Below are 45,747 nucleotides of genomic sequence, written 5' to 3' on the forward strand. Positions count from 1 at the left end.
CGGCAACGTGACCAGGTTTCGCCCCAGCTGCGGCGGATGTCGCCATGCACTACCGCCGGGTAGTCAGGGTAGATGGTGGCGCTACGCTCGATGAAGGTCAGAGGCGACAGCGGCACATGGTTGGCCTGGGTCTTGGGCAGGCCTTGTTCGAAAATGCTGTTTTTCATGGTGGGCTCCGAGTGAATGTCGTTTTTAAAGTTAGACGGCTATAACGCATCGGCCGCCAGTGGCAGCCGATGTGGATATGGATGAAGTCAGAGCAGCGCAACCTCGTAATCCGCCAGGCTGGCCATGCCCGCTTCGATGACGCTGCGGTTGGCGCGGCCGACCGGCAGCCACTGGCGCAGGGCGAAGTCGGCCGCAGCCAGCTTGGCCTGATAGAAGGGCTCGCTGCTACCGCCCGCTTGAGCGGCACGGGCCTTGAGCGCTGCCCGTCCCATCTGCCAGGCGCACAGCACGTGGCCGGCCAGGCTCAGGAAGGGCGTGGCGTAGGCCTGAATGGCATCGGTGCCCCGCTCCGGATCACGGCTCGCTTCGAGCACGACCTGCATGGCGGCTTCCAGGTCGGCAGCGCCGGCAGCGAGGCTTTCCCCCATGGCGGCAAACTCACCGATCTGGCGCAGTTCGCTGGCCGTGGCGTCGACCTCTTCGATCAAACCGGCCAGTGCCGCGCCGCCATCGCGGGAAAGCTTGCGCCCGGCCAGGTCGAGGGCCTGTATGCCGTTGGTGCCTTCATAAATGGGCGCGATGCGAGCGTCACGCAGCAGTTGCGCGGCACCGGTCTCCTCGATGAAGCCCATGCCGCCGTGGACCTGCACACCCATGGAAGCGATGTCCACGGCTTGATCGGTGGAGAACCCCTTGACCACGGGTATCAGCACATCGGCCCGGGCCTGGGCGACGTCTCGCTCCCCAGCGCCGCCATGACGCGCCACATCGAGCTGGGCCGCACAGTAGAGGGCCAGCGCCCTCAGCGCATCGGTGCGGGCGCGCATCGAAAGCAGCATGCGGCGCACGTCGAGATGTTCACTGATGGTGGCCTCGGCGCCCCGCGCCTTGCCCTGCACACGGTCCAGCGCATAGGCGAAGGCGTGCTGGCAGGCGCGTTCGGCCACGCCGATGCCCTGCACGCCGACCTTGTGGCGCGCCTCGTTCATCATGGTGAACATGTGATTTAGGCCACGCCCCTCTTCGCCCACCAGATAACCGATGGCGCCATCGCCCTCGCCGAAGCTCAGGGTGCAGGTTGGCGAGCCGTGTATACCCAGCTTGTGCTCGATGGAGGCGCAGGTAACGTCATTGCGCTCACCCAGCGAACCGTCGGCGTTGACCAGGAATTTGGGCACCAGGAACAGCGAGATTCCCTTGTTACCCTCGGGCGCATCGGGCTTGCGCGCCAATACCAGGTGAATGATGTTCTCGCTGGCATCGTGCTCGCCCCAGGTGATGAAGATCTTCTGGCCGTATAGGCGATAGTGATTCTCCTCGGGAACGGCGCGGGTACGCACCTTCGAAAGATCGGAGCCGGCCTGGGGTTCGGTGAGATTCATGGTGCCGGTCCAGCTGCCCTCGACCAGCTTGGGCAGGTAGATTTCCTTGAGTGCATCACTTCCGTGGTGGGCCAGCGCCTCGATGGCCCCGGCGGTCAGCATGGGGCACAGCCCGAGCGCCATGTTGGCCCCGTGCAGCATTTCCTGCACGCTGCTGGCCACCACTTCGGGCAGCCCCTGTCCACCCAGCGCCTGGGACACGCCGATGCCGTTCCAGCCGCCTTCCACATAGGCCTGGTAGGCCTCGGCGAAGCCGTCCGGCAGGCTCACGCCGCCGTCTTCACGCCGCACGCAGCCCTGGCGGTCGCCACTGGCATTGAGCGGCCCCCAAACCTCGCCGGCCAGCTTGGCTGCCTCCTCGAGCACCGCCTCGACCAGGTCGGGGCTGGCGTCCTCGAAGCCGGGAAGGTCGAGCGAACGGTATTCGAGCAGTTCCTCGAGTACGAAGCGAAGGTCACGCACGGGGGCAACGAAGGGAAACATAGGGCACCTCGGGAAAATGATAGCAGCGATAGTAGATGTACTACTTTTCGTTAACCATTATCCCTAGGTCTCAGCCCGCTAGCCATCTTCTCGTGGCTTGCCGGCAAAGAAAATGCCCGATGCAGGCGGCCCCGCATCGGGCATTGGAGAAAACTCGCTCAGCGCGTCGAGTCGCTACCAAGCGGCTCCTTTTCGCGTGGCTGCTCGGCCGGGATGTCGTCTTCTCCATGGTAGAAGACGATGTGCGGTTCATCCTGCGGGGGCGGGCCGACCAAGGGCTCAGCCACCTCAATGTCCGGCACGACCTGGGAAAGATCCTCCACGTGTTCGTGCTCTATGGCCCCCTGCATCAGCTCTTCGGTGACGGTGAGCTCGGCACCCACCGGCGACATCGGCGTATTGGGTGAGAACCGTGCCACCGGCATCGGTGCCGGACGCACACTGCGTCGCCACGTAAAGAAAACCACCAGGAACAGACCCAGTGCGCCGAAGGCCCAGAACAGCCCTGCATCGCCCATCACCGCCATGACCGGCGAGACCAGCGGGGGGCTCAAGGTAGAACCGATAGCATTGATCAACAGTAGCCCTTGGCTCATGCGCACCAGGGCACCGGCCGGGGCACGGTCGGCGGCGTGACTCACCGCAACCGGGTAGAGCGCGAAGACCCCACCGCCGAGCAGGAACAGCAGGGCCGCCAACAGCCAGGTGGACAGCGGCAGCAGCAGCATGCCGGCCGATATCAAGGCACAGAAGGCACCTATCATGATCAGCACGATCTGGCGGTCGTGGCGGTCCGACCAGCGCCCCAGGGGGTACTGCAACAGCATGGCCCCGAGCACGACCACCGCCATCATCTGACCCACCTGACCCACCGAAAGGCCTATGCGTTGCAGGTAGAGAGGCAACAGCGTATAGACGGCGGCCACCGCCAGGCCCGAACCGAAGCTCCCCATTACCCCGGTCGGGGTCATGGTGATGAGCCGCATCGGCGAGAGTGGTTCGGCGTGCTCGATAAGCGGCGACACTCGCGGAATCATCGCCATGGGCAGTACCGACAGCGAGGCCAGCATACCTATGACGAGGAAAGGAGCGGTTTCGCCCATGGCATCGGTCACGCCCAGCAGCAGCTGGCCGATTACGCCCGCGGCGTACAGAGAGATCATGTAAAGGGCAAGCAGCCGGCCGCGCACTTTTTGGTCGCCCGAGGTGAGCAGCCAGCTTTCGATGACCAGATAAACCCCCACGGTGGCCCAGCCGCCGATCAGACGCAGACCGAACCAGGCCCAGGGGTCGAAGAACAACGCCTGCAGCAGCACCGTTACCGCCACCAGCGAAGCGAAGCTGCCGTAGGCACGAATATGACCGATACGCAGCAACAAGCGATCGTTGAACATCGCGCCCAGTGCCAGGCCGATGAAGTAGGCCGAGGAAACCCAGCCGATGACTACCGGCGACTCGCCTGCCGCGTCCAGCCGCAGGGTGATCAGCGTGGCCAGAAAGCCGTTACCGATACCTAGAATGAAAAGACCCAGCAGGGGAGCCAGGGCCATGGACAACAGTTGCCGCGACATGAACGCGCCTCTCGACAGCAGGGGAAACAGGCAAAGGGAGAAAGATGGCAGAAAACGCCGTGGAACGCTGCCCCCCGGCTCCTGCTTCGCAGTGAAAACGGCCAACGCTCGGGCAAGGCGCGCGAATCATACGCCCCATTGCGATAGTGTCAAATGCCAATTCGCGCTGGCGGGCAATGATCAGAACAAAGCACCACCATCATCATGAAAAAAAGCAAAACCCACTAACACTGCTCACTGCCGGCCTCAGCGCTTCTGTAACAGGGCCACGTCGGCGGCGGGAAACTCGACCCTCATGCCCAGGTGATCGGCCAACCATTCGAAGCTCGCCTCGCTGAAGAAGCACACGTGGGTGGGATCGAGAATGTAGTGCCACCGGGCAAAATCCTCTTCGCTGGTCATACGCTTGGTCATCAGCCCCAGCCAACCGCCACCGGGTAGCAGCTTCGCAAGGCGCTCGAGCTCGTGCCCAGGCGCGAACAGGTGTTCCACCACCTCGGTAGCGGTAATAAAGGCGTAGTGACGCGCCAGCACGGCGGGGTCCGGCGCATAGTAGGGATCGTAGATTGTCATGGGATGCCCTGCTTCCTCGAACATGACCGACAGGGTCGGGCCAGGGCCGGCACCGAAGTCCAGGCCAGGGGCGCCCGGTGACAATCGCTGGCGCAGCGGGTCGAACAGTCGGGAGAGGAAACGGCGATAGCCTGGATCATCGGGATGATTCTCGTGCTGATCGTATACTGCCTTCTCCTGCTCGGGCGTTAGCCGCTGCTCCGGTGGCACGAAGGCCAGCCGGCACCGCTCGCAGCGGTAGTAGTCGCGCCGCGCATCGCAGTGAAAATGGCGTGAATGGGGGCTAGCGCATAGCGGGCAGGTCGGCATCGTCGTATCCTTCTGGCCTGACGAAAAAAACACATCACAACGAGGAGGCCGGCAATGCTGTCAGGTCTGGACCACATGGTCATTACCGTGACCGACATTTCCCGCGCCGTGGATTTCTATTCTCGCGTACTCGGGCTCGAGGTGCGCTACCGGGATCGCGAACGGGTCGACCTGATGCTCGACGATATGGCGCTGCGTCTGCACTGGACCGCGACCGACATCGAACCGCGTGCCGCCACCCCCACGCCGGGCAGCCTCGACTTGTGCCTGCGCAGCCTGCTGCCGCTGGACGAAGTGCAGCGGCATCTGGAGGCGCTGGACATAGAGGTCGAACTCGGGCCGGTCTCTCGCCAGGGTGCCAACGGCCCCATCGAATCGCTCTATCTGCGCGACCCCGACGGCAACCTGCTGGAGATCAGCCGGCCTCTCAAGGAAGCGACAGAATGATACCCGCTCTGGCAATGACGCTCATGAGCAGTATCATTGGAGCAAACCGTGACCGACTGGATGGCTCATGAACGATAGTCCCGATAGCCGAAGCGTCATCGAACCGGGCGGAAAGCCCGATATTACCCTGCCTATCGTCGTCTACGCCCTGTTTCTGGCAGGCGTCGTCAGCGGCGGCCTCACCGCGCTGGTCGGCGTCGTGATCGCCTATGTGTACCGCGGTAAAGGGCCGCACTGGTTCGATGAGCACTATCGCTACCAGATCCGCACCTTCTGGCTCTCGATGCTCTACTTCGCCGTTTCCGGTGTGCTGACCCTGGTGATAATCGGCTTCGTGACCTGGCTGCTGGCCGTGATCTGGCTGGTCGTGCGCTGCGTCAAGGGTATCAAGCGGCTGCAGGAGCACCGCGAGCCCGACAATGTAGATGCCTGGCTGATCTGAGTCCATGAGCGAAACGCAACCCCGTACCGCTACCCTGCAGGGACGTGCCATCGCCACTTTGTGGCGCACTCTGGCTGGCCGCCGTCTCGGCATGCTCTGGCGCCTGGCGCGCATTTCCGGCCCGCTGGTGTACCGTTTAAGCCGACGCGAGCGCGAGGTCACCGAGATCAACCTTGCCAAGGTCTACCCCGATCAGGCCGCGGCCAAACGCCGCCAGTTGGCCCGGGAGAGCTTGACCCACTCCACCGCCACCATGCTGGAACTGGGATTCGCCTGGATGGGCGAGCCGCAGCGGGTCGAAGACTCGATTCTGGAGATCCACGGCCGCGAACTGCTCGATGAGGCCCGTACCGAGGGGCGTGGGGTGATCGTGCTGGCGCCACACTTCGGCAATTGGGAGGTGCTCAACTTCTGGCTTTCCAGCCACTTCCCCTTCACCGCCATGTACGAGCCGCCCAAGATCGCCGAACTCGACCCGGTGATTCGCCAGGGCCGCGAGCGTATGGGCGCTAGCCTGGTACCGACCAACCCGCGCGGTGTCGCCGCCCTGCTCAAGGCGCTCAAGCGCAGCGAAGCAGTGGGAATTCTGCCCGACCAGGAGCCCAACTGGGGCAGCGGCGTGTTCGCGCCCTTCTATCACCGTCTGGCCTACACGGCGACCCTGCTGCCCAAGCTGGTGGCCCGCACCGATGCCCGCGTGGTGACCGGCGTGGCCCGGCGCATCCCCGGACGCGGCTTTGCCATTCATTTCCTCGCCGCCGACGAACGGGTCTATGCCGCCGACGAGGAGCAATCGGCTACCGGCGTTAACGCCTGCGTGCAAGAAGCCATCGCCCTGGACCCTGCCCAGTACCAATGGGAATACAAGCGCTACCGCAAGGTGATCGAGGAGCAACAGGGCGTGCCGAACCACCGGGAGTTTCGGCTCTACTGAACGCCGCCACCTCTCGTAAGCAGGAGGGTAAATGCCACAAGGATATGGCAGCCAGTCATGACCCGCCCCACGCCGCTCAAACTGCTGGCATGGCTCTTACTGTCCCTGGCGCTGCTCTACGCGCTCTATCTCGTCACCGCCAATCTTCTGCTCAATAGCCATTGGGGACGCGCTCAGCTCGACCGCACGCCGCGACTCACACTGGAATGGAAGCGCGCCTGGACACTCTTCCCGGGTCACCTGCAGGTGACCCATCTGCAGTTTGTCGGGAGCACCGCCGAACGACGCTTCGCGCTGAATGCCGAGCGTGCCACGCTAAGCTTCGCCCTCGCTCCGCTGCTCGACAGGGAGATTCGGATTCGCGATCTCGAGGCGGTGGAGATCCGTCATGCGAGCCTCGATGAGTACCGTCTGCAGGGCAGCGGCACGCTGCATCTGGCTGGATTTTACTGGGATACCGGCGAGCTGGGTGTCGAAAGTGCGACCTTGCAGCTGCAAGGCGGCACGGTGCAGCACGGCGACACATCGCTGGTGGAAGGCGTGGCGCTTGACGCCAGCCTGAACCTCGCGCCGCTGAGGCTGGCCGAGCATCCCGGCGCCGAGGCGACCCGCTTCGTCTCGGGCACCCTGTCCCTGGCCGGGCACAGCGACGCCTATGATGTCTTCAATCCCTACCTTGCCGCCTTGGGCTGGCTCGAAATCGACGGACGCGGCGATCTGACAGGCGAGATCGCCATCGAACGCGGCGAAGTGCAGCCGGGCAGCCGTCTGCGCCTGGACTCCCCTCGCCTGAGCGTGCGGCTCGACGAGCGCCACTGGCTGGACGCGGGCGCACTCTACCGGATCGACGGCGCCGGGACCATCGAGGTCGAAGTGGCAAAAAGCGCGCGCCTGGCCTTGGCACTCGACGGCATCGAGATGGTCGAGACGCCGCCCGAGACATTGGCCAGTGCCCCCGCCTCGCCTCGCCCGCTGCTTAGCGGCGAGGGGTTCCGGCTAGCGCTGGCGACGCCCGTGCTGCGTCTGCACGCCGCGCCGGACGAGCTGCAGCATGCCGAACTGCACTGGCGCAACGCCGAGGCTTACGACATCGCCGCCTTCGACCGTTACCTGCCGTCGCCTTTGCCGCTGACGCTGGAAGGCGGGTCGGCGCGACTGCAGGGCGGACTTGTTTATGACGCCGAGCGCGTCACCGGCGGTTTCGATCTGGCCGGTGAAGCCATCTCGGTGCGTTTCGGCGACCAACTCTTGATCGGGCGGCTCGGTCTGCACCTGCCCATCGTCGAGCTCGACCTCGAACGCGGTGCCGTGGACCTTTCCGGCACGCGCTTCGATCTGGCAGCCGCCGCCCCGGGAGAGTCGCAGCCGCTAACCACGGCGCTTGTGCTGCCCGTCGCCCGCTTCCGCTCGCCGCTGGCTTGGCGTGGAGTAGACGACGATGCCCTGATCGGCAGCCGTGCATCAGGAGGAGCGCCGTGGGAAGCATCGCTGGAACTCCGCGGTCATGTAGCCAATCTCGGCGTGCTCGACCCCTTCCTCGCCGGACTGTTCGGCGGGCGCGGCCTCGCTCTGGAGGGCGGCGGCCGCCTCGATGGCACGCTCCATGTGCGTAACGGCCAGCCGCTGACAGATAGTCATCTCGAAGTGCACTCCGAAGCGCTGGGTGCACGCTTTCTCGACTTCCACGCTCGCGGCGACGGGCGTGCGCACCTCTCACTGACCCCCGGCGAGCCCCACCCCGAGGCGAGCCTCGAGCTCGCTTTCAGCCAAGTGGACCTCACTCGCCTCGAGGATCGCCGACGGCTGTTCCAGGCAGAGCACCTCTCCCTCACTGCTGCCGCTCAGGCGAGCCCTCATGCCGAGGGTCTCGACACGGCCCAGATAGAGTGGCGCGGCGCGCGCATCCCCGACGTTACCGTGCTCAATGCCTATCTGCCCCAGGCCGCCCCGCTGCGGCTGCATGGCGGCCAGGCCGGCAGCGACGGGCAGCTTTTCGTCGCAGGAGAGCGTGTCCGGGGGCACGTCACTCTGGCGGGCGACGCCATCGACGGGCGACTGTTGGAGGAAACGTTCGAAGGCGCACTGGACGTGACTCTGGCGCTGCGCGATCTTCATCCCGCCCGCCAGCGCATCGACCTCTCCGGCAGCCGAATGGAGCTCAACGCCTCGGCCAATGACGGAGAGCCGCTGCGCACGCTGGTGGTGGCCCGCCAGGCGAGTCTCCAGGGCGGCTTCGACTGGCCCGGCAGCGAGGCGCCGCGCAGGCCCCTTTCCGGCACGCTACGGCTGGACGCCCTGCTCGACCGGCTCGGCTTTCTCAATGCCTTTCTACCTGAGGAGCACGGTCTGGCGATCCAGGGCGGCGGCCGGCTAAGCGCCGACCTGCAATTCGCGGATGGCGCGCCTGCGCCCGGCAGTCAGTTGCACGTGCATTCCGACCGCCTCGCCGCAAGGTTCCTGCACTACGAAGCCTTCGGCGACGGCTCGCTAACGGTGGAAGTGGCCGACCCCGGGGCGGAGCTCAGCCTCTCCCTGCCCCGCTTCGGCCTGCGCCGACAGACGGACGACGGCGCGCTGATAGAAGGGCGCTCGCTTGAAATTCACAGCCGAGCACAACACTTCGACCTGCCGGAAGGCCTGCGCACCCTGCACACGCGTATCGACATGCCCCACCTCATGGTGCCGGACCTCGCATCCCTGAACGATTACCTGCCTCCGGGTGGCGGTATCGCCCTGCTTTCCGGCCAGGCGCGAATCGCCACTCATCTGCAGCTGGAGGGCATGCACGCCACAGGCCGCCTGGAGCTGCACGCTCCCGACGCCCGCCTCGTCCTGCACGAGCAGACGCTCGACGGCACGCTGCACCTGGATGCCCGGCTCACCGATGGCGATCTGGACACGCTCGTTTTCGATGTTGCCGGCTCGCAGCTCAGCCTGACCGACGTGCGTCTGACTGACGCCAGTGGCAGCCTCACTCACGGCTGGTGGGCGCGGCTCACGCTGCCCGAGGGGCACATGCGCTGGGAGGCGCCGCTGGAACTCGACGCCCGGCTCGAGCTGGCGATGCGCGACAGCGGCCTGTTGGTCAATCTGTTCGTGGACGCCGCCCGGGAGCGGCGCTGGCTGCGTGACAGACTCACTCTCGGCGAGGTGCACGGTGAGGTGCGAGTCATGTTCGATGACGACACCGTACGGCTGGAGAATCTCGCCGTTGAAGCCGGTGGAAGACTGGAACTGCTGGCCAATCTCGCGCTGCGCGATTCACAGCTCGCCGGTCGCGCTTTCGCACGCTTCGGGCCGCTGCGGCTGGGTATCGAAGTCGCAGACGGCAGGCGCCGCTGGCAGCTGCGCAACGCCCGGGAATGGTACGCAAGCGGCCAGCCGGCAAGCGAACTGGTGCTGCCCGAGAACACGGCCTGGTTCGAACGGCTCGACACCCAGCATGATTGAAGCAAGTGAGACGGATGACTGGAAAGAGCGCGTCGACCTGCTAGACTGACCCGAACGCTTGACGGGGTGCCGGTGGAACCGGCTGAGATCGCTATACGGCTTGCTTGGTTCGAACCTGTCGTTCGAATGAGCTGTCGTCACGGCGGGGCCCGTAGAACCTGATCCGGCTCGTACCGGCGTAGGGATCAAGCGGTGGCCCCTTGCGGCAACCTGCCGTCGCCTGACCCCGGTCACCCCTTCCTTCCTCCCGCTCACACTCCGGATCCGTTCACACCCGGAGGCAAGATGAGCTATCGCTTCACCGACCTGAGCCGCGCCTGCCAAGACGACTGGCGCGCCTACATCGAGCACGATTTCGTCCGCGGCCTGGGTGACGGCACTCTAGCCGAAGGCGCCTTTCGCCACTACCTGCAGCAGGACTACCTGTTTCTGATCCACTTCGCCCGCGCCTATGCGCTGGCCGCCTACAAGAGCCGCACCCTGGCCGATCTGCGCCAGGCCCACGAGGGGCTCAAGGCCATCGTCGACGTGGAACTGGGCCTGCACGTGGGTTACTGCCGCGAGTGGGGCATCACTGAGTCGCAACTGGCCGCGCTACCCGAGGCGCGGGCCACCATGGCCTATACCCGCTACGTGCTGGATACCGGTAACCGCGGCGACCTGCTAGATCTGCATGTGGCACTTGCCCCTTGCCTGGTGGGCTACGGCGAGATCGCCAACTGGCTGAACGCCCAAGACTCCACCGTACGCGGCGACGCCAACCCCTATGACGCCTGGATCGCCATGTATGAGAGCGAGGAGTTCCAGGCCGCCATGCGCGCCGAGCTCGAATGGCTCGACACCCGACTGGCCGACGTCACGCCGGCACGCTTCACCGAACTGGCCGAGGTGTTTCGCGACGCCACTCGGCTCGAGATCGATTTCTGGCAGATGGGGCTCGACCGCAGCCTCTAAGCTTTCCCACGACAACAAACGCATCAAGGATTATCCATGAGCAAGACTGCCCACTTCCTCGCCGAATCTGCCAAGGTCGACGAGGCCGCCATCAAGCCGCTCCCCGGGTCGCGCAAGGTGCATGTCGAGGGTTCGCGCCCCGACATCCGCGTACCCTTCCGCGAGATATCGCTGTCGCCGACCCGCACCTCCGGTGCCGACGAGGAGAACCCGCCGCTGCTGGTCTACGATACTTCCGGCCCCTATACCGACCCTCACGCTGGAATCGACCTGCGTCGCGGCCTGCCCGAACTGCGCCGTGCCTGGATCGAGGAGCGCGGCGACACCGAATTCCTCGACGGCCCCACCAGCGAGTACGGCCGGCGTCGTGCCAACGACCCGACGCTGGCCCAACTGCGCTTCGACCTGACCCGCACGCCCCGCCGCGCCAAGGCCGGCAAGAACGTCACCCAGCTGCACTACGCCCGGCAGGGCATCGTCACGCCGGAAATGGAATTCATCGCCATCCGCGAGAACCAGCGTCGCCAGGCCTTGGGCACTGAGGAAGTGGAGCGCATCCTCGGCCATCAGCATCCGGGCCAGGGCTTCGGTGCCCACCTGCCGGAGGAGATCACGCCCGAATTCGTGCGTGCCGAAGTGGCCGCCGGCCGAGCGATCATCCCCTGCAACATCAATCATCCGGAAACGGAGCCGATGATCATCGGTCGCAACTTCCTGGTGAAGATCAACGGCAACCTGGGCAACTCGGCGGTAACCTCTTCCATCGAAGAAGAAGTCGACAAGATGACCTGGGGCATTCGCTGGGGCGCGGACACCATCATGGATCTCTCCACCGGCCAGAACATTCATGAGACCCGCGAGTGGATCATCCGCAACTCGCCGGTGCCGATCGGCACGGTGCCGATCTACCAGGCGCTGGAGAAGGTCAACGGAGTGGCCGAAAACCTCACCTGGGAGGTCTTCCGCGACACTCTGATCGAGCAGGCCGAACAGGGCGTGGACTACTTCACCATTCACGCCGGCGTGCTGTTGCGCTACGTACCGCTGACCGCCAAGCGAGTTACCGGCATCGTCTCCCGGGGCGGTTCGATCATGGCCAAGTGGTGCCTCTACCATCATCAGGAGAGCTTCCTCTACACCCACTTCGAGGAAATCTGCGAAATCTGCAAGCAGTACGATGTCGCCTTTTCGCTGGGTGACGGCCTGCGCCCGGGATCGGTTGCCGATGCCAACGACGAGGCCCAGATGGCCGAGCTCAAGACTCTGGGCGAATTGACCCACATCGCCTGGAAGCATGACGTGCAGGTGATGATCGAAGGCCCCGGACACGTGCCCATGCACCTGGTGAAGGAGAACATGGACAAGCAGCTGGAGTACTGCGACGAGGCCCCCTTCTATACCCTCGGGCCGCTGGTCACCGACATCGCCCCGGGGTACGACCACATCACCTCCGGTATCGGTGCGGCGATGATCGGCTGGTACGGCTGCGCCATGCTCTGCTACGTCACCCCCAAGGAGCACCTCGGCCTGCCCAACAAGGATGACGTCAAGACCGGCATCATCACCTACAAGATCGCCGCCCATGCTGCAGATCTTGCGAAAGGTCACCCAGCCGCCCAGCGACGCGACAATGCCCTTTCCAAGGCGCGCTTCGAATTCCGCTGGGAAGATCAGTTCAACCTCGGCCTCGACCCCGACACTGCTCGCGAGTACCACGACGAGACGCTGCCCAAGGACTCCGCCAAGGTGGCCCACTTCTGCTCCATGTGCGGGCCCAAGTTCTGCTCCATGAAGATCAGCCAGGAAGTGCGCGACTATGCGAGTGAACACGGGCTGAACGGCGACCAGGAAGCCGTCATGAAAGGCATGGAGGAGCAGGCGGAGAAGTTCCGCAAGGAAGGGGCGGAACTCTATAAGGAGGTGTGAGCCAGCCTAGTGAGCGAAACGCCGGCCAAGCGCCGGCGTTTTTTTGCTCACGTGGGAGACATCAGGGAACGCTGAGATGTAGCCTGTAGAAATCTGCCAGGAAAAGCGCGGAGAGAGCGAGCCCATGCCACACCTGCACGTCGCGCTGGTGACCGAGCGCCCCGAGATAAGTCTGATTCCGATCCTTCAGCTGCGCCCCCAGCGAGTCGTGCTGGTACCTTGCCAGGCGACGCCACAGGCCGCCGAACGCCTGGCAATACTGCTGCGCCATGAAATGCCCGCTGCAACGCATGTCGACGTCAAACCGGGCTTTGCCTCGGAGAATCCGCAGCTCTGCGCCGAATATGCCAATGCGCTGGCCGATGAACTGTATCGCCAGCAGTTCGATGAGCCGCACCTCTCGGTATCGTTGGATACGGGAGGCTGCACGACGCTCACGGCTCTGCTGTTTCACCAGGCCATGCAGCGTTGCTCGGCCGACTGGCTTTATACCGATGCGCAGGCAGGCTTGCTGTATCGACTGGCCAGCGACAGCCCAGACATGCCACCCGAAACGACTGCCATCGAACCGGTGCTGAATGTCGACCGCTACCTGCAGGCCAATGGCCGCAAGCGGGTTCGCGCCCTCTCCGACAAGGCGCCTTGGCGTGAGAAGAGCCAGCGGCGCAAGAGCCTCACGACCTACCTCGCTCATCATGCCGACCGGCTGGCAGGCCTGCTCGGCGAGCTTCACGACATCGTTCACGGCAGCGATGGGGTGCTTGCGCCACCCGGCCCGCGCTCGAAAGCTCGCCTGCGCCAAGGCGGTGAATGCCAGCATCTGCTGGCAACGCCGGGCTTTCCTGCCACCGACGCGTTGAACGCCCTCGATGATGCTCAGCTGCTGCAGTGGTCGAGCGACGCCCCTACGAAAATCATCATCGATGATCTGGAAAGCGCACTTTACCTGGGTGGCGGCTGGCTGACGGAGTTCACCTGGCTCAGTGCCCAGGAGGCAGGGCTCACCCAGATGTGCAGCGGGGCCCATGTTCTCGATCTGAGCGTGCAGCACAATGCCGAGCCCGTGGTATCCGATTGCCTGGCGGTCGAGTGCAATCAGTTGCTGTTCGTGGAGTGGCTCATCGCCCGCCCGGGTGGCGAAGCCTGCATCGAGCAGGGTCTGAAGCGGCTGCATGAGATACTCGCCCACTCCGCCGGCCTGCATGCTTCACGCGTGCTGCTTGCCTGCGGCGAGTTCGACAAGGCCAGCCAACGGCTAACCGAGCTTCAACGTCTGCAGGGCTATCAGGTTGAGGTCGTGGAGAGTGCGGAACTCAAGCATCTGCCCGCACTGCTGGCCAGTTGGAAGGAACAGGGGAAATGGCCCGGAGCCTGACATGGCCACCAGGCGAGACGAAGCGTCCCCGGCCTGGCCGGGGACGCTTCGCGTTCGCTGCGGTGAACTGAGTCGGCTTTAGAAGCGATAGCGCAAACCGACGCTTGCCGCATCGAAGGTGTGGTCGGAGCGATCCAGGTAGCGCATGTAGTCGGCGCCAACGGAGAAGTTGGGCGCGATGTCGAACTCGGCGCCCGCACCGTAGGAAATGCCGTCTTGGCGATCAACATCGAAGTCGACTTCGGTAATACCTGCCAGACCGTAGAGACGGAATTCCTGCGACAGCGGCACGATACCCTTACCGTAGACACCGATGAGATGGTCCAGCTCGACCGGGCCATCTGAGCCGCCGGTACCCAGGTGGGCTTCCACACCGAAGAATTCATTGAACTGGGCGCCGCCGCGCAGGCGCAGGCCGGCGGAATCGCCTGAAGGCCCGGCGTCGTTGCTGAGATCCCAGAACATGGCATCGGCGCCGATATAGCCCTGTGGATACATAGGCATCTGACCCTGATGCTGGGTGCGTGGCTGCGCCTGAGCCTGAGAGCGCTGTTGCGCTTGAACCTGGGTACCCTGCTGGGCCTGCCCCTGGGTCTGAGCCTGAGGTTGAACCTGACCTTGAGTCTGCGGTTGAGCCTGTTGTGCCTGGGCCGAGGAAGCGAATGCACCGGCCATCACGACGGCAGCGGGAACGGCTAGCAGTTTCATGTCTGCACCTCCATTAAGAAACAGTGTTTCCATACACCGGTCCTCAGTGTGGTACACAGGATTTTTCCCTGCAAGCCATTGCCACCGGGATAAGGTATCGAGTTGTAAACGACCCGTCTTTTCCAACTCAGCGCGGTGAAAGGCTGAGCGTGACGATACCCCCAAGCACGATCGCCCCGCCAATCAGCTGAATACCCGACAGCAGCTGCCCAAGCACCAGATAGCCCAGCAGCAGCGAGGCGACCGGCTCGACGTTCATCACCGGCGCATTGCGCGCCATCTCCAGCCGCGGCACGCTGATGAACAGCACCGAGAAAGCCACGCTGTAGAACAGCGCCAGCGCCGCCAGCGCTCCCCAACCCACCGGGCTTGCCGGCAGCGCCATACCACCCGGCACCAGCTGCAATGCACCGGCAACGACCATCAGCACTAGCACCGTGAGCATGGTCAACAGGCTGCGTAGAGTACTGCCCACCGCCGCCAGATGCCGCTCGGTGGTCCACAGCGCCACGGAAAAGGCCGCCGCCGCGCCCAGGCCAAAGGCGATTCCCGGCAGCCAATCTGGACCCAGCGCCTCGGGAGATGCCAGCCAGGCGGGAACGTCCAGCACTACCACGAGACCCGCCAGGATCACTGCCATGATCAGCGCGGCACGCAGCGTCGGGCGCGGCCCGCCCAGCGCCCAGGTGAGCAGCGCCAACTGGATGGGAAAGGTATTCATCAGCAGCAGCGCCACGACCACGGGGATGCGCGCCACCGCCGAGTAGAGGCACAGGCTCTGAATGGCCACCATCAGGCCGGCCAGCAATTGCCAGCGCCCGGCTCCGGGCGGGAAACGCAGCGACTTGCGCTGCCAAACGAGCAGCACCACCAATACCGCCAGCGCCGTGGTCGAGCGAACCAGTACGGCCAGCAGCACACCGGTGCCCTCGTCGAAAGCCAGACGGGCCGCCACATGATTGCTGGCGAACAGCGTCGCTACGGCGGCCAGGAGGGCAATGGCGAGATGGCGCGGGAGAAGAGCGTCAGAGCGCAACGACGTGGGCATGCCTAGGATCCGGAAGGGGGCGAGCGCATAGCATGACGAAACACGCGCTGACATGACAGAACCGGTGTCTGTACGGCCGAGCATGATAGACTAAGGTCTTACGTCTATGCTGCCCCTACAGCCTGCCACAGGAGAACGGATGGAGACTTCGGTACTGGTCATCAACTGCGGTTCCTCATCGATCAAGTACGCTCTCGTACCCAAGGATCCGGCTGGCCCGCGTTTGTCGGGGCTTGCCGAACGGCTGGGCAGCGGCGAAGCCCGCCTGAAGGGAACCGACAGCAACGGCGAGCCGTTCGAACAGCCGCTGGCGGATGCCGACCATGCTCGCGCGCTGGAAGCCATATTCGAACGCCTCGAGGGGCGTCTGCCGGTGGCAGTGGGCCATCGCATCGTGCACGGCGGCGAGCACTTCACCCGCGCCGCGTTGATCGACGACGATGTGGTAGCCGCTATCGAACAGACGGCAGCTCTGGCTCCGCTGCACAACCCCGCCAACCTGGCGGGCGTTGCCGCCACCCGGCGTCTGTTTCCCGACCTGCCCCAGGTAGCCGTGTTCGATACCGCCTTTCATCAGAGCCTGCCACCACGAGCCTACCGCTACGCCCTGCCTGAAGCGCTCTATCGCGATCATGGCATTCGTCGCTATGGCTTTCACGGTACCAGCCATGCCTATGTCAGCCGCCGCGCCGAGGCGTTGAGCGGCCTGGCGGGTGGCGGTTGGCTCACCGCTCATCTGGGCAATGGTTGCTCCACCTGCGCGGTATGGGAGGGTCAGAGCCTGGATACCAGTATGGGACTGACTCCCTTGGAAGGCGTGGCCATGGGCACCCGCAGTGGTGACGTCGACCCGGGCCTGCACGCACACCTGTCACGTCAGCTGTCATGGAGCCTCGAACGCATCGACGAAGTCCTGAATCGTGATAGCGGCCTATTGGGGCTGTCCGGACTGACCAATGACATGCGCGAGCTGGAAACCGCCGCCGCAGCGGGGCATGAAGGAGCCAGACTCGCCATCGAAGTGTTCTGCTATCGCATCGCCAAGTCGCTGGCAGCGCTCAGCTGTGCTCTACCCCGCCTGGACGGCCTGGTCTTCACCGGCGGCATCGGTGAGAACTCCGCACCGATACGCGAGCGGGTAACGGCCTTGCTGCCGCATTTCGGCTTTGAGCTGAATCGCACTATCAACAGCGAAACCATTCGTGGACGTGAAGGCCGCATCGATGCCGGCGGCCGTCAGCTGTGGGTCATTCCCACCGACGAAGAGGGTCAGATCGCCACCGAAACTCGCCAGCGACTGGAAGAGGCCACTGCATGACTCCGCATGACGTTCGTCCCCAGGTCCAGGTTCTGCTGATGGTGCCCACCGGCGTCGGGGTCGGCCTGACCTCGGCCAGCCTGGGCCTGATGCAGGCACTCGACACCATTGGTCTCAAGACCGGATTCCTCAAGCCCTTCCGCCAGGACGAACTCAACGGCCCCGGCCCCGATCGTTCCACCGCGCTTGTGAGCAGCACGCTCGGGCTGCGCCCGCCACCGCCCATCGGCCAGTCCGACATGGAACGCCTGCTGCGCCAGGATCGCATCGACGTGCTGATGGAGCAGGTCATCGAACTGTTCGATGAGGCGGTGAATAGCCAGGAGGGTGCGTCACCGGACCTGATCGTGGTGGAGGGTGTGGTGCCCACCGCCCATGGAACCTATGCCACCCAGCTCAACGCCCAGTTGGCCCATGCCCTCAATGCACGCACCATTCTGGTCGGGAGCGGTGATACCGCCGCTCCCGCAGCGCTGGCCGAGCAGCTCGACATGCACGCCAGCGCCTTCGGCGGCGTGGGCTCTGCTCGCACCCTGGGCTGTATCCTCATGCGCATGCAGAATCTTTCCGGCGCCGAAGAGCCGGCCCTGGCCGCCGGCACCAGCAATGTGATGCTCGACGACGCCTTTCTCGCCGAGTTGCGCCGGCACTCGCCGGCGCTGGCTACCGACCGCTTCCACCTGATCGGCGTGGTGCCCTACAACCCCGCGCTTATCGCCCCGCGAGTGGTCGACGTGGCGCGGGCGCTCGACGCCAAGTTTCTGCATGAGGGCGACGCCGCCAATCGCCGGGTTCTTTCCACCAGCCTGTGCGCACGCAGCGCTGCCAATGCACTGCACGCGTTCCGTCCGGGCAGCTTGATCGTCACCTCGGGAGATCGCGACGACATCGTGCTGGCCTCTGCGCTGGCCACCATGAACGGCGTGCCCATGGCCGGCGTACTGCTGACCAACGGCTTCATGCCGAACGAGAACATGATCGAGATGTGCCGTCCGGCGCTGAAGACCGGCATGCCGGTACTGGCGGTGGACACCGATAGTTTCACCACGGCCAAGAACCTGGGCAGGATGGGCAATGACATCCCCATGGACGACCTGGAGCGCGCCGAGCAGGTGACCCGCTTCGTTGCCGGCCACCTCGATCTGCAGTGGCTCAAGGACCACCTCAGCCGTGGGTTCACCCGCCGGCTGTCACCGTCGGCCTTTCGTCATCAGCTGGTCAAGCTGGCCCAGCGTGCCAACAGGCGGATCATCCTGCCCGAGGGCAGCGAGCCGCGTACCGTGGAAGCCGCTGCCATTTGTCAGCGCCGAGGGATTGCCAACTGCGTGCTGCTGGCACGCCGCGAAGAGGTCGAGGAGGTCGCTCGCAACCGCGGTATCGAGCTGCCCGAAGGGCTTGAAATTCTCGACCCCGAACGCATTCGAAGCCGCTACGTGGCGCCCATGGTGGAGCGCCGCCGCGGCAAGGTGAACGAACTGACGGCGGAAGATCAGCTGCAGGACAATGTGGTACTGGGCACCATGATGCTGCAGCTCGACGAGGTGGACGGTCTGGTGTCCGGTGCCATTCACACCACTGCCAACACCGTGCGCCCCGCCTTCCAATTGATAAAGACCTCTCCCGACTACCGCCAGGTATCGTCGATCTTCTTCATGCTGTTGCCCGAACAGGTGGTGGTCTACGGCGACTGTGCGGTGAACCCCGACCCCGACGCCGAGGCCCTGGCCGAAATCGCCATCCAGAGCGCGCGTTCCGCCCAGGCCTTCGGTATCGAGCCGCGAGTGGCCATGATCAGCTACTCCACCGGGGAGTCCGGCAGCGGTGCCGACGTCGACAAGGTGCGTCAGGCCACGCGCCTGGCCCGCGAGCTGGCGCCGGACCTGCTGATCGACGGGCCCTTGCAGTACGATGCCGCCGCCATCGAGAGCGTTGGTCGTCAGAAGGCGCCCGACTCGCCGGTGGCGGGCCGTGCCACGGTGTTCGTCTTCCCCGACCTCAACACCGGCAATACGACCTACAAGGCTGTTCAGCGCAGCGCCAGGGTGGTCAGCGTGGGGCCGATGCTGCAGGGCCTCAACAAGCCGGTCAATGATTTGTCCCGCGGCGCTCTGGTGGACGATATCGTCTTCACCATTGCGCTGACGGCCATCCAGGCCGCTCAGCGTAGCTGAGCGAATGCGATGCTGGGTCGGCCCATGCGCCGGTCCGGCCGATAGGGCGCCGGGTCGAAGGTCGTCTCGCGCTCGAGCAGCAGGTCCACCAGCAGCCGAGTCGCCGCCGGTGCCAATACCAGGCCGTTGCGGTAGTGTCCGGCATTGACGTAGAGCCCCTCGATGCCCGGCACCGCGCCGATGAAGGGGATGCCGTCCGGCGCCCCCGGGCGCAGCCCTGCCCAGTGGTGCTCCACCCGGCACTCGGCCAGTGCAGGCAGCATTGCCACCGCGCTACGCCACAGCGACTCCCGCGCCTCCTCGGTGGTGCGCTTGTCGAAGTCGGCCTGCTCCAGGGTCGAGCCGACCAGCACCCGGCCGTCGCTTCGCGGAATCAGATAGCGTCCATCGGCCAGCACCACCCGCTCGAGAAGCTGACGCCCCCCGGGCATGGGCGGCGTGGCAAACAGCATCATCTGGCCTTTCACCGGCCTCACGGGTAACGCGACGTCATGTTCGGCCAGCAGTACACCGCTCCAGGCGCCGCCGCACAGGATCACCCGGCCGGCATCGACGCGCCCTTGGGCGGTCACCACACCCAGCACACGGCCGCGCTCGATGACGAGGCGCTCTACCGGGGCGTCTTCCATGAGCGTGACGTTGGGCAACATCTCCAGCCGGGCGCGTAACGCCCGGCACAGCCGAGGGTTGCGCACGCTACCCAGGCTGGGCATCCACAGGCCGTCGCTCAGACCTTCGCACAGCCAAGGCTCCTTGGCGTAGAGGAAATCCGCATCGACCTGCTCCAGCGGCCAGCCTTGCCGCTGCGCCCAGCCACAGGCACGCTCGGCGTCGTCCACTCGCAGATAGAGCAGCCCCTTCTGGCGATACTCGATATCGATCCCGGTGGAATCCATCAGCGTGGCGGCCAACTCGGCATAGCACTGCCCTGCCCCTTGGGCGAGCCGGGACACCGGTTCACTGTAGCGCCAAGGGTATAGCGGAGAAACGATGCCGCCGCCGGCCCAGGAGGACTCCTGGCCGCAGCGCCCCCGCTCCACCAGAGTCACGCCATGCCCAGCCTCGGCCAGCTGACAGGCGCTCAGCATACCGATGACCCCGCCACCGATGATCACAAAGTCGTTCACGCAGCGCTCCGTTCAAGCCCGCAGCCGCGGGCGTCAGGCCTCATGCCACGACTGCGCCCCGTGAAAACGGGGCGCAGTCGTGGCAAAGATGGCAGAGCGAGGAGTTTCAGATACTGGCTTTCAATCTCTCGCTGCGCCGTCGTAACAGCTCCATGGTAACCAAAAGCAGCGTCGAGAGGAGGATCAGAATGGTGGCCATGGCCGCAATGGCTGGGCTGATGTTCTCACGAATGCCGGAGAACATTTGGATCGGCAACGTCCGCTCGGTGGGGCTGGCAATGAACAGCGCCACCACCACCTCGTCGAAGGAGGTGGCAAAGGCAAACAGCCCACCCGACACCACGCCAGGCACTATCTGCGGCAGCACCACGGTGAAAAAGACCCGCATCGGGTTCGCTCCGAGGCTCGCCCCGGCACGCACCTGGTTGAAGTCGAAGCCCTGCAGGGTCGCATTGACGGTAATCACCACGAAGGGCACGCCCAGCACCGTGTGAGCCAGCACCAGCCCTGTGTAGGAGTTGAGCAGGCCGACCTGGGCGAAGAAGAAGTACATGCCCACCGCGACGATGACCAGCGGAACCACCATGGGCGAGATCAGCAGCGCCACGATCAATCCCTTGCCGGGGAAGTCCGCACGGTTGAGGCCAACAGCTGCCAAGGTGCCGAAGATCATCGCCAGCAGCGTGGCCAACGGTGCCACGATGAGGCTGTTCTTCAATGCGCCCATCCACGCCGAGGAGGTGAAAATCGCCTCGTACCAGCGCAGCGAGAAGCCCGGCAGCGGGTAGGTCAGGAAGGAGCCGCTGCTGAACGACAGTGGGATGATCACCAGCACCGGCGTAATCAGGAACAGCAGTACCAGACCGCAGAGGATGCGGAATGTCCAGAACCACACTTTTTCAACCGGCGAGGCATAGGGTGGCAATGACATGGCTCAACTCCTGATCAGCTGCTTGCGATTCACCAGACGGTGATAAACCAGGTAGAGCAGTAGCGTGATGACCAGCAGAAGGCTGCCCAGCGCTGCCGCCATGCCCCAGTTGTTGGTGGTGTTGGTGTAGTAGGCTACGTAGTAGCTGACCATCTGGTCGGCCGGACCGCCTACCAGCGCCGGGGTGATGTAGTAGCCCAGTGCCATGATGAAGACAAGAATGGTGCCCGCAGCCACCCCGGAGACTGTCTGGGGGGCATAGACCTGCCAGAAGGCGGCAAAGGGGTGGGCGCCAAGCGATACCGCGGCGCGCTGGTAGCTCGGCGAAATGCCCTTCATCACACTGTAGAGCGGCAGCACCATGAACGGCAGCAGGATATGCACCATGGCGAAGAACACGCCGACCCGGTTGAATACCAGCTGCAACGGCGAGTCGATCAGCCCGGTGAAGATAAGGCTCTGGTTCACCAGGCCATTGGACTGCAGCAGGATGATCCACGCTGCCGTGCGCACCAGCAGCGAGGTCCAGAACGGCAGCAGCACCAGTATCATCAACAGGTTGCTGGTTTTCGCTGGCAGGGTCGCCAACAGATAGGCCAGCGGGAAGCCCAGCGCCAGGCAGATCAGGGTGACGCCGCCGGCGATGATCATGGTGCGCTGGAATACCTTCAAATAGATACGGTCACGCTCGCCGACGCGCTGGATATCGCCATCCACACCGCGCTGCATGTCGAGGGACGCCAACAGATATCGGTCAGTGGTGGTGGGCGCGGCGCGTTGAATGCCTAGCCAGGTTTCGGTTTCGCCCCAGGCGGGGTCGATATCGGCCAGGGTGGCAGCCCAATCGATATCGGTATCGATGGTTTCTGCCGCCGGCAGGCTACGCAGCGCATTCATCAACAGGCTGCGATAGCGGGTATCCTCGTAGTTGAGACGGCGTCCGATGCGACCCAGCCCACCGCCCTGGCGGGAATCGCGCAGCTCGGCAACGAAGGCCGCAAGCGTCGCATCATCCGGCAGCCCGGTGCCATCCCAGTGCCTGAGTCCTTCCGCGGTGAGCGGCATGACCGAGTCGAGCTCGGTATTGTCGACGCTGCGCCACAGCATGTTGCCGATCGGGATGACGAACACCACGACCAGGAACAGGGCCAGTGGTGCCACCAGGCCGATGGCCTTGAGCTTGCGCAGGCGCTCGGCACGGCGTAACTGCGCCTTGAGGTTGCCGCCGGGCCGTGCCGACGACAGGGTTGCCGTCTGGTTCGCTGACATCGCCTTCCCCATGGATCTAGCGTGACGTCCCCGGCGCCCCGGGGACGAGGACGATAACAGTGCAGCAGCGGCCGAGGGCCGCTGCTGCATCGTCTATCAGCGTGCTGCCCAAGCGCTGAAACGCTGCTCCAGCTCTTCGCCGTGATCGACCCAGAAGCCGGTGTCGATGGCCAATGCGCCCGCCATGTTCTCCTCATGGGTGGGCATGCGTCGTGCCTGAGCGTCGTCGAGCTGGGCGATGGCATCCGGGTGCACCGGGCCGTAGGGGATCTCGCTGGAATAGACCGCCTGGTTCTCGGGTTGACTGGCGAACTCGATGAAGGCGTAAGCTTCGTCGACGTGATCGCTGCCAGCGACGATGGCCCAGTAGTCGAGGTCGTAGATGCTCTCGTTCCAGACGATTTCCAGGTTGCTGCCCTCTTCCTGAGCGGCGGCGATCCGGCCGTTGTAGGAAGAGGTCATGGCCACGTCACCCGCCACCAGCCACTGGGGCGGCTGGGCGCCGGCTTCCCACCACTGAATGTGGTCCTTGAGCTCATCGAGCTTGGCGAAGGCACGATCGACACCCTCGTCGGTGCGCAGCACCTCGTAGACCTCGTCGGCAGCGACACCGTCGGCCATCAGTGCAAATTCCAGGGTGTACTTGGCGCCACGACGCAGCCCGCGGGTGCCGGGGAACTGCTCGACGTCCCAGAAGTCGCTCCAGGAGGTGGGCGCGGTATCCAGCGCATCGGCGTTATAGGCGAGCACTGTCGACCATACGAAGGTGCCCACGCCGCATTCATCGAAGGCGGCATCGATCAGCACGTTGCCAAGGCCCAGGCGCTGCCAATCGATGGGCTCGAACAGGCCTTCGAAACAGCCGCGTACCAGCTCCGGTGACTCCATTTCCACCAGGTCCCAGCTGACGTTGCCGGTTTCCACCATGGCACGAATGCGTGACAGCTCACCGTTGTAATCGCCCGGGGTCAGGCTGATGCCAGTCTCTTCCATGAAGGGGCCGTAATAGGCCTTCTGCATGGCGTCGCCGGATGCGCCGCCGAAGGAGATAACGGTCAGCGCCTGGGCGCTGGTGGAAACCGCCAGACCCAAGGTGACCAGGCTACCTAAGGCGATGCCACGACGGATACGGGACAGTGGGAAGCGCTGTTGAGTCATTGTTCATCTCCCGGCCAAAGGCCTTGTTATTGGTGTGTTGCGGTAGAGGTTTCATTGCTGCGTCCCTGCGTGGGCGTACGCCTGGCTCAGGATGCGTCAAGCGCGCGCACGTCCTCGTCTCGCCAGCCGACATCGACCAGGTCGCCCGGCTGCATGCTGCTTTCGAAATCGTCCACGGGCACTCGCGCCATGAACTCGTCATTACCCGCCAACTCGCAGCGCACCCGCAGGTGATCGCCCAGATAGATGAACTCGCGTATCCGTGCCTGAATCCGATTGGGTAGCCCTTGCGCGGAGCCGTTGAGCTTGACCCGCTCGGGGCGAATCGAGAGGCGCGTGGCGTCGCCGACGGCAAGGCTGGGTCCGATCAACGCGCCAGTGCTGAAGCCATCGCCGAAGCGAGCACGACAGTGACGCCCCTCCACCGACTCGATACGGCCCGGCAGAGTATTGTTCTCGCCGATGAACTGGGCGACGAAGGCATTGGCCGGATGCTCGTAGAGATTGTTCGGCGTATCGATCTGCTGAATGACGCCATCGTTGAACACGGCTACCCGGTCCGACATGGTCAAGGCTTCACTCTGATCGTGAGTCACGAAGACCACGGTGAGTCCCAGCTGCTCATGCAGATGCTTGATTTCCAGCTGCATCTGCTCGCGCAGCTGCTTGTCCAGCGCCCCTAGCGGCTCGTCCATCAACACCAACTGCGGCTCGAAGACCAGCGAGCGCGCCAACGCCACTCGCTGCTGCTGCCCCCCGGAAAGCTGGGTGGGCCGACGCTTGGCGAAGTCGCGCAGCTGAATCATGTCGAGAATGCGCGCCACCTTGCGGTCGGCCTCGGCGTTCGGCATTCGTCGCGTCTTGAGCGGATAGCGGATGTTCTCCTCTACCGTCATGTGCGGAAAAAGCGCATAGTTCTGAAACACCATGCCGAAGTTGCGCTTGTGAGGCGGTACGCTGTTGAGTCGCTGGTCGCGCAACAGGATGTCGCCACTGGTGGGCACCTCGAAGCCGGCCAGCATCATCAGGCAGGTGGTCTTGCCGGAGCCGGACGGGCCAAGCAGAGTCACGAACTCGCCCTGGCGAATCGTCAGGTTGAGATCCTTAACGACCAGGCTTTCACCATCGTAGGTCTTCTGCACGCCGGCAAAGGTGATCAAGGGTGACTGAGATGAGTGCGGTGCGTTGGAGTTGTCGTGAGGCATCGTTTCACCCGCGGCAATTTCAAAGGGTGCAGACGTCAAGAATAATGCAAGACGTTCACTCAAAGTTTCAACATTCAAGCTAAACATCGCCACGTTTGGCGTCAAGTATATTCCACATCCTTCTTTAGCCTTAATTCAACGCAATGGCGTCTGCCGAACGTAGCCATACCGCTGGAAGTGACTCCTCCCGACACCCCGCCCTTTCATGCCGGCGCCGGCTAGCCTAGAGTGGAGGCATGTTAAGCTACAACTGAAGGAGGAATGCCCATGGCGGTTCAAGAGCGACCCCCGGTCGTGGCAGGCCCTGAACGACGAGCCCAACTGACGCTTTTCGCCCGCAATTTTTTCAAGCACCCCCGCATGCTGGGTTCCATCATCCCCAGCTCGTCCTTTCTGATTCGCCGGCTACTGGAGCCCGTGGATTGGGATCGCGCCCGGGTCATCGTCGAATACGGCCCCGGCGTGGGTACCATCACCCACGAGATACTGGACCGCCTGCATCCCGACGCCACGCTGGTGGTCATCGAGACCAACGACGATTTCGTCGACTTTCTGAACCGCTCCATGACCGACCCACGCCTCAAGGTGATAGCTGGCTCCGCAGAGAACATCGAGGCCGAACTCGAGCGGCTGGGACTGCCGGCAGCCGACTATGTGGTAGCCGGCCTTCCCTTCAGCACCATGCCGGCCGACTGCCGTGAACGTATCCTGCAAGAGAGCCAGAAGGCGCTGGCCCCGGAAGGGTCCATGTTGATCTACCAGTTCTCGCCCAAGGTTTCCTCCGACCTGCGTCAGATATTTTCACGCGTGGAGAGCACCTTCGAACCGATCAACATTCCCCCTGCCAAGGTCTATTTCTGCCACAAATGATGGCACCCTTTCCGCAGGCCTGCTGGCCTGCGGTGGGGCAGAAAACCGCCAGCTGACCCAAGTCCGTTGCCAAGCACCTTTTGTGTCTCGAACCTGCCCTGCCGCTGCCTGGGGCCGCACGCTGGTTAGGCGTCTGGAATCGGCATATCCTTTCTGGCTCGATGCCACTCAAACGATGCCGATATAGAAGATGGGAGAACCCAATGCCCGCACTGTTGCCCGATGTCGATCCCGATGGCCTGCTCGAATATTCGGTGGTCTACACCGATCGTTCGCTCAACCATATGTCGCAGCGCTTTCAAGGGGTGATGCGCGATATCTCGACCACCCTCAAGAGGGTCTACCGGGCTCGTAGCGCAGTGATCGTGCCGGGCAGCGGCACCTTCGGCATGGAGGCCATGGCTCGTCAGTTCGCCACCAACCAGCACTGCCTGATCGTGCGCAATGGTCAGTTCAGCTATCGCTGGTCACAGATTCTCGAAATGGGCGCCATCGCCACGTCGACCACGGTACTCAAGGCGCGCCGCCTGGAGCCGCAGGACAGCCAGGCGCCCTTCGCACCGGCCCCTATCGAAGAGGTCGAGCGCACCATTCGCGAGGAGCGTCCGGGCGTCGTCTTCGCACCCCATGTGGAAACGTCCGCCGGTCTGCTGCTGCCCGATGACTATCTGAAGCGGGTCGCTGCGGCGGTTCATGACGTCGGCGGACTGTTCGTGCTCGACTGCATCGCTTCCGGCACGCTATGGGTGGACATGGCTGAAATCGGCGTCGACGTGCTGGTCAGCGCCCCACAGAAAGGCTGGAGCGGTCTGCCCTGCTGCGGCATGGTGATGCTCTCCGAACGGGCCCGCGAGCGCATCGAGGAAACCGTCAGCACCAGCTTTGCCTGCGATCTGCGCAAGTGGCTGTGGATCATGGAAACCTACGAGAACGGCGGGCATGCCTACTACGCCACCCTGCCCACCGATAGCCTGGCTCGCCTGCGCGACATCATGCAGGAGACCGCCGAGTACGGCTTCGACAGAGTGCGCGAAGAGCAGTTGGCGCTGGGGAGCGGCGTGCGCGACCTCATGGCCCGCTATGGCTACCGCAGCGTGGCGGCGCCGGGCTTCGAGGCCCCCGGGGTGGTGGTGTGCTACACCGGCGACCCAGCGATCGTGGGCAAGTTCGCCGAGGCCGGCGTGCAGGTGGCCGGAGGCGTGCCGCTCATGTGCGATGAGGGGGAGAGTTACCAGGCCTTCCGTATCGGCCTGTTCGGCCTCGACAAACTGCACGACCCCGAGCGCAGCCTGGCCAACCTGGAGGCGGCGCTCAAACGTATCGGCTGAGCGAGCCGGTCGAACACGCCAGAGTGAAGCGGGGCGGCCCAATGGCCGCCCCGCTTACGTTGGCAGGAGTCGCTTAGAAATGGCCGACGCCCCGCGGCATCATCCCCAGGTTGTTTTCCACGGACTTCACTCCGGGAGTATTCTCCGCCGCGACTTGTACCGCCATTTTCTCTTCCTGACTTTCGACGATACCCCACACCTGCACCGCTCCGTCGGTGACGATCACGTTGATGCGGTCGACCCACACCCCGGTGTTCTCATCCACTTCCTTGAGGATGGCATCACGGATGTCGCGGTCGTTGGCCGTGACCGGCGTCTCGGTATCGAGCGCTACCGCCGAGAACCCGCGCAGCAGATTGGCTCGGCTGACGATGCCCACCAGCTTGCCGTCCCGCACCACCGGTACCCGCTTGATGTGATGCTTTTCCAGCAGCTTGGCCACGCGATACAGGGGCTCGTCCTCGGCAATGGTGATCGGGTTTGACGTCATGATCTCATGCGCCTTGCGAGCGTGAGTCTTGACGTACTCGCTGGCATTGTTGGCCCCCGCGAAAATGGACTTCAACCACCAGGATTTACGGCGCTCGGTGCCGTTCTCGACCCGACGCATCAGGTCGCCCTCGCTGACAATGCCAAGCACGGCTCCCCCGGCATCTACCACGGGCAAGGCGCTGATATTATGCTCGAGCAACAACCGTGCAATTTCTCGAACGTCCGTTTCGGGTGATACGGTGATGACCTTGGCGGTCATGACATCGGCGGCTTGCATGCTGGCATCTCCTGGCATTGTTTCTCTGAAATCTAGTCCGACTTGCCGAGAGTCACAATTCTCAACATTTCAAACGGTAGCAGAGGAGACTGCCGGGCGACTTGATCTACAACAAGGGCAGTGCGCAGGCGGTTATCCCATAGCGGGCTCTGTATCCCGAGTAGCGTCTGCCTCGGGTGCGAGCCCCCCTTCCTGATGCACCTTGACCACATCGACGATGCGCGAACGACTCATGACGATCTTCCAGCGCTGCAGGATCGGCTCGGCGTGGGCGACCTCCTCTCGCACCACCAGGTTGAGCAGATGCCGCTTCTCCACCGACTCCCTGCTGACCTGGCCGTCCTTGAGCCGATACACGTGGTGGCTGCCCTTGTCCATCAGTCGGGTCAGCTGGGACAGGTCGAGTGCCAGGGTCTCTCGTGTCTGCTCATAGCCGCTCAGGAACCGCGTGGGTGACATGCGTGAGCTGGAGCGATAGTGCAGCACCACCTCCTCCCGCTGAGCCACGTTGCGCTGTCGCACACGCTGAATCTGCTCGTCGAGCTTGCTGAAGCGCTTGTAGTCGAACCACTCGAGCTGCCGTCCGACCAGGGCGTTACTGGTGGCATCGAAGTATTGCCGCCGCCACTTGGGCCTACCCTTGCGCAGCCAGCGCCACAGGGTATTGCGCAGGTCATCCTTGAAAACTTCACGCATGGCGTAGAGCACCGCCATGGCCAACACGAACAAGGCAGTAATGTTACCTAGTGCGTCACGGGCCTGGAGCAGCCCCAACGACACGAAAATCATCACCAGCCCGGTGGCAAGCCCCTTCACCGCCTTCTGCTCCGCACTCCCCAGCTCCTGAGTCTTCTGCTTGAGAGTGACCGGGTACTCGATGAGACGCCGCAACAGGCGCATCTTGTTGGACATTCGGGTCGGATCGCGGGTCACCCGGCTGGCGTTGTACTCTTCCTGCTCGCGATGTTCGCTCTCGAACTGGCATATCTCCAGGAACCGCTCGCGGATGGTGCGGTAATCGCGACCTCGCGGCAGATGCGCCAAGAGGGCCAACAGGCGCTGCTCGGTGAACCATGAAAGATAGTTGTCGATGTTGGCGTAGTACTTGTAGAGCCCGTCGTCACTGGGCTTGTTGCGCCGCAGCCGCCGCAGGATGCCCTGTGCCAATTCACACAGCTCCTCGAGCCTTTCGTGAAGCCCCGCCGACAAGCTGGAGACAGTCTCGCTCGTCTCCCCAGCCCGCACCGCATCCTCCGCCGTCGACTCCTCGCCCTCTCCGTGCGACTCGTCCTGCTTCACCTTGCGCGCTGTATCCAACAGGCCCTGCGTCGCCCGATCGAGAGCCACCACATACTGATAGGCATACAGGCTAAGGCTGAGGCGGTACTGCTCGGTGCTCAACTTGCCGCGACTGGCCAGGCGACTGAGCACCAGCGGCAAGTGATGCTTGTCACTGTAATAGGTGCGCTTGGCGTGGATGGCACTGTAATAAAAGGCATCTTCGGAAATCACGTGCTCGTTGAGCCCGAGTTCACCAGGCACGAACAGGAACAGGTCCAGTCGATGCGACGTCTCCTCCTGCAGCACACGGGAGATCTTGAGGTGAAAGCTGTCCTTGCGCTCGACGGTAATCACGTCGTCGCGACTCCTTGTACCAGAGGCCCGACCCAGGGCATATGCCCCTCATAGTACGGGGTTATCCAGCCCGCTTGCCATCTCTCACGGGCTGGAGATTTCAAGCCAGTCCGGCTTGCTCTCTAAGAGGCGTCCGGCGACGAGCGCTGCGGGTTGGTCGCCCCGAGGGGATCGGCAATACCGGCTTCACCGGGCGCCCGCCCCTTGGCATCACGCGGGATGGAAGCGTTCCCATCCCCCTCGGTTCGGCCGTCTTCCATCGTGTCGCCCGGCTGGCCTTCCATGCTGACGCTCAGGCGCGGCATGCCCAGATCGACACCCTGGACTTCCATGCGCTGCTTGAGCAGAAGGTTGAAGGCGCGTGCCACGTCCCACTGCATGACCGGAGCCGTGCGAAAACGCATGCGCAGAATGGCAGCCCCTTCATCGAAGCGGTCGATGCCCTGCATCTCCAGCGGCGACCAGATGTGATGGCGCATCATCGGATCCTGGCGTAGCTCCTGGGCAGTCTCCTGCATCAGCGTGATGGCGTCGTCGATCTTCATGACATGCGGGATACGGATACGCATCAGCGCTATGCCGAAATGTCGCGACATGTTGTGGATCGACTGGATGGCACTGAAGGTAATGATATGCAGGATGCCGTCCAGATCGCGCAGCCGGACGGTGCGCAAGGTCAGACCTTCCACGGTGCCCATGTGGCCGTTGATCTGGACGAAGTCGTCCACCGCCAGCGAATCCTCGATGATGATGAAAATGCCCGTGATCAGATCCTGAACCAGCGTCTGGGCACCGAAGCCGACAGCCAAGCCGATGACCCCGGCACCTGCGAGCAAGGGGGTGACGTTGACCCCCAGGTTGGCCAACCCGACGATAGCGGCAATGATCACGATGGTGGCGAACATCACGTTGCGTATCATTGGCGTGATGGTCTGAGCCCGCGCCTGGTTGACGCGCCGACCCCTGGAGCGTGCCGAGGAAATCAGTGCGCGCTGAATGGCGGTATCGGCAAAGATCCATACCAGCCAGGCCAGCAGCACCGTAAAGCCCAATGCCAGCAGTGCCTGGCCGATACGCACCCCGGCCACGCCCTCTCGTCCCAACCCGAATAGCGAGCCACCCCAAACCTGCAGCGACAGCTCAGCGAAGACGAACCATGCCACCACGTGAGAGAGCGCGTAGCCGAACCGCTCGAGGCGCCGACGATACTCGCTGGTCCGGCGACGCTTGCTGCGGCGCTCGTTATGGCGCTGTATCAGCCCGGTTATGACCAACGTCAGCACCAGCAAGGCCGCGGAGACGATCGAACGGGCGAGCGCCGCCCCGACATCGCCCACGGTGATGAAGATCGCCAGCAGTGAACCCACCACGACGAGCAGCGCCGGTACGTGCCACAGCTCTCCGGTAACGCGGGCCAGCTCGATGGTGGTGCCGCCTTCACGCCGAACGCGCCAAGTGCGGTTGCGGATCAGATGCTTGATCGGGCGCTTGAACTTGAGGATGTAGCGGATACTGAGCAGGGCCGCCAGCATATTGGCCAGCACCGAGCCCAAGGCTGACAGCTCCTCACCGATGATGATGGATAGCCGGGCGGAGTTGAGCGCATCCCCCAACGCGATGAGCGCGCCGATGACGAACAGCATGCGCAGCCCCTGCTGCTGCAGCTTCAGCACCGCCGGGAAGCGATGCCCCCGCGTAAATACCGAGACCACGCACTCGACGACCACCGACAGGGTACGTCCACAGAGGGCCAGATAGGCAATGATCAGCGCCAGGGTGCGTCCGGGGCTGGGCGGCAATACCTGCACCAACCCCATGACGATGACGAAAGCCAGTGCCCAGGGCAGCATGCGTCTGAGGAAATGCAGTGCCAGCAGCCACCCGCGCGGTTCGCGGGGAAGATCGAGGGGAAGCTGGCGTCGCTTGAACAGCAGCCTGCCAAGGGCGACCAGAATGACCAACAGCCCGGCCCAGATACCCAGCATGACGGCACTTTCAATGGCAAAACGCAATATTTCGCCGGTATCGGTATCGACCACCAGCTCGCTGAGCTCCGACCAGCCGTGTTCAAGCTGGCGCTGCCAGTCGTCGATCGGCGATTCGCCGGCTTCCGCCTGCTCGCCAAATTCGCTGAAGGTCTCGGCCAGTGCCCCCAGCAGCCCCTGGCGCTGGACGGTGCCGCCATCGCCAGCCCCTTCGCCGTGTGCCTGCTGGATGTCACGCAGCTCGCCGAGCAGCGCACTGCGGCGCTCCTCGTCTTCCAGTGTCGAAATCACTTCGTTGAGCGACTGCTGGAACGACTCGGCGTCGTGGGTCTCTTCCGCAGCCCCACCCTCCTGGCCGAGGCCGCCGAGAGGCAGCGACTGGGCATGGAGAGAACCGGCAGCAACCAGCACCAGCAGTGTCACCAACGCAAAGCGAATCATGACCTGCATGGCGCCGGCGAGTCCGGCTCGGGTAAAACCACCTGGCATCGCTATACACTCCTTGTCCGTTCTGCCAAACCTTGGGACAACAGTAGAACAATGTTCGGTCCCTGCCGGCTTGTATCCGCTCTGTGCTAGGCTGGCGTTCAGACTCTCGAGTCGCACAGGATGCCTGCATGCTGCCGCAATCACCACCCGAGCCGCTTAATGTCCAAGGCAGGACTCGCCGAATAGGCGTCGAGATCGAGTTTGCCGGGCTACCGCCCCAGCAGACCGGTGAGCTGGTGCGCGACCTGTTCGGGGGCCAGCTCAAGCAGGTCAGCCCCCACCGGCTGAGAGTCGAGCACACGCGATGGGGAGATTTCGTCATCGAACTCGACACCCAGTACGCCCATCCCGATGCCAGGCTGGTGGCGCAGGCGCCGCACAGCGATACCGAGTGGGAGCGCCAACGGCATCAGATGCGCATGGAGTTCCATCACAAGACCCGCCAGCTGATCGGCGATGTCGTCATGGGGCTGGTGCCGACCGAAATCGTCTGCCCGCCGGTGCCATGGAATGAGCTGGATCGCCTCGACAATCTGTTCACGGCGCTGCATGCCCATGGCGCCAAGGGCACCGATGCCAGCCTCCTGTACGGCTTCGGGCTGCATCTCAACCCTGAGGTCGCAAGCCTGGAGCCCGACTACATCCTGCGCCAACTGCAGGCGTATCTGCTCATGGCCGCCTGGCTGCGCAAGGAGATCGACATCGACATCACCCGAGAGGTGCTGCCGCATGCCAATCCCTTTCCCAAGCACTATGCCCTCCACGTGCTCTCGCCTGACTACGCACCCGACCTCGATACGCTGATCGCCGATTACATCAGCTTCAATCCGACGCGAAACCGTGAGCTGGATCTCTACCCGCTCTTCGCCCATCTACAGCCGGATTATCCAGATCCCTTGTTTCACAACAGCCTGATCAAGCCGCGGCCGACCTTTCACTATCGGCTGCCCAACGCGCAGCTCTCGCAGCGGGGCTGGGGCGCCGTGATGGAGTGGAACCGCTGGGTCGCCGTGGAACGGCTCGCTGCCGACCGCAAGGAGCTCCGCGATCGAGCCGGCCGCTTCGTCATCCTCCACACGCAGTCGGTCATGAAGCGGATGGCCGGTAAGCTACGAAACTGGTTCAAGGAGGACCGCTCGCCCTCATGACGCGCCCACTCATCGGTATCACCACGTCGGATTACAAGAGCCGCATCGCCTGGTGGTTCGATTGGTTTGCCGTGTGGCGACACGGTGGCCGCCCCTTGCGCCTTTCACCCTCGCGCCCCCTGCCCGAAGCGCTCGATGGCCTCATCATCGGCGGCGGTGACGATATACAGGCGCACCTTTACGGCGGTGAAGTGCAGCTCGACGTGCGACTCGATCCTCAGCGCGACGAGCTGGAACTGGAGCTGATGGAACGCTTCATTCCCCAGGGCAAACCGGTGCTGGGTATCTGCCGCGGCGCCCAGATGCTCAACGTTCACCTGGGCGGCACGTTGGATCCCGATATCTACACCACCCACGAGGGCCTCAAGCGACGGCGTACCGTGCTGCCGCGCAAGACGGTGGACATCGTTGCCGATACGCAGCTGCGGCGAATCCTCAAGGTGGACTGGTGTCGCATCAACAGTCTGCACCATCAGGCCGTGCAGGAAGCGGGACACGGCATCGAGATCGTGGCCCGTGACCGCGACGGCTTGGTGCAGGGCATCGAGTCACGTGACCATGAGTTCTTGATCGGCGTGCAGTGGCACCCGGAATGGCTGATCTTCAACCGCCCCCAGCAGCGCTTGATACGCGCGCTGGTAGTGGCCGCACGCCGCGCCATGTAAAAGCAGAGCGGCCACCCGAAGGTGGCCGCCAATTACTGCTGTCTTACGGCTCGCTCAGCTTTCCAGCGAGGCATCCAGGGTGATGTCGGCCTTGAATAGCTTGGATACCGGGCAGCCTTCCTTGGCCTTGTTGGCTGCATCCTTGAAGGCCTCCTCGTCGGCGCCTGGACTGCGCACGCGGGTGGTGAGATGAATCTTGGTGATGCTGAAGCCGCCGTCGTCCTGCTCGAGGGTGACGGCCGCCTCGGTGGCGATTCGCTCGGGAGTCAGGCCGGCTTCGCCCATGATCATGGATAGCGCCATGGAGTAGCAGCTGGCGTGTGCCGCACCGATCAGCTCCTCCGGATTGGAACCGGCTTCCCCTTCGAAGCGCTTGGCAAAACCATAGTGTACGTCATTCAGTGCACCGCTCTCGGTGGAGACCTGCCCCTTGCCCTCTTTCAGGCTACCCTGCCAGACAGCGCTACCGGTTTTCTTGATACTCATGTCGGTCGACTCCTTGCGATGAGATAACAGGCAAACGGACTCCGGCAACGCCAAAGGACATTGCCACCCCCTCACCATAGCGCATCGTCTTGTCTTCGCCATCCCTTTGGAAAATTTTATTGGAAATGGTTTCCATATAATGACGAAACCAAGACCGGCTTACCCCACAATACATCAATGCCGTAGGACAACGACTCGCTATGCAGAGCGGTTCTCGACCTGTTCACGCAAGGCCGCCAGCGCCATCTCCAGACGCTCGCTGTCGAGCGTGCGCAGGAGTTCGATGTTGCGCTCGGGAATGGCCTCGGGGTCCGGGTAGTGAGCCAGGGCTTGCTCCAGTCCCGCCTCGCGCAGCAGATGCAGCATCGGCCAGGGGGAGCGGTTGGTGTAGTTGGCCGCGTCGTCAGCCTCGGCACCTTCGAAGCAGTAGTCGGGATGAAAGCTGGCCAGTTGATAGATCCCCTCGTAGCCCTGATCGGTCAGCAGCGCTTCGGCCACGGCGAGAAAATCGAGATAGTCATCGAAATCTTCCAGCCCCGGACGCAGTACAAGCAGGGTGGTCTCGACGGTGGGCGTGGCATCGAGCCGACGGCACTCCTCGATGAGCGCCTCGAGGGCAGGCTCCCATTCGCTGGCCGCTACCTCGACGAAGCGAATGGTCTCGCCCACCAACTCACGGCGAGCGAAGGGGCAGACATTGTGGGCCACGACGAAGCCCTCTACCCATTCACGGGTGGCGGCACAGGCAGGTGTCAGGGTATCGGTCATGAAGAGGCTCGCGGGTAACATGGCCAGGCAGTATACCCGAGCCATGGGCATGGCGGTCTCAGTCCGCCGGTCGCGGCATGGGCCCGCGCCGCGAGGCGAGCCTATCCGCCAGACGCGTGGGCTCCGGCAGCTTGGTGCGACCCAGGCACTTCACCACCCACTCCAGCGAGGTCGACAGCGTGATGCGGTGCCCCAGAGACACGAATACCGGCTTGACGCCGACCCGGGTACGCAGCACGGCACCGATCGTCTCGCCGCGATGGCGCAGCGACGTCCACTCGCCGCGGGCCTCGGGCACTTCGTCGTGCACGCCACAGAGTCGCGACTTGGCCACCCCGATGGTCGGCAGATCGAGCCACAGCCCCAGGTGCGAGGCCACGCCGAGGCGACGCGGATGGGCAATCCCCTGGCCGTCGACCATCACCAACTCGGGCCGCGTCGTGAGCTTGTCGAATGCCGCCAGCGCGGCGGGGATCTCACGAAAGGAGAGCAGCCCCGGAATGTAGGGCATGCGCGTCGGCTCGCGGTGCACGACCTGCTCGACGATTTTAAGCCCGACAGCGGGATCGCCGGGCCAGGCCAGCACCACCACCGCCGCCCGGGTGATCTCACCGTTCTGCTCGAAGCCGATATCGACCCCGGCGATGTGGCGGACCGGTACCAGGCGATCCTCGCGTTCGATACGGGGGGCCAGCTCACGCTGCAGCGCGATGGCCTTCTCGGGCGTTGGGGTCCATTCATGCAGTGGCGTCATCCTTGCTTCCTTGCAACCTAAACTGTTCCGCAGTGTAGGCGGTCGCAGGGCACTTCCCAAGGCCCGCCGGTACGGCGGGTTGAGGGTGGGTTCGTGTATCATCGCCGCAGAACCGACGACGAGGGATACCGTGCTCAAGCTGATCCACACCGCCGACTGGCACCTGGGCCAGACCTTCCACGGCCAGGAACGCCACGCCGAACACCGCCTCTTTCTCGACTGGCTGCTAGACACCCTCGTCGTCCGCGAGGCCGACGCCCTGCTCGTCGCTGGCGACATCTTCGACGTGGTCAACCCCTCGTTGCGCGCCCAGGAACTGCTCTACGATTTCATCGTCAGCGCCCATGAGCGCCTGCCGCGGCTCGACATCGTGTTGATAGCCGGTAACCACGACAGCGGTAATCGCATCGAGCTGCCCGCCCCCCTGATGCGTCGTCTGCGCACCCACGCCCTGGGCCGGGTGAGCTGGCTCGACGACGGCACGCTGGATACCGGGCATCTGCTGGTGCCATTGACCGACGCTGCCGGCGAAACCCGAGCCTGGTGTCTGGCGCTCCCCTTCCTGCGCCCCGCCGAAGTGACCGGCCACGGTATCGCCCGCGATGACGCAGGCGAGCCGGCTACCGGCGCACCGCGCAATGATTACGTTGCCGGCATCTCCCACGTCCACGAGCAGCTGATCGACGCCGCCCGCCGCAGGCGCCAGCCCGGCCAGGCGCTGGTGGCCATGAGCCACGCCCACTTGCATGGCGCCGCCGTTTCCGAGGCCAGCGAACGCCCCATCGTGATCGGCGGCGAGGAGTCGATTTCCGCCGGACTCTTCCCTGCCGATATTGCCTACGTGGCGCTGGGCCACCTGCATCGCGCCCAACAGGTGGGCGAGGCGCGCATTCGCTACAGCGGCAGCCCCCTGCCCCTCGACTTCAGCGAAGTGAATTACCCCCATCAGGTGGTGGAAGTCATGCTGGAAGGCGAAACCCTCGCCGCGTCAGAGGCGATACCCGTACCGCGCCCCGTGGACATGAATCGTGTCGGGCCCGGCGAACTCGACGAGGTGCTGGCAGAACTAGAGACGCTACCCCACGACCCCGCCCTGCCACGTGAACAGTGGCCCTGGCTGGAAGTGCGCGTCACCCTCACCGCCCCCGTACCCGACCTGCGCGCCCAGGTGGAAGCAGCCCTGGAAGGCAAGGCAGTGCGCCTGTTGCGCCTGGAGCGGCGCCTGCCTCAAATCGACGCGGAAGGCGTGAAGGCACGGGTCGAGCTCGCCCAGTTGGGCCCGAGAAAGCTTTTCCAGCACACCTGGGAAAGCCGCTGGGGCGAGCCGCCAGGCGACGACGTGCTGGCCGACTTCGATCGACTGCTACAGGACGTGCTCGACGATGAGGGCAGCGACGCCGCCAGGGGTGTCACCGGGGAGAGTCGCTGATGAAGATCCTCGCCCTGCGCCTGGCCAATCTGGCCTCCCTGCCCGGCCCGCTGGAACTCGACTTCACGGTCCCCCCGCTCAGCGACGCCGGCCTGTTCGCCATCACCGGGCCCACCGGCGCCGGCAAGAGCACCCTGCTCGACGCCCTTTGCCTGGCGCTCTACGGCAACACGCCACGGCTGCGACAGGCCCCTGGGCGCGATGCCCCGCTGCCCGACGTGGATGGCGAGACGGTAAACACCGCCGACCCGCGCACCCTGCTACGCCGCGGTACCGCCGGTGGCTACGCCGAGGTGGACTTCCTCGGCCATGATGGTCGCCGCTACCGCGCCCGCTGGGCCGTGCGTCGCGCCCGCGAGAAAGCCAACGGCCGCCTGCAAGCAGCGGAGCAGTCGCTCGTCGACCTCGACGACGACCGTCTGCTCACCGCCCAGAAGCGCGAGTTCGCCGAGCTGCTGCCGGAACGGCTGGGTCTCAGCTTCGACCAGTTCACCCGCGCCGTGCTGCTGGCCCAGAGCGAATTCTCCGCCTTTCTCAAGGCCGACGACAACGAGCGCAGCGACCTGCTGGAGCGACTCACCGGCACCGCCGAGTATTCGCGAATTTCCGAAGCCGCCTACCGGCGAGCCATCGCAGCCAAGCGGCACGTCGATACCCTGCAGACGAAACTTGCCGACGACCTGCCCGCCGAGCCGGAAGCCCGCGCCGCGCTGGAGCGCCAAGCCGATACCGCCGAACAGGCCCTGGCCGACCTGCAGCAGCAGGCCAGAGAGCTCGATGCCCGCCGCCATTGGCACGCCACTGACGAGCGGCTGCGCCAGGGCTATGCAGAGGGCCAGCGCCAGTCGCGCGACGCCGAAGCACGCTGGCAGGGGCTGGCCGAGGCCCGCGCCGACCGCGATTGCCGCCGACTGCTCGCGCCCCAGCGCCATCGCCTGCTGCGCCAGGCCGAGCTGCCGAGCGAAATCGCTGCGCTCGAACGGACTCACCGCCAGACCCATGAGGCGCTAGCACGCGCCAGCACCCTGCAAACCCAAGCCGAGCAAACCCGGAACCACGCTGCGCAGCAACTGGAAACGGCCAATCAGGCCCGTCATGAGGCCGAACCTGCCCTAAACGAGGCGCGCGAGCACACCCAGACCCTGGCCACCCTGGCGCGTCAGCTGGAGGATCTCGAATCACGCCATCGGCACTGCCACCAGCAGACCGAGATACTTGAGCGGCAGCGCCAAGCCACCGAGGTCAGACAGCACGAACGGCAAAGGCAGCGCGACGAATGGCAGGCTACCCTGCAACGGTTGATGGGCAATCATGAGCGGCTCGATGGCGCGCGCCAGGCGGCGCAGCAAGACCACGACCGTGCCGCCCGCCGCAGCTTGGCGCTGGATGAGCTGGAAAGTCGCTGGCAGGAAGCCCGGCGTGCCGAGCTGGCCCAGCACCAGCTGAGCGAGCGCCTGACCATCGATGAAAATCGCCTGAGCGAACTGACCACCCTGGGCAAGGCCGCCCGGGAGCGTCTCGACGAGCGCGAGCGCCACTACACCACCCTGCGCGACTTCATCGAGCGCAGCCGGGCGGCCCGCAGCGAGAGCGTGACTCAGCTGCGGGAAGCGCTGCGGCAAGGCGAACCCTGCCCGGTCTGCGGCGGGCTGGAACACCCCTTCCGCCACCAGCCCCCGACCACGCCCGAAGCGGCGCAGCTGGCCGCACAGCAACGGCAGGAGGAACAGCAGCTCAGCGAGGCCAGGCAGGCCTGGGAAGCGGCCCAGCAAGCGCGCAGCGAGCTCGAAGGCGAGTACCGTGCCCTGCTGGCAGCGCTCACGCACAGTCGTCAGCAGCACAAGGAAGCCGGCGCACGGCTGAAGGCCGCTCAGCAGGCCCTGAGCGCCCATCCGCTACACGCGGAGCTAGCCGGCATTGCGGCCGCCGAATGCGAGGCTTGGCTCGGCCACCAGCGACGGCACAGCGCAGCGGAGCGCGAAGAGACCGAACGCACGCTCCAGGCGCTGGGAAGCGCCGAGGCGAAGCTGAAGCCCTTGGAAGAAGCCCTGCGCCAGGGCGAACTCGAACTCGCTCAGCTCGAGACCCGCAAAGCCACGCTCACCGAAGAGCGGGGCCAGCTCGATACGCGGCTGCCCCCGCTGCGCCAAGAGCGGCAGCGGCTAGTCGATCGGCTCAAGGCCCTGCTAGGCGAGCACCCCTCGGCCGAGTCCTGGCAGCAGGCGCTGGAAGCGCGCCAGGACGCCGCCCGCCAGCAGCGCGACCACGCCATCGAACGCTGTCACGAAGCCGAGCGTGAACAAGCCCGGCTGGCGCAACAGGTAGCACACGAGGCGCAGCGCATCGCTCAGCTCAACCAGGAGCGCACTACGCTGGACGCAGAACTCGCCGAGTGGCGTCAAGTACATCCACAGCTGGACGATGCCATCCTCACCCGGCTACTGGCGCAGCCCGAAGGCGAAGCCGAACGAGAGGAGCGTGAGCTTGCCGATGCCGACGAGACTCTCCAACGCACCCAGGCCAGTCTCGCCGAGCGCCAACATGCGCTGCTGGAACACCGTCACGAGCAGGCTCTGGCCGAGAGCGACGCCGAACTGCTGAGCGAGGATGTCGAAGCGCAGATCGCCAGCCGCCGTGCGACGCTGGAAACGCAACAGGCAGAGCTGCAGCCCAGGCTGACGGAAGCCCAGCAGGCCCGTGACGACGCCGTTCATGCCCTGCGCGACGACGACCGTCGGCGCATGCGCCAGCAGCAGGGTCAGGCCGAGCTGGAATCCGCTCGCACCGAGCAGGTGCGCTGGGGGCGCATCAGCGAACTCATAGGCTCCGCCGACGGCAAGACGTTTCGCCGTATCGCCCAGGCCTACAATCTGGAGCAGCTGCTGGAACACGCCAACGCCCACCTCTCCGGTCTCAGCCGCCGCTACCGGCTGGCCCGCGGCGGCAGCGAACTCGGCCTGCTGGTGGTGGACCACGACATGGGTGACGAGCGCCGCTCGGTGCACTCGCTCTCCGGCGGCGAGACCTTTCTCGTCTCACTGGCCCTGGCACTCGGGCTGGCCTCCATGGCCTCAGGCGAGCTCACCATCGAGTCGCTGTTCATCGACGAGGGCTTCGGCAGCCTCGACCCGCAGTCGCTGGCGCTGGCCATGGAAGCGCTCGACGGCCTACAGGCCCTCGGCCGCCGTGTCGGGGTGATCTCCCACGTGCAGGAAATGCACGAAAGAATCCCGGTGCAGATCCAGGTCGAGCCGCTGGGCAATGGCACCAGCCGGGCTAGGTTGGTCAGCCTTTGAGGTCTCTTCGTCCTTCCATTGCGCCGGTCCATCCCGTGCGCCATCTTCTACGGGTCAGCATTCCAAACGCGAGGGTCTCTCATGAAGTACCTCTGTCTCGCCTATGAGGAAGAGCGAATATTCAGCGAAATGACGGAAGCCCAGTGGCATGAGCTACTACAGGAAACCCTGGACTATGTGGACGACCTACATAAACGAGGCAAACTGGTCCTGACCAACGCCTTGCAGAGTGCCACCAAGGCTCGCACTCTGAGAATTCGTCATGACGAACTCATCATGACCGATGGCCCCTTTGCCGAGACCAAGGAGCAGCTAGGCGGTTTCTTCCTGATCGAGGTCGCGTCAGAAGAGGAAGCCCTGGAGATTGCTGCTGGCTGGCCGTCAGCGCGACTTGGCACCATCGAGGTGAGGCCCGTCGAGGAGGAATTGAGACTCGCAAGCCGCTACTGAGCGGGAGGTTAGTGAGTGTCTAGCTGCTCGAAGAGACGTCGATAGGCGGCCTGGCTCGGCTATGCTGCATGAGTCAAGGAGAGATTGAGGGAGGCAGCATGAAGGAGTTGGCGTTACACGGTATACGTTACCTGGGCCTGGCACTGCTGTGGGCGATGGCGGGTCAGGCGCTGGCAGACGAGGTGAACTGGCCGCGGATGACCGACTCGGCGGACGGAGTCCCGATCGCCTATGAGGTGCAGGGTAGCGGCGAACCGACGCTCGTCTTCATCCATGGATGGAGCTGCGATGGCCGCTACTGGCGCGGACAGGTGCCGCACTTCGCACAGCAGTATCGGGTGGTGACGATCGATCTCGCGGGGCACGGCCACTCCGGCCTGGGGCGTGACGCCTACACCATGCCGGCCTTCGGCGAGGACGTCAAAGCGGTGCTGGAGGACCTGGACGTGGAACAGGCCATCCTCATCGGACACTCCATGGGCGGGCCTGTCGCCGTGGAAGCGGCACGCCTGATGCCGGAACGCGTCATCGGTATCGTGGGCGTCGATACCTTCCATCATGTCGCACCGCAAATGGACCAGTCCGAGCTCGAGGAAATGCTGTCGCCACTGCAGGAAAATTTTACCGAGGCCGCGCGTCATTTCGTGGCTTCGATGTTCATCGAAAGTACTGACCGCAAACTGCGCGACTGGGTCGTACAGGACATGACGGCCGCTGTGCCGGAAGTCGCCCTCAGTGCATTCGAGGACATGGGAACACGCCATCTAGATGGGGAAGCGGCGCAGCACTTCGAGGAGCTGACGGTACCGGTAGTGGCCATCAATGCCGACATGTGGCCGACCGACGTCGAAGCCAACCGGCAGCTACTGCCCGAGTTCGACGCCGTGATCATGGAAGGCAGCGACCACTTCCTGCACATGGCCAAGCCTGCGGAATTCAATCGGGAGCTGGAACGGATAATCGGCACGCCGCCATGACGGCCGTGGGTGGCAGGTAAGATTGGTGCCAGCAACTCTGTCGCTGGAGGCGAACTCGAGGAAAATCGCTAAGCGGCCGGCGGCACTTCCCCCTTGATATCCAGCATCGGTCGAAACTCCTCGATAGATACCGGCCGGCCGAAGAGGTAGCCCTGATACAGGTGACAGCCCAGTCCGGCGAGTACGTCACGCTGCATCTCCGTCTCGACACCCTCGGCAATGACGGCAAGCTCGAGGCTCTGTGCCAGGGCCACGATGGCGGCGGCGATAGGCGTCGACTGGGTGTCATGGCTCAGGTCGCGAACGAAAGCGATATCGATCTTCAGCGTGTCCAGTGGCAGGGCCTTGAGATAGACCAGAGACGAGTAACCGGTGCCGAAGTCGTCCAGCGCAAAGCTGACGCCGATGCGACGCAGCAGCACCATCTTCTCGATGGTACCCTCCGGGTCCTTGAGCAGCAGGGATTCGGTCAGCTCGAGCGTCAGGTGACCCGGCGCCACGGCGTAGCGGTAGATGGCCGTCAATACCTGGTCGACGAAATCCGGCTGCTGAAACTGCCGCACGCTGACATTGAGGGAGAGCTTGAGATCGCAAAACTCGGGGCTTTGCCGCCACTCCCCCAGCAGTCGGCACCCCTCCTGAAGCACCCAGTAACCAAGAGGCAGAATCAGCCCGCTCTCTTCAGCCAGAGGGATGAACTCCCCGGGTGAGATATAGCCGCGCGCTGGATGCTGCCAGCGAACCAGCGCTTCGGCACCGATGACATGCCGATGAGCATCGACCTGAGGTTGAAGGTGCAGGCTCAGCTCGCCGTTTTCGATGGCATGCCTAAGCTCACGTTCGAGGGTGAGTCTCGCCTCACGCTCTTGCTCCAGATGCGGGCGAAACAGCTGAGGAGTCGCGTCACGCTGCCGTTTGGCCTCGAGCAGAGCAAGCCCGGCACGTTTGAACAGCTGCGCCGGACGGGTGTCATCCTGAGGATTGAAAACCAACATGCCGACACTCAGACGGCATGGATACGTGTGCCCCTGCAACTGGTACTCGGATGTGAGTGACGCGTGCACCCGTCCGGTCAGCGTAAGGGCCTCATGCTGTCCGGCCAAGCGTTGAGACGAGCGCAAACGCGCCAGCAGGGCGAACTCATTACCGTCCAGCCTTGCCACATAGGTGTCGTCACCCGCCCAGCCTTGGAGACGTGCCGCCAGCTGACGCAGCAGCTCATCGCCAATATCGTGACCCAGACTGTCGTTGAGGATCTTGAAGCGGTCGATGTCGAACAACACCAGCAGCGACAGCCTCCCATCGCCGGCCTGACGCTGCTCACATTGGTTCAGTCGTATCTGCAGCGCACGGCGATTGGGAAGTTCGGTCAGAGTGTCATGGTAGGCCAGGAAGCGAATACGCTGCTGGGCTTCCTGTTCGGCGGTGCGATCCGAGATCAACGCGACATAGTCCCGCTCGGCATTGTCGGTATAGGTCACACGGCTGACGCTGAGCCACGCCGGGAAGCGCTTTCCATCGCGGTGCTGAGCGTCGATCATGCCGCTCCATTTGCCCTGGTCCTCCAGGCCCTGCCTGATGACTTCTCTTATTGCCCCATTGTTGGCTGCAAATGTCAGCTTCCATACCGATTGACCGACGGCTTGCTCTACTTGCCAACCCAGTAAATGTTCGAGCGCGGCATTGCTGAGCCGCACCCGCCCTTTGTCATCGAACAGGGCGACACCGTCCTGTAGCGCGGAGATGACTTTGAGTAGGCGTGTACGAGTCATGTGTTCGTGATGTTCACTGACATGTAGCCGGCGCTGAGATTGCGTGGCCACGACAGTGAGCAGGGCGATCAACACCACACAGCCGCCAATGAGGTAGATCAGCCAGTGCGACTCCATCAACCGGGGCTGGGAAATAGCCCCCGGGAGAGGAACGAACCAGGCAGCCTGCATGGCGACATAATGCATGCTGCAGATGGCCAGCGAGGTGAAGACGGCAGCAATGAAGGCGCAGGTCTTGGCGCGCTGCATGCCCCATTCCTGACGGCATAGGCGATAAGCGTAAGCGCTCAAGATGCCGAGACCGACTGCTGCGAACAGCGATAGCAGGAAGAGAATCACGTCAAAATAGAGCCGAGCCGGCATATGCATGGCCGCCATGCCGGTGTAGTGCATCAGGCCGATGCCCACGCCCAGGCCTGCGCCGGCAAGCAACAAGGCCGTATGAGTGGGCGCCTCGCGCGAGAGTATTGCGATGGCCGCCATACTGCCCGCCACGGCGGGCAGTATGGAAAGCAGCGTCAAGACCGGGTCATGATGAACGGTGAAATCGAGCCTGTAGGCATGCATGCCAATGAAATGCATGCTCCATATGCCCAACCCCATGATGCCTGCGCCGGCAAGCAGCCAGAGCCGGCGGCGCCAGGTGTGTTTGGCTTTACTGACCAGCTTGATGAGATCGAGGCCGGCATAGGAAGCCGCCAACGCGATCGCCCAGGACACCAGGACAAGGGGAAAATGATGCTCCCCCTGCACGGCATCCAGGGTATGCGGATCAAGCAGAAGGCGCGTCAGTATCGTCATGAAGTTATCTTCGGCAGTTCGGTCGCCTTCTTGAGGTGGGCTCGGCAAGGCGCGTTGAATAAAAGTTGTCGACGACAAAAAAGCGCCCCGCTGTCGGGGCGCCTCTGTCACATCGCGTTTCGAGCAGGCATCAAGCCAGATCGAAGCGGTCCGCGTTCATCACCTTGTTCCAGGCGGCAACGAAGTCCTTGACGAATTTCTCCTTGGCATCGTTCTGGGCATAGATCTCCGAGATGGCCCGCAGCTGAGAGTTGGAACCGAACACCAGGTCCACCCGGGTACCGGTCCACTTCACTTCGCCGCTCTTGCGATCGCGACCCTCGAACACATCGGCATCCACCGAAGCCGGCCTCCACACCGTGCCCATGTCGACCAGGTTGACGAAGAAGTCGTTGGTCAGGGTACCGGGGCGGTCGGTGAACACGCCGTGGCGCGAGTTGCCGTAGTTGGCCTCGAGTACACGCATGCCGCCCACCAGAACGGTCATTTCCGGTGCGCTGAGTCCCAGCAGCTGCGCCTTGTCGATCAGCATCTCCTCGTCGGAGATGGTGAAGCGGGCGCGGCGGTAGTTGCGGAAGCCATCGGCTTCGGGGCGCAGCCACTCGAAGGATTCGGCGTCGGTCTGCTCTTCAGAGGCGTCGGTACGCCCCGGCGTGAACGGCACCTCGATGGCGTGGCCGGCATCCTTGGCCGCCTTCTCGATGGCCGCGCATCCGCCCAGCACGATCAGGTCGGCCAGCGACACCCGCTTGCCGGTTTGCAGCGCGTTGAAGTCGCCCTGAATGCTCTCCAGCGTCTTGAGCACCTTGGCCAGCTGCTCGGGCTGGTTGGCTTCCCAGTCCTTCTGCGGCGCCAGGCGGATACGTGAACCGTTGGCCCCGCCGCGCATGTCGGAACCGCGGAAGGTGGCAGCCGACGACCAGGCGGTGTAGACCAGCTCGGCTACGCTCAGGCCCGAAACGAGAATCTTGCGCTTGAGGCTGGCAATATCCTGAGCATCGACCAGCTCATGGTCCACGGCCGGCACCGGGTCCTGCCAGATCAGCTCTTCGGCCGGCACTTCCGGGCCGAGGTAGCGCGCCTTCGGCCCCATGTCACGGTGGGTCAGCTTGAACAAGGCGCGGGCGAAGGCATCGGATAACTCGTCGGGATTGTTGTGTAAGTGATCGGAGATGC

Annotated in this window: 35 protein-coding genes, 1 pseudogene and 1 riboswitch; of the genes and pseudogenes, 17 read left to right on the forward strand and 19 right to left on the reverse strand. The window is 64.0% G+C overall.

Annotated elements, in window-relative coordinates:
- The 4 genes and pseudogenes from AC2VNO_RS02805 to AC2VNO_RS02820 form a co-directional block, all read right to left on the reverse strand.
- Nucleotides 1–167, reverse strand: a pseudogene (locus tag AC2VNO_RS02805) (acyl-CoA synthetase); the annotation flags it as partial.
- A gap of 87 nt (nucleotides 168–254) precedes the next feature.
- Nucleotides 255–2,033 carry an acyl-CoA dehydrogenase gene (locus tag AC2VNO_RS02810; RefSeq protein WP_486932716.1) on the reverse strand — a complete coding sequence of 593 codons (1,779 nt, stop codon included), beginning with the start codon at nucleotides 2,031–2,033 and terminating at the stop codon, nucleotides 255–257.
- A 158-nt stretch (nucleotides 2,034–2,191) separates the two neighbouring features.
- Nucleotides 2,192–3,604, reverse strand: coding sequence for an MFS transporter (locus tag AC2VNO_RS02815; RefSeq protein WP_486932717.1), 1,413 nt, complete (start codon nucleotides 3,602–3,604; stop codon nucleotides 2,192–2,194).
- A gap of 246 nt (nucleotides 3,605–3,850) precedes the next feature.
- The gene (locus tag AC2VNO_RS02820) at nucleotides 3,851–4,486 is read right to left on the reverse strand and encodes a class I SAM-dependent methyltransferase (protein ID WP_486932718.1); all 636 of its coding nucleotides are present in this window, start codon (nucleotides 4,484–4,486) and stop codon (nucleotides 3,851–3,853) included.
- 54 nt (nucleotides 4,487–4,540) lie between these two features.
- On the opposite strand from AC2VNO_RS02820, the gene AC2VNO_RS02825 reads away from it, so the two are divergent.
- The 7 genes from AC2VNO_RS02825 (at nucleotide 4,541) to AC2VNO_RS02855 (ending at nucleotide 14,014) form a co-directional block, all read left to right on the forward strand.
- Complete coding sequence (locus AC2VNO_RS02825; protein WP_228575644.1) at nucleotides 4,541–4,933, forward strand: VOC family protein; 393 nt, start codon at nucleotides 4,541–4,543, stop codon at nucleotides 4,931–4,933.
- Nucleotides 4,934–5,000: 67 nt separating this feature from the next.
- Nucleotides 5,001–5,375: a DUF4870 family protein gene (locus tag AC2VNO_RS02830; RefSeq protein ID WP_486932719.1), complete on the forward strand. Its 375-nt coding sequence runs from the start codon at nucleotides 5,001–5,003 to the stop codon at nucleotides 5,373–5,375.
- 4 nt (nucleotides 5,376–5,379) lie between these two features.
- On the forward strand, nucleotides 5,380–6,309 hold the full coding sequence (locus tag AC2VNO_RS02835; RefSeq protein ID WP_486932720.1) for a lysophospholipid acyltransferase family protein: 930 nt from the start codon (nucleotides 5,380–5,382) through the stop codon (nucleotides 6,307–6,309).
- A gap of 57 nt (nucleotides 6,310–6,366) precedes the next feature.
- Nucleotides 6,367–9,759, forward strand: a complete 3,393-nt coding sequence (locus AC2VNO_RS02840; RefSeq protein WP_486932721.1) for a translocation/assembly module TamB domain-containing protein — start codon at nucleotides 6,367–6,369, stop codon at nucleotides 9,757–9,759.
- A 52-nt stretch (nucleotides 9,760–9,811) separates the two neighbouring features.
- Nucleotides 9,812–9,961, forward strand: a riboswitch (TPP riboswitch).
- An 83-nt stretch (nucleotides 9,962–10,044) separates the two neighbouring features.
- Nucleotides 10,045–10,713, forward strand: a complete 669-nt coding sequence (tenA, locus tag AC2VNO_RS02845) for a thiaminase II (RefSeq protein WP_486932722.1) — start codon at nucleotides 10,045–10,047, stop codon at nucleotides 10,711–10,713.
- Nucleotides 10,714–10,749: 36 nt separating this feature from the next.
- Nucleotides 10,750–12,639 (forward strand): phosphomethylpyrimidine synthase ThiC, encoded by a 1,890-nt coding sequence (gene thiC, locus AC2VNO_RS02850; RefSeq protein ID WP_486932723.1) that lies wholly within the window; start codon nucleotides 10,750–10,752, stop codon nucleotides 12,637–12,639.
- A gap of 124 nt (nucleotides 12,640–12,763) precedes the next feature.
- Nucleotides 12,764–14,014, forward strand: a complete 1,251-nt coding sequence (locus AC2VNO_RS02855; RefSeq protein ID WP_486932724.1) for a PDDEXK family nuclease — start codon at nucleotides 12,764–12,766, stop codon at nucleotides 14,012–14,014.
- A 78-nt stretch (nucleotides 14,015–14,092) separates the two neighbouring features.
- Here the strand turns inward: AC2VNO_RS02855 and AC2VNO_RS02860 are convergent, their stop codons facing one another.
- Nucleotides 14,093–14,722, reverse strand: a complete 630-nt coding sequence (locus AC2VNO_RS02860; RefSeq protein WP_486932725.1) for a porin family protein — start codon at nucleotides 14,720–14,722, stop codon at nucleotides 14,093–14,095.
- A 127-nt stretch (nucleotides 14,723–14,849) separates the two neighbouring features.
- Nucleotides 14,850–15,770, reverse strand: a complete 921-nt coding sequence (locus tag AC2VNO_RS02865) for a DMT family transporter (protein WP_486932726.1) — start codon at nucleotides 15,768–15,770, stop codon at nucleotides 14,850–14,852.
- 139 nt (nucleotides 15,771–15,909) lie between these two features.
- Between AC2VNO_RS02865 and AC2VNO_RS02870 the strand changes: the two genes are divergently transcribed.
- Together AC2VNO_RS02870 and pta are read left to right on the forward strand one after the other, a co-directional pair.
- The gene (locus AC2VNO_RS02870) at nucleotides 15,910–17,088 is read left to right on the forward strand and encodes an acetate/propionate family kinase (protein ID WP_486932727.1); all 1,179 of its coding nucleotides are present in this window, start codon (nucleotides 15,910–15,912) and stop codon (nucleotides 17,086–17,088) included.
- Nucleotides 17,085–19,259, forward strand: coding sequence for a phosphate acetyltransferase (gene pta / locus AC2VNO_RS02875; protein ID WP_486932728.1), 2,175 nt, complete (start codon nucleotides 17,085–17,087; stop codon nucleotides 19,257–19,259). Before AC2VNO_RS02870 ends, pta begins: the two co-directional genes overlap by 4 nt.
- Here the strand turns inward: pta and thiO are convergent.
- From thiO to AC2VNO_RS02900, 5 genes are all read right to left on the reverse strand, one after another.
- Nucleotides 19,247–20,386, reverse strand: a complete 1,140-nt coding sequence (gene thiO / locus AC2VNO_RS02880; RefSeq protein ID WP_486932729.1) for a glycine oxidase ThiO — start codon at nucleotides 20,384–20,386, stop codon at nucleotides 19,247–19,249. The genes pta and thiO overlap by 13 nt on opposite strands.
- 106 nt (nucleotides 20,387–20,492) lie before the next feature.
- Nucleotides 20,493–21,317, reverse strand: coding sequence for an ABC transporter permease (locus AC2VNO_RS02885; protein WP_486932730.1), 825 nt, complete (start codon nucleotides 21,315–21,317; stop codon nucleotides 20,493–20,495).
- A gap of 3 nt (nucleotides 21,318–21,320) precedes the next feature.
- Nucleotides 21,321–22,586 (reverse strand): ABC transporter permease, encoded by a 1,266-nt coding sequence (locus tag AC2VNO_RS02890; RefSeq protein WP_486932731.1) that lies wholly within the window; start codon nucleotides 22,584–22,586, stop codon nucleotides 21,321–21,323.
- Between the two features lie 96 nt (nucleotides 22,587–22,682).
- Nucleotides 22,683–23,744, reverse strand: coding sequence for an ABC transporter substrate-binding protein (locus AC2VNO_RS02895; protein ID WP_486932732.1), 1,062 nt, complete (start codon nucleotides 23,742–23,744; stop codon nucleotides 22,683–22,685).
- Between the two features lie 86 nt (nucleotides 23,745–23,830).
- Nucleotides 23,831–24,949 (reverse strand): ABC transporter ATP-binding protein, encoded by a 1,119-nt coding sequence (locus AC2VNO_RS02900; protein WP_486932733.1) that lies wholly within the window; start codon nucleotides 24,947–24,949, stop codon nucleotides 23,831–23,833.
- 267 nt (nucleotides 24,950–25,216) lie between these two features.
- Here AC2VNO_RS02900 and AC2VNO_RS02905 point away from each other — a divergent pair, with 267 nt between their 5' ends.
- Both AC2VNO_RS02905 and AC2VNO_RS02910 read left to right on the forward strand, forming a co-directional pair.
- Complete coding sequence (locus tag AC2VNO_RS02905) at nucleotides 25,217–25,819, forward strand: class I SAM-dependent methyltransferase (RefSeq protein ID WP_486932734.1); 603 nt, start codon at nucleotides 25,217–25,219, stop codon at nucleotides 25,817–25,819.
- A 203-nt stretch (nucleotides 25,820–26,022) separates the two neighbouring features.
- A complete protein-coding gene (locus tag AC2VNO_RS02910; RefSeq protein ID WP_486932735.1) occupies nucleotides 26,023–27,147 on the forward strand; it encodes an aminotransferase class V-fold PLP-dependent enzyme in 1,125 nt (374 codons plus the stop codon).
- A gap of 73 nt (nucleotides 27,148–27,220) precedes the next feature.
- Here the strand turns inward: AC2VNO_RS02910 and AC2VNO_RS02915 are convergent, their stop codons facing one another.
- From AC2VNO_RS02915 to AC2VNO_RS02925, 3 genes are all read right to left on the reverse strand, one after another.
- Nucleotides 27,221–27,916, reverse strand: a complete 696-nt coding sequence (locus AC2VNO_RS02915) for a CBS domain-containing protein (protein ID WP_486932736.1) — start codon at nucleotides 27,914–27,916, stop codon at nucleotides 27,221–27,223.
- Between the two features lie 132 nt (nucleotides 27,917–28,048).
- Entirely contained in the window at nucleotides 28,049–29,551 is a 1,503-nt protein-coding gene (locus AC2VNO_RS02920; protein ID WP_486932737.1) for a hypothetical protein, read from the reverse strand.
- Between the two features lie 122 nt (nucleotides 29,552–29,673).
- A complete protein-coding gene (locus AC2VNO_RS02925) occupies nucleotides 29,674–32,025 on the reverse strand; it encodes a mechanosensitive ion channel family protein (RefSeq protein WP_486932738.1) in 2,352 nt (783 codons plus the stop codon).
- Nucleotides 32,026–32,153: 128 nt separating this feature from the next.
- Between AC2VNO_RS02925 and AC2VNO_RS02930 the strand changes: the two genes are divergently transcribed.
- A complete protein-coding gene (locus AC2VNO_RS02930; protein ID WP_486932739.1) occupies nucleotides 32,154–33,173 on the forward strand; it encodes an amidoligase family protein in 1,020 nt (339 codons plus the stop codon).
- Nucleotides 33,170–33,838, forward strand: a complete 669-nt coding sequence (locus AC2VNO_RS02935; protein WP_486932740.1) for a gamma-glutamyl-gamma-aminobutyrate hydrolase family protein — start codon at nucleotides 33,170–33,172, stop codon at nucleotides 33,836–33,838. Before AC2VNO_RS02930 ends, AC2VNO_RS02935 begins: the two co-directional genes overlap by 4 nt.
- 54 nt (nucleotides 33,839–33,892) lie before the next feature.
- On the opposite strand, the gene AC2VNO_RS02940 is transcribed toward AC2VNO_RS02935, so the two are convergent.
- From AC2VNO_RS02940 to nfi, 3 genes are all read right to left on the reverse strand, one after another.
- Nucleotides 33,893–34,324 (reverse strand): OsmC family protein, encoded by a 432-nt coding sequence (locus tag AC2VNO_RS02940; RefSeq protein WP_486932741.1) that lies wholly within the window; start codon nucleotides 34,322–34,324, stop codon nucleotides 33,893–33,895.
- A gap of 198 nt (nucleotides 34,325–34,522) precedes the next feature.
- Complete coding sequence (locus AC2VNO_RS02945) at nucleotides 34,523–35,092, reverse strand: DUF1415 domain-containing protein (RefSeq protein WP_486932742.1); 570 nt, start codon at nucleotides 35,090–35,092, stop codon at nucleotides 34,523–34,525.
- A 58-nt stretch (nucleotides 35,093–35,150) separates the two neighbouring features.
- Nucleotides 35,151–35,846 carry a deoxyribonuclease V gene (nfi, locus tag AC2VNO_RS02950; RefSeq protein WP_486932743.1) on the reverse strand — a complete coding sequence of 232 codons (696 nt, stop codon included), beginning with the start codon at nucleotides 35,844–35,846 and terminating at the stop codon, nucleotides 35,151–35,153.
- Nucleotides 35,847–35,976: 130 nt separating this feature from the next.
- Between nfi and AC2VNO_RS02955 the strand changes: the two genes are divergently transcribed.
- From AC2VNO_RS02955 to AC2VNO_RS02970, 4 genes are all read left to right on the forward strand, one after another.
- A complete protein-coding gene (locus AC2VNO_RS02955) occupies nucleotides 35,977–37,275 on the forward strand; it encodes an exonuclease SbcCD subunit D (protein WP_486932744.1) in 1,299 nt (432 codons plus the stop codon).
- Entirely contained in the window at nucleotides 37,275–40,571 is a 3,297-nt protein-coding gene (locus tag AC2VNO_RS02960; RefSeq protein ID WP_486932745.1) for an AAA family ATPase, read from the forward strand. Before AC2VNO_RS02955 ends, AC2VNO_RS02960 begins: the two co-directional genes overlap by 1 nt.
- Nucleotides 40,572–40,652: 81 nt before the next feature.
- Entirely contained in the window at nucleotides 40,653–41,021 is a 369-nt protein-coding gene (locus tag AC2VNO_RS02965; RefSeq protein WP_486932746.1) for a YciI family protein, read from the forward strand.
- A 98-nt stretch (nucleotides 41,022–41,119) separates the two neighbouring features.
- On the forward strand, nucleotides 41,120–41,998 hold the full coding sequence (locus AC2VNO_RS02970) for an alpha/beta fold hydrolase (protein WP_486932747.1): 879 nt from the start codon (nucleotides 41,120–41,122) through the stop codon (nucleotides 41,996–41,998).
- 68 nt (nucleotides 41,999–42,066) lie between these two features.
- On the opposite strand, the gene AC2VNO_RS02975 is transcribed toward AC2VNO_RS02970, so the two are convergent.
- The gene (locus tag AC2VNO_RS02975; protein ID WP_486932748.1) at nucleotides 42,067–44,571 is read right to left on the reverse strand and encodes a bifunctional diguanylate cyclase/phosphodiesterase; all 2,505 of its coding nucleotides are present in this window, start codon (nucleotides 44,569–44,571) and stop codon (nucleotides 42,067–42,069) included.
- A gap of 130 nt (nucleotides 44,572–44,701) precedes the next feature.
- The coding region (locus AC2VNO_RS02980) for a peroxidase family protein (protein WP_486932749.1) at nucleotides 44,702–45,747 on the reverse strand (1,046 nt) is incomplete at its 5' end.

The organism is Halomonas sp. TH-94 (assembly GCF_057473365.1).

Excerpts from the sequence above, each read along its gene's own strand:
- AC2VNO_RS02810 (WP_486932716.1), bottom strand. The coding sequence starts at position 2,033 with ATGTTTCCCTTCGTTGCCCCCGTGCGTGACCTTCGCTTCGTACTCGAG.
- AC2VNO_RS02815 (WP_486932717.1), bottom strand. The coding sequence starts at position 3,604 with ATGTCGCGGCAACTGTTGTCCATGGCCCTGGCTCCCCTGCTGGGTCTT.
- AC2VNO_RS02820 (WP_486932718.1), bottom strand. The coding sequence starts at position 4,486 with ATGCCGACCTGCCCGCTATGCGCTAGCCCCCATTCACGCCATTTTCAC.
- AC2VNO_RS02825 (WP_228575644.1), top strand. The coding sequence starts at position 4,541 with ATGCTGTCAGGTCTGGACCACATGGTCATTACCGTGACCGACATTTCC.
- AC2VNO_RS02830 (WP_486932719.1), top strand. The coding sequence starts at position 5,001 with ATGAACGATAGTCCCGATAGCCGAAGCGTCATCGAACCGGGCGGAAAG.
- AC2VNO_RS02835 (WP_486932720.1), top strand. The coding sequence starts at position 5,380 with ATGAGCGAAACGCAACCCCGTACCGCTACCCTGCAGGGACGTGCCATC.
- AC2VNO_RS02840 (WP_486932721.1), top strand. The coding sequence starts at position 6,367 with ATGACCCGCCCCACGCCGCTCAAACTGCTGGCATGGCTCTTACTGTCC.
- tenA (WP_486932722.1), top strand. The coding sequence starts at position 10,045 with ATGAGCTATCGCTTCACCGACCTGAGCCGCGCCTGCCAAGACGACTGG.
- thiC (WP_486932723.1), top strand. The coding sequence starts at position 10,750 with ATGAGCAAGACTGCCCACTTCCTCGCCGAATCTGCCAAGGTCGACGAG.
- AC2VNO_RS02855 (WP_486932724.1), top strand. The coding sequence starts at position 12,764 with ATGCCACACCTGCACGTCGCGCTGGTGACCGAGCGCCCCGAGATAAGT.
- AC2VNO_RS02860 (WP_486932725.1), bottom strand. The coding sequence starts at position 14,722 with ATGAAACTGCTAGCCGTTCCCGCTGCCGTCGTGATGGCCGGTGCATTC.
- AC2VNO_RS02865 (WP_486932726.1), bottom strand. The coding sequence starts at position 15,770 with ATGCCCACGTCGTTGCGCTCTGACGCTCTTCTCCCGCGCCATCTCGCC.
- AC2VNO_RS02870 (WP_486932727.1), top strand. The coding sequence starts at position 15,910 with ATGGAGACTTCGGTACTGGTCATCAACTGCGGTTCCTCATCGATCAAG.
- pta (WP_486932728.1), top strand. The coding sequence starts at position 17,085 with ATGACTCCGCATGACGTTCGTCCCCAGGTCCAGGTTCTGCTGATGGTG.
- AC2VNO_RS02885 (WP_486932730.1), bottom strand. The coding sequence starts at position 21,317 with ATGTCATTGCCACCCTATGCCTCGCCGGTTGAAAAAGTGTGGTTCTGG.
- AC2VNO_RS02890 (WP_486932731.1), bottom strand. The coding sequence starts at position 22,586 with ATGTCAGCGAACCAGACGGCAACCCTGTCGTCGGCACGGCCCGGCGGC.
- AC2VNO_RS02895 (WP_486932732.1), bottom strand. The coding sequence starts at position 23,744 with ATGACTCAACAGCGCTTCCCACTGTCCCGTATCCGTCGTGGCATCGCC.
- AC2VNO_RS02900 (WP_486932733.1), bottom strand. The coding sequence starts at position 24,949 with ATGCCTCACGACAACTCCAACGCACCGCACTCATCTCAGTCACCCTTG.
- AC2VNO_RS02905 (WP_486932734.1), top strand. The coding sequence starts at position 25,217 with ATGGCGGTTCAAGAGCGACCCCCGGTCGTGGCAGGCCCTGAACGACGA.
- AC2VNO_RS02910 (WP_486932735.1), top strand. The coding sequence starts at position 26,023 with ATGCCCGCACTGTTGCCCGATGTCGATCCCGATGGCCTGCTCGAATAT.
- AC2VNO_RS02915 (WP_486932736.1), bottom strand. The coding sequence starts at position 27,916 with ATGCAAGCCGCCGATGTCATGACCGCCAAGGTCATCACCGTATCACCC.
- AC2VNO_RS02925 (WP_486932738.1), bottom strand. The coding sequence starts at position 32,025 with ATGCCAGGTGGTTTTACCCGAGCCGGACTCGCCGGCGCCATGCAGGTC.
- AC2VNO_RS02930 (WP_486932739.1), top strand. The coding sequence starts at position 32,154 with ATGCTGCCGCAATCACCACCCGAGCCGCTTAATGTCCAAGGCAGGACT.
- AC2VNO_RS02935 (WP_486932740.1), top strand. The coding sequence starts at position 33,170 with ATGACGCGCCCACTCATCGGTATCACCACGTCGGATTACAAGAGCCGC.
- AC2VNO_RS02940 (WP_486932741.1), bottom strand. The coding sequence starts at position 34,324 with ATGAGTATCAAGAAAACCGGTAGCGCTGTCTGGCAGGGTAGCCTGAAA.
- AC2VNO_RS02945 (WP_486932742.1), bottom strand. The coding sequence starts at position 35,092 with ATGACCGATACCCTGACACCTGCCTGTGCCGCCACCCGTGAATGGGTA.
- nfi (WP_486932743.1), bottom strand. The coding sequence starts at position 35,846 with ATGACGCCACTGCATGAATGGACCCCAACGCCCGAGAAGGCCATCGCG.
- AC2VNO_RS02960 (WP_486932745.1), top strand. The coding sequence starts at position 37,275 with ATGAAGATCCTCGCCCTGCGCCTGGCCAATCTGGCCTCCCTGCCCGGC.
- AC2VNO_RS02965 (WP_486932746.1), top strand. The coding sequence starts at position 40,653 with ATGAAGTACCTCTGTCTCGCCTATGAGGAAGAGCGAATATTCAGCGAA.
- AC2VNO_RS02970 (WP_486932747.1), top strand. The coding sequence starts at position 41,120 with ATGAAGGAGTTGGCGTTACACGGTATACGTTACCTGGGCCTGGCACTG.
- AC2VNO_RS02975 (WP_486932748.1), bottom strand. The coding sequence starts at position 44,571 with ATGACGATACTGACGCGCCTTCTGCTTGATCCGCATACCCTGGATGCC.